Source organism: Bartonella bovis 91-4 (assembly GCF_000384965.1).
GTDB lineage: Bacteria > Pseudomonadota > Alphaproteobacteria > Rhizobiales > Rhizobiaceae > Bartonella > Bartonella bovis.
Window position 1 is genome coordinate 1,495,010 of the sequence record NZ_CM001844.1, and the last position, 57,671, is coordinate 1,552,680.

Here is a 57,671-nt window from a genome sequence, read left to right on the forward strand (position 1 = left end):
CGCTGTTGTCGCCAGTGGTCCAGATAAAACCGCCATTCGTTTTGATGCAGTACCCCTACCTGAAAACATGTCTGCTAGTGATTATCTGAAAAGTGGATGGGTCGCAGGACTCGATCAAACTTCTGTCAAACCAATCACCATCCAAGGTTTAGCCGCAGCTTATGCCCATGCATCCAATGAACATTGGCAATTTGATATTGTTGTCATTCTCATTAAAGGCCAGGTCTTGCGTTTTCTTACTGCCGCCCCTCATCACCCTGAAGACTTTAATCATATTACCAAAAGCACAATCAAAAGCTTTCATTTACTTTCATCGCGAGCATTAAGTAAGCTAAAACCTCTAAAGCTTCGTGTCATACGCGTAAAAAAAGGAGAAAGTGTTGCAGACCTTGCTGAAAAAATGCAAGATACAGTCCATAAAGAAAAACTATTTCGTATTATGAATGCACTCTCTCCAACCCAAATTTTACATGCGGAAGAACGTGTCAAAATCATTGCTGAGTAGATGTAAACATCTCAATTTTTAAGCAACATTCTTTAAGGCTCGTTTGAGAATTTGAAATGCTTATACTTACACCTTAAATGCTTACACTTCATAAGCATCAGCTGGGTTAACATTAAGCAAAGCAGAACGTAGCTTTTGTAAAGCGCGCGCTTCAATCTGGCGCACCCGTTCTTTTGAAATTCCTAATTTTTCGCCTAAAAATTCTAAAGTAGCACTTTCTTCATTTAAACGGCGGAAACGAATAATTTCAAGCTCTCGTTCATTCAAAATTTTTAAAGCGTCATAAAGCCACTGTGTACGTCTTTGACCATCAATCACTTTTTCAATTAAAGAATCAGGAAGAGGCTGTTCATCTACTAAAGTATCCATTTTAGTAACTGAATTGCCATCATTTTCAGAAACAGACATACTCAATGAATTATCAGTACCAGAAAAGCGGAAATCCATTGTTTCAACATCATTTACTGAAACACCAAGCTTTTCAGAAATGACACGAAAAATATCCTGTTTGGTCATGGTGCTATCATCTTGCACCAATTGAGCCCGCAAACGCCGAAGATTAAAGAAAAGAGCTTTTTGAGAAGAACTCGTTCCCCCTCGAACAATCGACCAATTGCGCAAAATATAATCTTGAATAGAAGCACGAATCCACCACGTTGCATAGGTCGAAAAACGTACATCTCGGTCAGGCTCAAAACGCGCAGCCGCCTCTAAGAGCCCCACATACCCTTCTTGAACCAAGTCACTTAATGGCATTTTAAAGCGCTTAAAACGACTAGCAATTGAAATAACCAAACGCATATGAGCTGCTGCAATTTGATGCATAGCATTATCATCACGCTTGTCCTTCCAACGTAAAGCTAAATCATGCTCCTTCTTCTTCTCAAGATAAGGTGCCTGCATTGCAGAACGCATCATATTACGTCCCAAACTTTTATCAACATCGCTATAATTTTTGCTACTTTTGTAAACTGCATTTGAAAGATTACGCATTACAACCCCTGCGATTGAAATTATCAAAGTTGGCTTGATAACGGCCCACTTACTCTCTCGTATAAAAGAACGTAAAAATTGTTTGTTTTGTCTATACTACTTTAAAGTGTATTTTGCAACTTATAATTGTTAGTTGCTCTCCGGGCACAATATATGTAATGAAAACTTTAAAGATGATGCGCAATGGTAAACAGAGAAAACCTCACCCTTAAGCAGTAAAGCAAAGCACCCTCTCCCAACGTCTTTACCCTCACAAAAACAAGGCTATAAGGAATACAAAAATACAGATTATTTTTGTTGAAGGATCAATGAATTGTTTTGTATGTTAGAAGATCCATCTTTATGCTAAGATTCTTTCAGTACAACCTATACTTGCGCTTGCATACATGCAAAGGGTCTAGCTAAATGAAGAAAAAAAGAAATTTTCAAGTAAAAGTGATACAAAGAAACATTAAAAACCACAAGAATGATTGAAGAAAGTGCAACAAATGTGCTAGAGAAATGGCACAAATATTGAAGTGTCGAAAGCAACATCTCTTACCCATAAAAAGCTGAGAAAGAAAACAATGATGGATAGCGAAACTGTTCACAACAATGATATTCGTACCGAAAGTCCTGGAAATGGCAGATTTGAGGGATTGCGTTTTTATGCCCATACAAAAAATGGTACAGATACAAAAGCTGAAACACACAATATAGTAAATAATGAAGACTTAACTGCTGCCTTTGCTCAACGTGTTACACGTTTTTGTGCTTCAGCTAACGGAGATTTTGCCCTTAACTGTGATGGAATTGTACGTTGGATCGGCCAGGCAGTGGCACAACTGACTTCAACTGACAATATTTTAAAACCCAAGCTCATTCTTTTAGCAGATGATCACTTAATTGGAGAAGCCCGAGATAGAGTGGTTGCACGATTGGAGCGTTTTGTAACTTTCCATTTTGAAACAGCTTTAAAACCTCTTTTCGATTTACGCAATGCTGATACCTTGAGTGGACCAACAAACACTCTTGCTCTACGACTTGTGGACAATTTGGGTATTTTACCGCGTCGAAAAGTGGCTGAAATTGTCAAAAACCTTGATCAAGAATCGCGTGCAGTGTTACGGCAGCTAGGGGTTCGTTTTGGTGCTTTTCATATCTACGTCACAGGAATGCTCAAACCCACTGCAGCTCAAGCAATTACACTGCTTTGGAGCCTTCATAAAGAAGAGCGTGACCAAACTGGTTTAAGTGAAATTTTAGCGGCTTTAACTGCTGGACGAACCTCACTGATTATTGATCCAACATATAATCCTCAAATTTACCATCTTGTTGGGTATCAAATTTTAGGGCAGCGTGCTGTACGTATTGATATTTTAGAACGTCTTGCCAACCTTATCCGCCCTGCACTTCATTGGAAACCAGGCATAGAACCCAAACCTGAAGGTGCCTATGATGGCAAAAGTTTTTTTGCCACGCCAACGATGATGTCTATTCTTGGTGCCAATAATGCAGACATGGAAGAAATTCTCAAAGGTCTTGGTTATCAATCACAACCTAAGAGTAGTGCTGAACTTCAAAAAGAGCTCACACACAAAGAATCTTCTGAAAATAATTTGACAGCAAAAGAGAATTATCCTGCAGCAGAATTTGTGGGCAATCAATGGCAAAACATCCTAGCATCAAGCACAACACAGAAAGAAAAAGAGGCTTCATCTTCTTGTATTGAAGAACCACCTTGTATAAAAGATCATCCACCAGCTGCTGAACCTGTTGGCACTTTTGCACACCAACAATATCTAGAAACAGAAGATAAAATTGTTTTATTATGGCGTTATAATTATCAGTACAATCGCCTTTATAACAATCACGCTAAACCTAAGCAAAAACGACAAAACAAACATAGAAAAACTTTCAAAAAAGAGGCATCACAAGCCAGCCCCGCTCATAAATACACCAAAACACCCACTCAATATACAAAGAATAAACCATCTCAGAAACGAAAACACCCCGATCCTGATTCACCTTTTGCAAAATTAGCAGCGCTTCGTGACCAACTTTAAAATGATAAGGATGTCCATATCATTTCCTTCAAAGGTCATCAAAATGGGAAATGGAGTTTTACCTTGGCCTACGTTGTAACCGATAATTGTATCCAGTGTAAGTACACTGATTGTGTTGAAGTTTGCCCTGTTGATTGTTTTTATGAAGGTGAAAATATGCTTGTCATTCACCCTGATGAATGCATCGACTGTGGTGTATGCGAACCAGAATGCCCTGCTGAAGCCATTAAGCCTGATACAGAACCTGGGTTAGAAAAATGGTTAGAACTCAATCGTGAGTATGCAACTAAATGGCCCAATTTAACCACCCAGAAAAATCCTCTTCCTCAAGCAAAAGAAATGGATGGTATTCCTAATAAATTAGAAAAGTATTTTTCAGAAAATCCAGGAAGTGGTGAATAATAACTTCATAATGTGTTATTCTTTTTTTAAAAAAACTCAGATTATTTTATGTAATAACAAAATTTTTAAGTGGAATGATTGATTTTTTTCATTTTAAATGTTAACAATGTCCTAATAAAGCCATTTTGCTAAGTATTTTGTTTCGCTTTTTTATAAAGCGAAGTGTTTTTTTATTTGTAACTGGAAACACTTAACTTTTATGCTATATCAATGAGCATAATATGCATAAGTTGCAGAAGACTCAGTTTTCAGGCATTTTAACTTGTTCTCCGACATCATTGTTGGTTACAAAGGGAGTAAATTAATATGGCGTCCCAACAAAAAAAAACCTCCAGTGTTAAAGGGTTTTCAACTTCTGAATATATCGTCTACCCTACACATGGGGTGGGGCAAATTATAGCAATTGAAGAGCAGGAAGTTGCAGGGCATAAATTGCAACTTTTTGTCATCCATTTTGCTAAAGATAAAATGGATGTAAAAGTGCCAGTTGCAAAAGCCCTTTCTATTGGGATGCGTAAATTATCTGAGTCTGATTCTGTTGAGCGTGCATTAAAAACCCTACATGGGAAAGCACGTGTTAAACGGGCCATGTGGTCACGCCGTGCTCAAGAATATGACACGAAAATTAATTCAGGAAATCTCGTTTTCATCGCTGAGGTAGTGCGCGATCTTTTTCGTTCAGAACTGCAATCTGAGCAATCTTATTCCGAGCGTCAACTCTATGCTGCTGCACTTGATCGAATGGCTCGTGAAATTGCTATCATCAACAATCTTTCTGAAACAGAAGCCATCAATTTGATAGAGGCGCACCTTACCAAAGAACCCAAACGCAAATTTAAAACTGGAATCGATGAAAAAAAAGGTGATAGTAGTGCTGTCTATGCTGCGTGATAAACTATAAGTAAGCACTGTATGATACAAAGTGTTATGAGAATATACTAAACCCGTGCACCATTTATTTCGTGAAGCACGGGTATATTTTTTGCTTAAACTCAAAGCCGGCTAGAAAATAAAAGGACTTGTAACAAAAAATACTTCTTAAACTCGGAGAGCACAAACAGTTTTCATCGTAAATACCCTTCCATACACGAAGAGCTCTACACACAAACCACATGGGCGGCTACAAAAGCCTTTGCTTTAAAAAAAGTTAATTATCGGTCACTGTACGCCTAACCAGAAAGCCTTGTATTTCAACAATAAGATCTGCTTACAAGAAATATTAAAAAGGCTTCCCGTTTATTCACCCCACTCCATTGAGCCACCGGAGAGATAGGCTGCACTCAATCTTTAGGGGGTAAAACTGAACGTCCGCGGTACATACCTGTTTTTAAATCAATATGATGAGGGCGACGCAATTCACCAGAATTTTTATCTTCAATATAAGTTGGTGCTTTCAAGGCATCAGCCGAACGGCGCATACCCCGCTTCGATGGAGAAGTTTTTCGTTTAGGTACAGCCATAAAGAGATACTCCAAATAGACTCGAAAAAGGAACAAATAACACTTAAACAATAACATTTATTGTCATTTTTAATATCATTTTTGACAACAGTAATGTCATTTTTGACAACAATGTTACAGCATCCTATACACTGATTAAAATCTTTTGACCAGACTTTCGTTTAATTTTTTATCCGATTTTACGAGTATACTTAAACATTTTTAATGAAAATAATATCGGTTAAGCATCAAAAAGAGAAATTCATTTTGTAACAAGCCGGGTTAAAACCAAAAAACGATCTGTAGACTTGTATACTAATACAAATAACCCCAATAAAGTTCTTTTGAACTGATCGTAAAAATTGTGACCTCCCTCAAACAGAATAGATCAACCAAAATAATAAAAAACTAAACTACATTAATAAGTATAATCTTCTTCCCGCTTATAAGCCACCTATCTTTATCAAATTATACATCATCAAACTACAAATTACGCAAAATCACGTAAAAAAAGCCAAACAAGAAATAAAGATCATACTAAACTTTAAGTCTCCTTAAAGATTGGGTTTAAAACCATCTGGCATTATTTTTATCTGATAGAATTTAAAGGTCATTAAAAAATCGTTTCATTCTTCGTCTTCCTATCTTAAAAAGAGCTCACTCATTTTGCAAAATAAAGGAAGAAACGATGCATGAATTCACGACCCTTCTTGCAAAACATACCGACAACATTGAAAAAAGACTTGATACGCTTTTAAGCAATAAAATCCAAAACAATGAAATTGCTCGTCCTGAAATCTTAATTAAAGCCATGCGTTATGGCACACTTAATGGCGGCAAACGTTTGCGCCCTTTTTTAGTTATCCAAAGTGCTGCACTTTTTGATATTCCCTTTGAACAATCTCTCGATATTGGTGTCGCATTGGAATGCGTTCATTGTTATTCGCTTATTCACGATGATCTTCCCGCCATGGATAACGACACACTCCGGCGTGGTAAACCCACCGTTCATAAAGAATTTAATGAAGCTACAGCCATTTTAGCAGGTAATGCCCTTTTAACCCTTGCTTTTGAAATTATTGCTCACAAAGCCTGTGATCTGAGCCTAAAAATAAGAATTGACCTTATCACAGCTCTTGCGCAAGCAGCAGGGCTTGGTGGTATGCTTGGCGGCCAAATGCTTGACCTTGAAGCCGAAAATAAACCACAAGATTATCATGCAATTGTTATGCTGCAACGCATGAAAACAGCCGCTCTTATAAGCTTTGCTTGCCAAGCAGGTGCTATAATCGGCAATGCTTCCCAAACAGAAATTCAACAACTTGCCACCTTTGGTACACATCTTGGGCTGGCTTTTCAATTAACAGACGACCTTCTTGATGTCACCATGAATACCAAAACTCTTGGCAAAACTGCTGGAAAAGATAAAGAAGCAAATAAAGCCACTTTAGTCAGTCTTCATGGGATTCAAAAAACACAAAAAAAACGAGATATGCTCATTACTCAAGCAGAAGAGCTTCTTCATCCCTTTGGTAATAAGGCTAAACCACTCAAACAAGCAGCACACTTTATTGCCACACGTAACCATTAAATGCTCGTCTTAATTGTCACTTACTCTAAAGTACATTCCACTACTTAAAAATAAAAGAGAAGCGTAACAAACCACTCGCTCATTTAGCTTTGTCCAAAACGCGTGTGAATATAATCACCCAATATGCCTTCGAACTCTTCAGCAATACGGGACCCACGCAAAACTTTTACCTTTTTGCCTTCAATAAAAACTGGAGCCGCTGGTTGTTCACCTGTTCCAGGCAGAGAAATGCCAATATCAGCATGTTTTGATTCCCCCGGTCCATTGACAATACATCCCATAACAGCCACCTTTAAACCTTCAACACCAGGATATTTTTGACGCCAAACAGGCATATTCCTACATAAATCAGCTTCGATTTTTTGCGCCAATGTTTGAAAAACCGTTGAAGTTGTACGCCCGCATCCAGGGCATGCAGCAACAACAGGCATAAATTGTCGAAATCCCATAACCTGCAAAAGCTCTTGGCACACCTTTACCTCTTGGGTCCTCTCACCTCCTGGCTCAGGTGTAAGTGAAATACGAATTGTATCACCAATCCCTTGCTGTAATAAAATTCCCAAAGCCACTGAAGAAGCAACAATCCCCTTTGTTCCCATTCCCGCTTCTGTCAAACCCAAATGAAGAGCATGATCACAACGTTCTGCTAAAAGACCATACACAGCAATTAAATCTTGTACATCACTCACCTTAGCTGAGAGAATAATTTGATCACGCCCCAATCCCAACTCCTCAGCAAAAAAAGCTGAATGCAGTGCTGACTGAACAACAGATTCCCGCATCACTTCCACAGTCGATAGAGGTTTTTCTTGCTTTGCATTTTCATCCATCAGCCGGGTTAATAACACCTCATCAAGTGACCCCCAATTTACTCCAATGCGTATTGGTTTATGATAACGGCAAGCCATCTCTATAATTTCACTAAACTGCCGATCTTTTTTTGAACCAAAACCAACGTTTCCAGGATTAATTCGATATTTTGAAAGAGCCTCAGCACATGCAGGATGCGCTGCCAAAAGTTTGTGTCCAATATAATGAAAATCCCCCACCAACGGCACAAAAATGCCTAACCGTTCCAATCGTTCACGTATTTTAGGCACAGCCGCTGCCGCTTCATCCCGATCAACAGTTACCCGCACCAATTGCGAACCTGAACGCCAAAGAGCACTAATTTGCATAACTGTCGCATCAATATCGGCAGTATCTGTATTCGTCATAGACTGAACAACAATCGGGTTATCACCACCAACAACCACATCACCAACTTTTACTCCAACAGATCGGCGGCGCTCCAAAGGCTTAGATAAATAATATGGCGTGCTCATTAACTCCCCAAATTTTAAAATCCACTTTATCTTTTATCATCACAATACCACAGACTATAGAATATTTTGAACAAATAAATGAATTAAAATTTGGCTTAAAACAAACCAACATTCGCGCATCAACATAAACCAATCGGCAGCAGTTCTTTCATGCAACTTTTCAATTTTCAACTCGTTATAGCAAATAAGTCTTTCCAACAAAATTCTAATTTATAAGACGCTAACAATATGAAGGAGCAAACCTATGTGTACATTTCAGCCCCCCTGCTGCAGAAATACTAAAATTAAAAATCATATTGCACAACTAAAAGATGAACTGGTGACAATCAGCCGTTGGCGTCATGATAACAATACTTCAAATACCATTTTTGACCTCTTTGACACATGGAAACAAAAAAGCCGTCAGACTCTTTCGCGCATGAACAACCATACTGAAGATCTGAAAAAAAAAGTAAAAGAAAACCCTAAAACAACGATTGCACTGGTTGCAGGTGTTGTTCTAGCAAGTTGCCTGTTGACGCGTAAAATCAAATAACCAGATCCTTCAACGCCCGCCCCAAAAGCGGGCACCCCTCTCCAAATCCTAAAAAAAACTTACACACCATATACCACGGCACAAATGCTATAAACCCGATGACATCCTCTAATACCACTAACCACTTGCTATAAACAATCAGTATAAAAATAAAACCCAAAACAAACATCCTTTAGCCTTTAAAATATGTCACGAAGTATCTACATACGTAACCACTGACATACCCGGAATAAGCCGCTCAGCCCCTATTTGCCCCGGATCTAAATCAATACGAACTGAAATACGTTGCGCAATTTTAGTAAAATTTCCAACCGCAGCATTCGTCTTCAACAATGAAAACTCTGAACCTGTAGCAGGAGCAAAACGTACGACACGACCTGTTAATTTTTGATTATTTAGCGCATCAACAAAAAAAACAACAGGCTGTCCAATGCGCATATGAGCAAGCTGAGTTTCTTTATAATTGGCAACAATCCAAATATCATCAGAAATAACAGCCACCAATTGCGTCCCAGGTAAAACATATTGCCCCACCCGCGCTCCAACAAGCCCAACCTGCCCAGCGCAAGGAGAAACAATTTTGGTATGTGCTAAATTAAGCTGTGCCAATTCAACCCCAACCTTTGCCCCAGCAACATCTGACTGTAAACTTTGCCGTTCAAGATCCAATTGTTTTTGCAATCGGCGCTTTACTTCAAGTGCCGCCAATAATTGTGAAAGAGAAGAGGATGAGCGCGCCTCCTCAGTTTTTAAATTTTTCACTTCAAAAGTAACATTTGATAATTTTTGCAAACGTGCCAATTCTGACTCTGCCGTATCAATTTCTTCTTGCAAAAGTTGAGTTTGCAATAAAACACTTGCAAGCTTTGCATTTTTTGAATCAAAAATCGCCTGCGCTTGAGAAAGTTGTTGCCGAAAAAGAGTATCATCCAGTTCAAATAAAACAGTTCCCTTTTCAACTCTTTGATAATCTTGAATATAAATATGTGTAACCACACCAGAGATCTGCGGGCTTACTAAAGTAACATCCCCCTTAACTGAAGCATTATCTGTTATTTGAATAGTGCTCACAAATGGTGGAAGCTTCCAAGCCCACAAAATTAATAAAATTCCAGCAACTCCTGATATAAACGCAACAATTGTCGATTTCGACCGCAATGCCCTTATCATCTTTTTTCACTTTTCTTCATTAAAATTGCCTTATTTTTCCCATTCGGCTCCATGCAATAAAAGGACATAATTGATAAATAATTTTGACAAGAAAAATAATTAATACGACTATCGCAATATAAAAATAAAGCCGAAAAACATCGTTATAAGCCAAAATATTTGCTGTCAATTTTAACTGCCCAATCAGATCAGATATAAACCGCCCACCCCCAGAGCTACCAGGACTTAAAGCATTATAAGAAGACGATAATAAGGCATTTATCTCATTTAAAATAAGAGGATCTGTCACAACAACGTCTTGCTTTAAACACTCAAAATGCTTATAGGCGAAAATAAATTGCAAACTCCCAAAAAAAGCTGCACTCATTAACCCTCCCGTCACTTGAGTTAAAAGAAAAATAGCAATAAAACTTAAAACATAACTGGGGCCTCGTGCATTTGCTCTCACAAACCCATTAAATAAAGCAGGAGGTAAAAAAAGTGCATAGCCAAAACCTATCAAACCTTGACTCAACATCAGATCCTCTGGGCGCGTTAAGTGATTTACATAACTATCTAAATAAGACCCAAGCGCCAAACAGCTTAAAGACATAAAATAAAAATAGTCTTCACGGCCAGCTCGTAAAAAACAAACACAAATCCCACCCCCTAAAATGGTCCCAATGGTAACAGCAAAATACATCGGTGCCATATCACCATTCAATAAACCAAAAAGACCAAAAAAATCTGCCGCTAAAGTCGATTGCTCTGATAAAAGAATCCTAAAGATTAGCAAGACTAAAACAACTTGCACCATTTCCTTACTAAAAAGCCAGCGTAAATCAATCAACGGATACTCTCTATTTAACTCAAAAATAGTCGCAATCACTAACGACAAAATTGCAATAGCAAGCCCCCAACCAATCCACGGCGCTTCATGCCACCAATAAAGCTTGCCAACAGACATAATCATTGCATTTAAACCCAGCCCAAATGCAATCAAACTATAACTTACCCAATCGAGCTTTCTAATCACTTTGTTACATGCAACAGGTGCAAGCGGAAGAGAAAAAATACACCCCAAACTGACTAAAACAAGCCCCATTTCCATGGCCGAAAGGCTAGAAAACCCTCCATTATTTTCCAACAAATAAGGTGAAATTAAACGCGATAAAGGAACCGCTAAAGCCGCATTCATATAATTTAAACTAAGACCCACCGTGAATTTCTTCTCCGGTGCAAAAGCCTCCAACATATATAAAAACGCTAATGAAGCCATTGGTGCTGCAGCGATACCAGCAAAAAAGCGAATAATCAAAGCTGAATGTAAATCTGTGACAAATAATTGCAAAACACAGACCAAAACAAACCCAAGGATCGATAATTCAGCAAAAGATCGCAACCCAAATTGATAGCGAATCTTAATCAACATAATCGCAACACTAACATTGGGTGCCATATAAGCAGCAACCAACCATGTCGTTTCAGTGAGTGTTGCACGAAAATTACCAGAAAGTTGAAGAATATTGGATTGAACCATATTTGCCCCTAAGCCATAAGCCCATTGCAAAATAAAAGAGGCAAAAATATAAACAAAACACTTCCGCAAAGGCCCTGCAAAAATAGGACCAGACTGGGAAAGCCCCCCTTCACTTTCTTTAGCAGACATAATCGCGCTTTTTTTGCCGTTCATGTCTGCACTCCCTACATTTACACTACACCGCTGTTAACACACCACCAACAGTCGTCAGCTGATGTAAAAATTCCTCCACTGGATCATTGTTCCCATCATTTGAACCTTCTTCCAACGCTGTTCGAACTTTCAAAATGCGCTGTTCAAGATCATCAAAAGAAAGATGATCAACAGAAACAACAGCCTCAGCCAAAAGAGAACATCTTGAAGGTGTAATATTGGCAACCCCTCCACAAAGAGCAAACAACTTTTCACCTGAAGATGATAAAACGCGAATACTTCCTGGCATAAGACAAACCATTAAAGGCGCATGATTGGCCATAACTGTCAAATAGCCTGAAGCTGAAGGAAGAACAACTGATATCACTTCATCTGAAAAAACAAGTTTCTCAGGCGATATAAGCTCAAACAAAAAACGCTTTGCTCTATTGTTTTCCACAGCAACCTCTTGTCATTTCTACGACAAATATCCCTTACACAATTCCTCTGACATCCATTACAGTAATTTCTTTATTCACCACAAAATTCCTCTTATAAAGAAGCTTCTACCATTAAACGCTTACCCTTTTCAATTGCTTCATCAATTGAACCAACCATATAAAAAGCTGCTTCTGGTAAATCATCATAATCACCAGCACAAAGACCTTTAAACCCCTTAATGGTGTCTTGTAAAGGTACAAGCTTTCCAGGAGAACCAGTAAAAACTTCAGCCACATGGAAAGGTTGTGAAAGGAAACGTTCAATTTTACGTGCTCGCCCTACCAGAGCCTTATCTTCTTCAGAAAGTTCATCCATTCCAAGAATAGCAATAATATCTTGCAAAGATTTATAACGCTGCAAAATCGTCTGGACTTGAGATGCAACAGCATAATGCTCCTCACCAACTACCAATGGATCCAACATACGTGAAGAAGAATCAAGTGGATCCACCGCTGGATAAATACCTTTCTCAGCAATCGCACGAGAAAGAACTGTTGTTGCATCCAAGTGCGCAAAAGATGTCGCAGGCGCTGGATCAGTCAAATCATCAGCAGGAACATAAATGGCCTGAACAGACGTAATAGAACCTGTTTTAGTACTGGTAATACGTTCTTGCAAAGTCCCCATCTCTGTTGCCAAAGTTGGCTGATATCCCACAGCAGAAGGAATGCGCCCTAAAAGAGCTGAAACTTCCGAACCTGCCTGTGTAAAACGAAACATATTATCCACAAAGAACAAAACATCTTGACCTTCATCGCGAAAACTTTCCGCAATCGTCAAACCTGAAAGCGCAACACGTGCACGTGCTCCTGGTGGTTCATTCATCTGCCCATAAACAAGCGCACATTTTGATCCCGCAGCAGAACCCTTATTGTCTTTAGGATTCACATTTACACGACTTTCGATCATTTCATAATAAAGATCATTGCCCTCACGTGTACGCTCCCCCACACCTGCAAACACGGAATAACCACCATGCGCCTTGGCAATATTGTTGATTAATTCCATAATCAACACAGTTTTACCAACACCAGCACCACCAAATAAACCAATTTTACCACCCTTGGCATAAGGCGCTAAAAGATCAACAACTTTAATACCTGTAACAAGAATCTCTGATTCTGTTGATTGCTCAATATATTCAGGTGCTTCTTGGTGAATTGAACGCGTTTTAGTTGCAACAATTGGACCAGCATTATCAACCGGCTCCCCAATCACATTCATAATACGACCAAGTGTGCCTTCTCCAACAGGAACGCAAATCTGTGCTCCTGTATCAAAAACCTTTTGTCCACGCACAAGACCATCGGTTGTATCCATCGCAATGGTACGAACCGTGTTTTCACCTAAATGTTGCGCCACTTCCAAAACCAGCCGGTTGCCCATATTTTCAGTTTCTAAAGCATTAAGAATATTCGGCAATTCTCCTTCAAACTGTACATCAACAACAGCTCCAATCACCTGCCTAATTTCACCAACCGACCCCTTGCCAGAAACAGGCCTAGAAACACGAGCAGACTTAGAAGAAGTGCGTGTAAGATTACCAGAATCCTTGACACTTCCTTGAGACTTCGAGGCGGTTTTTTTTACGCCTGAATGAGCGGCTGATTTTTTTTCTTCAGCTTTTGATGCTCCTTTTTTTGACGTCACTGCTTTTACCATCAATCCCTACCTTCTCAATTTAAAGCGCTTCAGCGCCCGCAATAATTTCAACTAACTCTGTGGTAATCTGCGCCTGACGTTGACGATTATAAGTCACTGTCAATTTATTAATCATTTCACCGGCATTGCGCGATGCACTATCCATAGCACTCATCTTTGCACCCATTTCACCAGCAACATTTTCAAGCAAAGCACGAAAAATTTGCGCAGAAAGATTACGTAAAATAAGTGTCTCCAAAAGAGAAGCTGCATCAGGCTCATAACTATAAATGGCCGACTGCAAAGCTTCCCCCCCATCCCCTTTCCCACCAACACCAACTTTTCCAACAGAACATTTTTGAACAACAAATGGAATTAAACCCAAAGCTGTTGGACGCTGGTTAATCACAGAAACAAATTCAGAGTAAAAAAGCGTACATACATCAAAGGCACCCTCATTGAATAAATCAACAATGCGCTCACCAATTCTTTTTGCATCTGCAAAACCTATAGACTTTACACACCGCAAATCAATATGATCAATCATAAGATCCTTAAAATCACGGCGCAAAATATCAGCACCTTTTTTGCCCACAGTTAAAATTTTAACTTCTTTACCCTTAGAGATAAGAGCGCGAATATGTTCACGTGCACAACGAGCAATATGCGTATTAAAAGCACCGCACAGACCGCGCTCAGCCGTGCAAACCACCAAAAGATGCACATCATCACGACCCGTACCACGCATTAAACGCGGTGCATCACCCCCATCAACATCAGCAGTAACATTAACCAAAATATCAGCCATACACTGAGCATAAGGACGTGCAGCCTCAGCTGCCTCTTGTGCACGATGCAATTTTGTAGCCGCAACCATTTGCATGGCTTTGGTAATCTTTTGTGTTGCCTTAACTGAGGCAATACGGTCTCTTAAAGTCTTTAGTGAGGCCATCCAAATATTCCATCAATCCATTTTAAGAAAAATTCTTCTTGTAAACATCAAGAACATCAACCAATTTACCCTTTAGAGTATCTGTAAGTTGTTTTTGATCACCAATCGCATCTAAAAGATCTGGATAATCTCTACGTAAAAGCGCCAACAAACCCTGCTCAAACCGATCAACATCACAAACAGCCAATGAATCAAGATAACCATTCACACCAGCAAAAATCACAACAACTTGTTCTTGTATTTTAAGCGGCGAAAATTGCTTTTGTTTCAAAAGCTCAACCAAACGAGCACCACGGTTTAAAAGACGTTGCGTTGAAGCGTCTAAATCTGAACCAAACTGCGCAAAAGCTGCCATTTCACGATATTGCGCTAATTCACCTTTAATCGAGCCAGCAACTTGTTTCATTGCCTTAATTTGCGCGGCAGAACCAACACGTGACACAGAAAGACCAACATTAATAGCAGGGCGTATTCCCTGATAAAATAAATTGGTTTCTAGAAAAATCTGACCATCTGTAATTGAAATAACATTTGTCGGAATATAAGCAGAAACGTCATTGGCTTGCGTCTCAATCACTGGCAAAGCAGTCAAAGACCCACTCCCATGATCAGCATTAAGCTTTGCAGCCCGCTCTAAAAGACGAGAGTGAAGATAAAAAACATCTCCCGGGTATGCTTCACGACCAGGCGGACGACGAAGCAAAAGAGACATCTCGCGGTAAGCTACGGCCTGTTTTGAAAGGTCATCATAACCAATCAAAGCATGCTTGCCATTATCGCGAAAATATTCCCCCATAGCACAACCAGAAAGAGGCGCAATAAACTGCATCGGTGCCGGATCAGAAGCCGTAGCCGCCACAATAATTGAATAGTCAAGAGCTCCGCGCTCTTCCAAAACTTTAACAAATTGCGCAACCGTTGAACGCTTTTGACCAATAGCCACATAAATACAATAAACTTTATCTTGATCGTGCTCAGCACCCTTTTCATGAAAAGACTTTTGGTTCAAAAACGCATCAAGCAAAATTGCTGTTTTCCCTGTTTGACGGTCGCCAATCACCAATTCACGCTGACCACGTCCAATAGGAACTAAAGCATCAATCGCTTTCAACCCCGTCACCATCGGCTCATGCACAGACTGGCGCGGAATAATGCCAGGGGCTTTCACATCTACCCGGCGACGATGTGGCGTCTGAATAGGGCCCTTTCCATCAAGGGGGTTACCCAATGCGTCCACAACACGTCCGAGCAAAGCCGGCCCTACAGGAACATCAATAATAGCCCCAAGTCGTTTAACACAATCACCCTCACGAATATCGCGATCTGACCCAAAAATCACAACCCCGACATTATCCATTTCCAAATTAAGTGCCATACCGCGCACACCATTTGAAAAGGAAACCATTTCACCCGCCTGGACATTATCCAAACCATAAACGCGAGCGATACCATTACCTACAGACAAAACCCACCCAATTTCTGAAACTTCAGCTTTTTGGTCAAAGTTCTTGATTTGCTCTTTTAGGATTTTTGAAATTTCAGACGGTCTAATATCCATCAGCTGACCTCTTTTTTCAATGCAAGCTTAAGCGAAGACAATTTTCCTTCAAGAGAGGCATCAATCTGACATGATCCCAAGCGGACAATAAGCCCACCCAAAATCGTTGAATCGACAGATAAGCGCAGCGAAATTTTCCTCCCAACAACACCTTCCAAAGCCACGCGTAACTCCTCTTGTTGATGAACATCCAACGGATGTGCAGAAATAATATGTACCGATAATTCCCTACGAAACGAAGCAACACGGTACTGAAAAGCACGTAAAATATCAGACAAAGCAAAAAGCCGACGATTTTCCACAATAATACGCAAAAAATTGCGCATAATTTGGCCCGCCTCTTTATCAGAAAACCTAAAGCTTTCACACATAGAATCAAGTGTTTGAACTTGCTCTTTTGTTGAAAAAAATGGGCTTTGTATTAAGCGCTTTAAATCTGTATTGCGATCCAAAACATCTAAAAAAGATGTAAATGCCTTTTCAAAATCTTTAACATAGCCTGCTTCTTGAACCAAATCAAAAAGCGCTTCCGCATAACGTCGGCTCACTAATGGCAACGGCATACGAGAAAATGAATCCGACACGAAACCTCGCCTCTTTCCTTTTAGCGATTCTTTAATTTTGATCAGACGAAAATCTTGACCAGACAAAATGGATCAAATATCTCAAATTTTAAGAATCTTCTTCTTGAAATTCAGAATGAACAAATTTTCTCCCTCCTAGCATAGACACAATCGACTCGCAACACCACAAAGCAATGCTTTTTGAAAATTTTAAATGAAATATTTACAATACCTCTGAAAATTGCTCTTCTAAATCGCTATCAGGTCCACATTTTTCTCTCAATCCCTGTTTAATATCCTCAGACATATTCTTCAATTGTTTCATATCCCCCTCATGAAAAGTATCAAACACTAAAGCAGCAATATCAGCCCCAAACTTAGACAACAATATATCTATCTTTAAACTTTCATCTATCAAGAAAGCTTCCACCACATCTGCAGAAAGATTAAGTATATGAGCCTTTTCCATCAACTTACGATGGGTATGTAAATGCTCTAAAATTTGTACTGTCATCACTCCTTCCCTCTTTGTTCCATTAAGGCTCAACTCCTTACTAAAAGCCATAATATTTTGCACAAGCACCGTGTCATAAAAAGCTGCATATTGATAAATCAATTGGCGTGAATGCGCCACTGGAAAACCGCAAAGAGATTGCATCGTTTGTTGTGGAGAAGTAATCATTGGCTGAAAAATTTTCTCGCTTTCTTTCATCAAGCGATAAGCAAAAACAAAAACTGTTGCATCAATGCTTTGCATTTCTTTTGTTTCATTATTTTTAATCACATCTGTAATCGACGATTGGACAACCGACGATTGTACTCCTACCCCTAAAAGCCAAGCAACAATAAAAACCACAAACCTTATCATCGTGTTCAAAACTACCCTCTCAAACAATATTTTTTAAAACAAATGCATTTACTTTTTATTGCTTTGTTTTTCTAAAGAAAACTTTGCGGATCAATATCAATTTGAACTTGAACTGAACCAGGTCTCTTGGGTGCATTTGCAATCATTGCACGAATAAACCCTTGCATATCAAACGAGCGCTGCCCATGTAGCAAAAGCCGAAAACGATACCGCCCACGCACAAGTGCTAGTTGTGCTTCTGCTGGCCCCATCAGTGATACACCCTGCACCGTTGGCGCAACTTTGCGCAACGCACGTGCATAATTTTCTGCAGCTTTGCGCTCTTTTGAAGATATAATTAAAGATGCAAACCGTCCATAAGGCGGTAAATGATAATGCTGACGTGTAGCAATCTCGCGCGTATAAAAATTCTCGCGCTGTTGCGAAAGCAATGCCTTTATGACTGGATGATCCGGTTGATAAGTTTGCAACAATCCTAAACTTTCCAAACCCATCCGCCCAGCCCTTCCTGTAACCTGAGACAAAAGCTGAAAAGTGCGTTCACTTGCTCGCAAATCACCATTAGCAAGACCAAGATCAGCATCAATCACCCCAACCAGAGAAAGGCCGGGGAAGTGATGCCCCTTGGCCACCAGCTGTGTCCCAATAATAATATCCACATCCTTGTTTGCAATTGCTGCTAATTCTCGTCGTAACTGACCTATGCCACCTTTTAAATCCGTTGACAAAATCAGTAAACGTGCTTGTGGAAAAAGTTCGCGTGTTTCCTCTGCAATTCTTTCCACCCCTGGACCACAAGCAACAAGATGATCAAACGTCCCACATTCAGGACATGCCTCTGGAATAGGCTCATGATAACCACAATGATGACATTTAAGTTGACCATACAAACGGTGTTCAACCAACCAACTTGAGCAATTAATACAATGAAAACGATGCCCGCAAATCCGACACAGTGTTAAAGGTGCATAACCTCGCCTGTTGAGAAAAAGAAGAGCCTGTTCTCCCTTGTCGATAGTTTGTCTTAGAGTCTGTTCGAGAACAGAAGAAATAAAACGTCCCTTTTCTACCCCTCCTTTGCGCATATCTACCACTTGTAAACGTGGTAATGCAGCAGCCTGGAAACGCGATGACAAAGCAACCCGCTGATAACGCCCCCTTAAAACATTGACCTGGCTTTCAATTGAAGGTGTAGCTGAAGATAAAATAATAAGACACTTTTCAAAAGACCCCCGTGCTACAGCCATATCACGTGCATGATAAAAAACACGTTCTTCCTGTTTATAAGATCCATCATGTTCTTCATCAACAACAATCAAACCAAGGTCTTGAAACGGCAAAAAAAGTGCTGAACGCGCACCCGCAACAACTCGCACCTGCCCCTCTGCAACTTGCCGCCATACACGTTCGCGACGACGCGGTGTTAAATCTGAATGCCATTCAACCGCTGGTGTACCAAAACGCGCATGAAAACGATCTAAAAACTGCTGTGTCAAAGCAATTTCTGGCAATAAAATCAAAACTTGCTTACCACATGTTAGTGCTTGAGCGACAGCTTCAAAATACACTTCCGTCTTACCCGCCCCAGTAACCCCATCAAGTAAAAAAACTTGAAATTGAGAAGATAAAACACCTTTGCGCAAAAGAGCTGCTGCCGATTTTTGTTCCTCCTCCAAAACAGGTACACAAAAATCAGGATCAGGCATCGCCACAAGTGGAAGAGCCGGCATCATCACTTCTTCAAAAACCCCAAGCCCTTTTAACCCCTCAACAACTGAAACAGAAGTCCCCGCTGCACGGGCAAGGCCAGAGTGTGTCCACACCAATCCCTCACGCGCCACTTCTAAAACCCGTGAGCGCGCTGGTGTTAAACGGCCAACATCTCCCCCACAATAACGCAAACCTAAAGTTTGCGCTTCCGGCTCTAATGCTGTTGGCACACGCAAAACTAACCGTGCAACAAAGCCAAAAGGCGTCATTGTATAGTGACTAACAAAACGCAAAAATGCAATCATTTCAGCCTTTAGTGGTGGACAATCAAAAACATGCGTAATCAAGCGCAATTTTTCACGCGCTATAGGAACAGACTCTTGGCCATCTTTATCTTCTGTCTGCTCATCAACTGCCACCACAAAACCACAAATCTCACGCCCCATCACAGGAACACGAACAAAAGACCCCATCTTTACCTCCATAGAAGGTGGAACCTCATAACTATAAGCATGAGGTACAGGAAGTGGCACCAAAACTGAAACAATCTTTACCTCTGTCACGTTTGATTTCCCCTTCTATACGAGCATTTTCTCGCCATTACATTGAGTTTAACAATTCTTGTCTTACCTTAATCTATTCTTCTTTGTCTCTCCCCCATACCAACAATAATCAATCAATATCCCCATTCTATCCTCACCCAAACAATCAGCTCTATCACTCAAACACCCCTTTTAAAATCATCACCCTACCTCTTTACCAATCTCTAAAACCCGCGCAACTTTGCCCTCTCATAAACCCTACAAACCATTACACACTTCATTTCACACCCTTTGTGTGACACAAGCTTCACGGACTCACCATACAGAAAATCAACCAATCCTCCCATCTGTTTGACTATACTCAAACAAATAGCCCATAACATAGACAAAGTGAAATTATCACAGGCTTTCCAATGAAGCGTTTTAAAAAATAATGAAAAAGGTCGAGAATGAATTTTTTTGTGGATAGTACCAACACTGAAAAGATCTAAAATAATGCACTTTATTTAAAATAAATAGCATCACCACCAATCTTCTGTTTTATTTTAAAATCCTACAGCACTATTTTTAAATGGCATTCAAACAACGTTAAAATAATTTCTACTCTTACTTATAAAAACTGCCTTCTTATAAAATCACTGCTACTAAATTTGAAAGTATCATGAAAAAACTGCTATTTTAGTAAAAATTGCAGACACTGGTCTGTCAAACTTCCTTTAACACCCCTACCAAACCTCCGTTAATGCTTGATAAGTTAAAAACACGTACAATACTTACACCACAAAGATTTAAAAACAAATCTCACCTTATGTTTTATCACACACAAACTTTGATTTGCCACAAAAATGAACAACCTTTGCTTTTCCTCTCTACTTCTCTCTTTCTTAGGAAGGCTCAACGATTGTACAATTAATTGCTATAGAGCGCCTTGATGAAATTTATATTATTTATAGATAGATATAAGTTTACAATACAAACAAAATCACCCGCATGCACTATCTCTAACATTATTCACCATATCAAAAGCAGTATTAAGCGGTGCAGACGTAAACCACCTAAGCAGTATAAACATAAAGCTTATTGCCAGGAATAATCTTATGCTCAAACACCTTGTAATTGATAAGGGATTACAAATATTTTCAGTCAATCGATATTTTAAATCCTATTGGGCAAAAACCAACCAAACTTAATATTGTGTGAATAAGCTATTGCACGAAAAGAGCTTAAAGTTTTACCAAGTCTTTTGAAAGTAACATAAAAATCTGCTCAGCCAATTCTTCAGCAACGCGTTTTTGTGCATTTTCTTCAGCTTGCACTGTTGCATATTCTTGACTAAGCCGGTCAAAAGACGCACTCATAGCTCCTTTGCCTTTAGCAACAACAGCATTGTTCATATCTTTTAACATATAAGAAGCCCTGCTTATCACTGTCCCAACAGAAGAACGCCCCACTCCATCTGGATCTTCATAAATATCTACCTGCACAGATGTGTGTGTAGCAACAGATGTGTGCAACGATAATTGATAAACTGGAACAGAAGGCTTTCTCCCATTCCCATACATAAGAAATAACAAACGATTGCGGATCATCTGGCCAAAACGATCTGAAGGTTCTTCAACAACAATTGTGGCAAATTTTGCAAAAAGATCTGAAGAAACCACATCTGAATGCTTCCCACGCAAGGGTGAGCCAACCGATTGCGACCTAACTTGCAACCCTATTTGCGACCCCACCTGTCCCCCCTCTTGAACCTTTTGGCGATAAAGAGGCTCAACAGTGCACCCATAAAGAAGCATTAACAAACAAGTAAAACCAGCATAAAACACCCACTTAAATAACGACATTGACGATCCTTTGTGGAACAATAATAATTTTCTTTACCGGCTTTTCTGTCAATTGCGCTTTAACACATTCAAGAGCCAAGACTGCTTCTTCAATTGCCTCTTTATTGGCTGTTACACAAAGGGTAATATCACCGCGTTTTTTGCCATTAATCTGCACCGGCAAAGTAACAAACTCTTCAACTGTCAAGGTAGGATCATACACAGGCCAGGAAAGCTCACAAATCAGTGTTTTTCCTCCAAAAGCAGCATGACATTCTTCTGCCAAATGCGGCATTATAGGTGCAATCATTGCAAAGAAAAAATCCATTGCTTGACGCAAAGCTGACTTTATCTCATCGTCAATATCTTCCACCTTATTTAAAAATGGCGTCATTGTATTTAATAATTCATAAAGGCGTGCAACTGCCCGATTAAAAGCAAGCTTTTCTAAATCATCCTCCACAGCACAAAGCGTGCGATGAGCTGCTTTTGAAAGTGCCAAAGCTTCACCCTGACAGCCTGTGCGTGGCTCAACTTCCTTTAAAACTGAGGCACTTAAAGCAACACAGCGCCAGATGCGTTGCACGAAACGATAAGCTCCTTCAATCCCTGCTTGTGTCCAAATAACATCACGCTCAGGAGGAGAATCAGACAACATAAACCAGCGCACTGTATCTGCCCCATAAGAAGCAATAATATCATCAGGATCAATAATATTCTTTTTTGATTTCGACATTTTTTCAATTGAACCAATCGTCACATGAGTATGATCAGCCAATTTATAAGCTTGGCGTTTCCCGTCTTTTTCAACAATCGAAACCTCCGCTGGTGTAACCCATCCTTGTTCATCCCGGTAGGTTTCATGAACAACCATACCTTGTGTAAATAACCCTTCAAAGGGCTCATCTACACTAACATGACCAACAAGCTTCATCGCACGCATAAAAAAACGTGCATATAAAAGATGTAAAATCGCATGTTCAATACCACCGATATATTGTTTAACAGGTAACCACTGCGCCGTTGCCTTTTGATCTGTTGGTTCTTTTGCTCTAGGTGCGATAAAACGCGCATAATACCAAGAAGAATCAACAAAAGTATCCATTGTATCGGTTTCGCGTTTTGCCAATTTGCCACAAGAAGGACAAGCCACTTCTTGCCACTTTTCATGGCGTGCAAGAGGATTACCAGGCTTATCAAAAGTCACATCATCAGGCAAAACAACTGGCAAATCAGTGCGTGCCACAGGAACCACCCCACAAGTAGCACAATGAACCATAGGTATCGGGCAACCCCAATAACGTTGACGTGAAATTCCCCAATCACGCAATCGAAATTGTACAGTTCTTTGCCCTTGAGGCTGACCATTTAAGGTCTGTTCTTCAAGGCGTTTAGCAACTTCTTCAAAAGCTTCCTTTACCGTAAGACCATTTAAAAAGTCTGAATTAATCATCACGCCTTCACCACTGTAAGCCGTCTTAGAGATCATAAAATCCTTGGCATCAGCATCTTTTGGCAAAACCACCGCACGTACAGGAAGATCGTATTTACGTGCAAAATCTAAATCCCTTTGATCATGAGCAGGACACCCAAAAATAGCACCTGTTCCATAATCCATGAATACAAAATTAGCAACATAGATAGGAATACGCACCATTGCATTAAATGGATGAATAGCCAAAAGTTTTGTGCGAAATCCTTTTTTTTCAGCTGTTTCAAGTGCTTCAGTTGTCGTGCTACCACACCGACAATTCTCAATAAAAGTAGCAAGTCCTTTGTCTTGTTGTGCCAATGTTTGTGCAATCGGGTGATCTACAGAAAGAGCTAAAAAAGACGCTCCAAATAAAGTATCAGGACGGGTTGAATAACAAATAACCTCATCAAACGCTTGGCATCCATCATCATCAACATTTGTCTTATCTAAAGCCCAGCCAATTAAAAGGCCTCGTGACTTACCAATCCAGTTTTTTTGCATAATGCAGACTTTTTCCGGCCATTTATCAAGCCTCTTAAGCCCTGCTAATAAATCTTCACTAAAATCACTGATTTTGAAAAACCACTGCGTCAATTCTCGCTGTTCAACCAATGCGCCAGAACGCCAACCTCTTCCATCAACAACCTGCTCATTGGCTAAAACTGTGTGGTCAACAGGGTCCCAATTCACTTTGGCTACTTTACGTGCAATCAGCCCCTTTTCATAAAAGTCAAGGAAGATCATTTGTTGACGATGATAATATTCCACATCACATGTTGCAAATTCACGCGACCAATCTAAAGAAAGCCCCAATTGCTTTAATTGCCCACGCATAACCGCAATATTTTGATAAGTCCAAACCTTTGGATGCACTTTATTTTGCATAGCAGCATTTTCAGCTGGCATACCAAAAGCATCCCACCCCATGGGATGCAGTACATTAAACCCTTTTGCACGTTTATAACGTGCAACAACATCTCCCATAGTATAATTGCGCACATGTCCCATATGAATGCGCCCTGAAGGATAGGGAAACATCTCTAAAACATAATATTTTTCACGCCCATCATCATTAGAGGTTTGAAAAATTTGTCTCTCATCCCAAATTGCTTGCCATTGTTGTTCGCGTGCACGTGGATTGTAGCGCTCAATTGTCATTCCCATTATACTCTTTACAAAATTAAACCAAAAAGCTTTCTGAATGCTTCACCATGGATTAAAGCTATCGTCAACCTTTTCAATAGAAATTTTAAAAGCTTTTATAAACAATGACTCAAAACTTTAAACAAAAAACAGGAACAACAAAACATGAACACATTCAATGCTTCCCTTATTGATACGTGGAACAACCTTCAACAAGACATTGCCGCGACATGTAAAGACTATCACCGCTCACTAGAAAGTGTTCAGTTAATTGCTGTTTCAAAAACTGTTGCTGCACAACAAATTGTTCCACTACTGCAAGCAGGCCAACGACTCTTTGCTGAAAACCGTGTGCAAGAAGCAGCGCAAAAATGGCCACGTCTGCGAGAGCAATTTGAAGCCATAAAACTCCATCTTATCGGCCCCTTACAATCCAATAAAATAGCAGAAGCGGTTAAAATTTTTGATGTTATTCAAACTGTAGACCGTGAAAAAATAGCCCAAAAATTATCCGAAGAAATGCATAAACAAAAAAAGTATCTTCCCTGTTATGTTCAAGTCAATATCGGATTAGAACAACAAAAAAGTGGCATTGCACCGCAAGAAGTAGTCGATTTTGTAACCCAATGTAAAAATCAATATGGGCTTGATATTATAGGCCTCATGGCAATTCCACCGGTCGAAGAAAACCCTGGCCCCTATTTTGCTCTTTTAGCTAAACTGGCAAAAAAAGCAGGTGTTTTAAACTTATCTATGGGTATGTCAAATGACTTTAAAACTGCTCTTCAATTTGGTGCAAATGTCCTTCGTATTGGCACAGCTTTGTTTGGACAACGTCCACTATAAGTACCTTTTGCTTAAATTATATACTCCTCTTCTCTAAAGAACAGCTCATATATCCTCCGTCAAATCATCAATTAATTAAAAAAACAAAAAACATTTAAAAAGTATTGAGTGTAAAAACTGAAAAAACTTGAAACTATTATAAAAAAAGTCAATGATAATGACTTAAATAAAAAAGCAAAAGTGGTAACTTAGAGTGATTCGTTTTGAAAATGTTGGTTTGCGCTATGGGATGGGGCCTGAAATCCTCCATGACATCAGCTTTCACATTCCACATGGATCATTTCAATTTTTAACTGGAGCATCTGGGGCGGGTAAAACATCCTTGATGCGTCTGATGTTTTTGTCCATCAGACCAACCCGCGGTCATATTGATTTATTTGGCAACGATACAGCCTTACTTAAACGACAAGAGCTTCCTGCTTTACGACAACGTATTGGTGTCGTCTTTCAAGATTTTCGCTTGCTTGACCATATGACAACTTATGAAAATGTTGCACTGCCTTTACGCATTAAAGGGCAAGAAGAAGCAACATATCGTAGTGAAGTAGAAGATCTTTTACAGTGGGTTGGTCTTGGAAACCATATTCACGCTTTACCACCCATTCTTTCAGGTGGAGAAAAGCAAAGAGTAGCAATTGCACGCGCGCTCATTGATCAACCTGAAATTCTTCTTGCTGATGAACCAACAGGAAATGTTGATCCGCCTTTAGCAAAACGCCTCTTGCGCTTATTTATTGAATTAAACCGTTTTGGAACAGCTGTCGTTATTGCCACCCATGATGTCACATTGATGGAACAAGTCACAGCACGACGTATGATTCTTCATAATGGACGGATGACAATTTATGACTAAGTCTTTCTCCATCTTTCGCATTCAAAAATCAATTTTTACACGCAGTAAAACAACTAAAACAGCTATTATTCCCAGTAACAACATTTCTGGGCAAGCTTTGGTTGTTGTGATTGCTATTATGACATTTCTTGCAAGTTTAACATTAAGCAGTGTTGATCTAGTGCACCAAGCTGCTCATAATTGGAGTGCTCAAATTAACCATGAAGCAACAATTCACATACAACCTGTTGAAAATGTCGATATTGAACAAGCTCTGCGCAATGCAGTTCAATTAGTCACAACATTTCATGGTGTAAAAGAAGCCAAAATTGTTGATCAAGCAGCCACTGAAAAATTGCTTGAACCATGGCTTGGAACAGGCTTAACCTTGAGCAAATTGCCCATTCCCCGGCTCATTATTGTCACTTTAAACAAGGATGAAAAAACTGACTTTCACGCCATCAGCCAAGCCATTAAAACACATATCCCAGGCGGCCAATTTGATGATCATCGCTTCTGGGTTAATCGTTTTGTGACAATGGCAAAAACAACTGTTCTTATCGGCTTCTCAATTTTAGCACTAGTTTTAAGCTCGCTTATGCTTACGATTATCTTTGCAACACGCAACGCACTTGCAGAAAATTCTCATATTATCAACGTCTTACATTTCCTTGGCACTGAAACCCATTTCATTGCCAAACAATTTGATTGGCATTTTTTTAAAACAGCACTGCGCGGTGCATCATATGGTGGTGTGACAAGCACACTTCTCTTTAGCGCCTTTTTCTTCTGGATAAACAATAACCTGGGCACAGCACAAAGCAGCCAAATTACTGCCTTGTTTGGACATTTCTCAATAAATCTCGTCACCTATGAGAAAATTCTTAGCCTTATTCTTTTTGTGTCCCTTCTCACCACATTAACGAGCCGGATCACTATTTTAGCGCAACTTAAAAAAATTGATCAGTACAAAAATAATTTATTTTAATTTCATGACCAACGTTTCACCTCATCCTCGATCATCAGCACACAATCATACGCAAAAATGTTGCATTGCAAAGTTCACCACAAGTGTTCTACAGTTCTATAAACGCTTTTCACGCTATGTGCCATTAACAGTACTGACTCTTTTTATTACAATTTTGCTCATCGGCGCTACATTCGTTACTTTTTCGGAAAAAATTGAGCACCTAACCCCTCCAAATCCTCTACCACAAGCAGATGCAATCATCGTCCTTACAGGTGGAGAAAACCGAATAAAAACAGGATTTGATCTTCTACAAAAAAGGCTTGGTTCTCGACTATTGATCAGCGGAGTCAGCACAACAATTAATCTTAATAAATTGATTGACGCCACACATATCAATCCGCATCATTTGGCCTCTTGTGTTGATTTTGGATATGAAGCAACCAATACCAAAGGCAATGCTCAAGAAAGCGCTGCCTGGATCAAACAACATAACTATAAAACCGTTTATATTGTCACGCATGATTATCATATGGTGCGCTCTTTGCTCGAACTTAAACATCTAATGCCCCATATACATTTCATTGCATATCCCATTAAAGAGAATACTGCAGGCAGTTGGATCAAACAAATCAATCAAATGCGCATCCTTGTTTCTGAATATATCAAAAATATTGGAGTATACGTCAGAACTGCATTTTGACCCTCACACATTTTATTTACCATAAATTTTCTTAAAACTCTTTAAAAAACTTAAGCCCCTTGCTTTTACCTTAGATTACACAAAACTCTCCTTTGATACCCCATGCACTTGTTACACCATAAACATGGTTTCATATCTTGATTTTTGACAAACACTAAAACTTTCCCCCTCTCATTAACCAGTTCAAAGGCTCTCATAAGGTCAACCCGCATAGTCTACGCTCTTCATGCGCAGTCATATCTTTTCTGTTACAAATCTCGCAAAATGAAAAAACCATTCAAAATTGTGAAGTCACTTAAAGACACATGAAAATGATAAACTCTCAAACCATATAAAAGGTATAACTTAAATAAATTGTCCCTTGATTATACGCAAAAAGCCACACAATGAAACTCAACAAGCAACATCATCAATGCATAGTTTACCCAAAACACACCCATCAATGCTGTTGCACACTTATTATAATAACCACAATTCTTCTTTAGACTGATTTTTCAATCACGTGCCAAAGCAATCACAGGATCAAGCTGTGAAGCTTTTCGTGCTGGAAAAAAACCAAAACACACCCCAATAAAGGCTGAAAAAACAAAAGCTATAATGATTGAATTTATCGTATAAACCAATTGAATAGGTAGAGAAAACAATGAAAACAAGCTACCAACAGAAAGCCCCAAAAGAATCCCGAAACTCCCACCAATTGCACACATTAAAATTGCTTCGATAAGAAATTGCTGTAAAATATCACTTTGACGTGCACCAACTGCCATACGCACCCCAATTTCACTGATCCGCTCAGAAACAGTCACAAGCATAATATTCATCACCCCAATACCCCCTACAATCAATGAAATTGCTGCAATTGAAGTCACTAAAAGCGTTAAAATCTGTGTGCTCTGCATAAGACGTTGACGAAACGATTCCGAATTTCTAATGAAAAAATCTTCCTGACCATGGCGCATAATTAAAAAACGCCGTACCTCAGCTTCTGCTAACTTTGAATCGACATTATCAGCAATTTTCACAGTAATTGCACGAACAATTGTAGTTCCAAGAAAACGGGTTTGCACGGCTGTATAAGGCAAATAAACCTGGAGTGTATTTGATACGCCTGCCTCATTATTTGAAGTCACAACACCAATAATGCGCGCAGGCACCTTACCCACACGCACCACTTTCCCAACAGGACTTTCATGACTATGAGGAAAAAGAGAAGCAATAGCTTCCTTTTCAATCACTAAATCAAGTGTTCGATCGTGCACACTTTGTTTATTAAACAATTGTCCTTCAACAACTGTAAACCCGTGTGTCTGAAAAAATTGTTCTCCTACACCAACAACCACAGCATTGGCCTCAATACCTCTATAATAAACTGTCGAACTCACTGAAATTTGAGGTGTTACACCATCAACATAAGGCAGTCCCGATAAAGCTTGTGCATCATCTTCAACCAAACTTGTTATCTTATCTGCGAGTGGATCAGAAAAACTCTTACCAGGTAAAATTGTTAATATATTTGTGCCCAAACTCTTAAAATTTTCAAGAATTTTCTTTTGGGTCCCATTGCCCAAAGATACCATCGCAATAACTGACGCAATTCCGATAATCACCCCAAGCATTGTTAAAAAAGTCCGCATCCGGTGCGCATTCATTGCAAACAAAGCCATAGTAAAGGCTTCATAGAAACGATCCATAAAAGAACGAAAAGCCCCAAGTTGTTGATGATTTTTTAGATCTTTTACTGTATAATGAGACTGAATATTACTTCTTACCTTTTTAACTTTCGACACATTATCAGAAATAATTTCCCCATCACTGATCTCAATAATGCGTTGTGCTCTCTTGGCTACATCCATATCATGGGTTACCATAACAATGGTGCGTCCTTCTTGATGAAGCTCGTCTAAAATACGCAAAACTTCTTGGCCACTGTGTTTATCTAGTGCACCTGTTGGTTCATCTGCAAGAATAACATCAGCATCATTCATTAAGGCACGAGCAATCGATACACGTTGTTGTTGACCACCCGAAAGTTGATTGGGGCGGTGATTCATGCGATCACCCATCCCTAAACGCGTTAAAAGGCTTTGTGCACGCTTTCTTCGTATTGCCGACGCACACCGTGCGTAAATGGCTGGCATTTCAACATTCCCAAGAGCTGTCAATTCATACAACAAATGATAACGCTGAAAAATAAATCCAAAATGATTGCGCCGTAAAGCTGACAAATCATCTGCTGAAAGTAAAGCTATCTCTTTTCCTGAAACCCAATAACGTCCCCCACTTGGTCGATCAAGGCAACCTAAAATATTCATCAAAGTGGATTTTCCTGAACCAGAAGCCCCTACAATGGCCACCATTTCACCACGCTTAATGGTTAAATTAATATTTTTTAAAATAGGAACCAGTGTTTCACCTGCACGAAATTCGCGCGTGATATTTTCCAAGACAAGGACAGCATCTGTCTGCTTTGTTTCCATGTTTTAGATCTCGTCTTCACTTTGCCAATCAGTATCTTCTAATATTAGCCCATCATTTGAGCTGGTAATCACCACATCACCCTCACTTAATCCTGAAACAACCTCAGCCATTACTTTATTATTGAGTCCAATAGTTACCTGTTTTGCAACCACCTTATTTTTGCCAACCAAAACACGAACCCACGCTTTATGCTCTTTCGTCTCATCATGTAAAGCATCGCTTGGCACCAATAACACATTGTGAGAACGAGCTAAGATAATATGAACTTGAGCTGTCATATAAGTGCGTAAAAAATTGTCTTTATTGTCAACATGCACAAGCCCATTATAATAAATAGCTGATGATGCCAAAGCACTACCCCCTCCAGACATCTCAGGATTAATACTAATATCACTACGAATAGATTCAGGTGCAGGCTCTACTGTTTCTAATATGCCATCATAACGGCGTTGTGAATCACCAAAAATCGTGAAATAAAGCGCTTGTCCAGCGTGAACTTTCAAAATATCAGCTTCTGAAATTTGCGCTTTGACTGTCATTTTTGATAAATCCCCTAAAATAACAATTGTCGGTACTGACTGAACTGCATTAACATTTTGTCCTTCTTCAACAACCGTTTCTAAAACCGTACCTGCTGAAGGCGCTGTTATTCGTGTGTAGCTTAAATTAACCTCTGCACTTTCAACATCAATTTGTGCTTGTACAATTTGCTCTCGAAGCTGAGCAATCTGAGCTTCACGTATTTTTACTTGTATGAGTGCATCATCAAAGTTAGCACGTGAAACAGCATGTGCTTTGATCATCTCTTTTTGGCGTGCTAAATTTTTCTGCGCTAAAGTAAGGTGGGCTTCTTGTTCCATTAAACTCGCATAATAATGAGATAAAACAGCTTTTTTCCTTTTTAGATCATTTTCCTGATCTGTAGGATCAATCTCTGCCAATAAATCTCCTTCTTTCACAACACTACCAGGCGAAACATGCATCGCAATAACACGCCCTGTCGCGCGTGCACCAACAGCAACAAGCCGATAAGGGCGCACAATACCAGAAGCTAAAACACTTTCTTCAATATCACCACGTTTCACCACCGCTGTAATATAAGCCTGTGTGGAGTTTCCAAAAAAAAGAGTGCGAACCAACCCTAAAAAAACGATAAGAAAAACCACAATGCATAATAAAACAAACTTTTTGCGTTTTATGTTGTATTTCATGATTGAACTTTTTCTCCCTCATTTATTTTCACGCGTAAACCCACCACGTCATCCACTATTTCCGGGCGTGAAACATCAACCACACCATCCCAACCACCACCTAATGCTTTCATCAGCGCAATGTACTGTACAGCCACACTAACACAGCTATCTTTAAGCGCCATTTGCGAAGAATAATACGAACGACGCGCATCTAAAAATTCAAAGAAACTAACATTTCCACTCTCAAAAAGAAGCTGGGAAAGCTCCAATGAACGCAAAGCTGCCGCATTTGCAACTACCAGCTTTTCTAAACGCTGATGTTCTTTATAAAGTCTCACCAGCGCATTTTCTACATCTTCCAAAGCACCTAACACTTCTGCCCGATAAGTAATAAACGCTTGATCACGCTGTGCACGCGCCACTTCAACCGATGCTATTCTCTGCCCCCCATCAAAAAAAGGAAATTGAAGACCAGGCCCAAAAGACCAACCAATTGTTGAATTTTTTCCCAAATGGCCAATCTGTGTTGCCGCTGTTGAAATACGACCCGTTAAAGTAACTGATGGATAAAGATCTGCCTCGCGCTGACCAATGCGCGCTGTAGCTTGAGCATATTGGCGCTCTGCACGCCGTAAATCTGGACGCGTTAATAAAATATCAGCTGGGATTCCTGCAGGTATCGGCCATTGCGGTTGTGGAATTGCCCCCTCTTTTTTAGCACTCTTTTGTAAAATAGCCTCCAAAGCCGTAGGAACACGACCTGTCAAAACAGAAAGTCGATGAATGTTCATCGCTAAACTGGCTTCCATTTGGAATATATCCGCCTCTGTGTTAGCCATTTGTGCTTGCGCATTTGAAAAATCAAGTTCTGAAACCTCACCAGCAGCCAATTTGGTACGCATAAGTTCAAAAGTCTTACGCTGCGACACAACAATCTGGCGTGCAATTAACAGTTTTTCTTGCCAACCACGCATTTCAACATAATTTGTTGCTACATCTCCCAACAACGTCACCATCACAGAGCGCATATCTTCTACAGCACTATCAAGACCATAACGGGCTGCTTCAACCGCTCGCTTATGCCCTCCAAAAAGATCAAGTTCCCAGCTAGCATCAAAGCCACCACGATATTGACTTAAAGACACATCAGGTTGTTCAGAAACACGATTGCCTGAAATTGAACTAGAAACACTTGGCGTAAGATATCCTGCTGCTTGCCCTACACTGGCACGTGCTTCACGAATGCGCGCCTTTGCAACAGCAACGTTATTATTGCCAGATATCGCATCATCGACCAGCTCATTTAAAATAGGATCATTGAAACGCCGCCACCATCCCGCAAGTGTAACTGGATGCTCAGATATTTGAGCAGATTGCCTCCCCCAAATTGCTGGAACACTGAAAGATGTCTTATGATAATCAGGGCCAACAGCACATCCAGACAATATCAAAAATACAGAAAAGAAACTATAGTAAAAGTTTTTTGAAGCAATCCACCTTAAAGTATTAATCCGCATTCATCCTCCTGCGTGGTTTTCAAATCAACCCGCTATGTTTCTTCTTCAAGCATTTATTTCAAACTTTACGTGAAAAATCAAATACTGTCTGCACTGGAACGTGATCGGAAGGCTGAGGTTCTCCTCGTGCAGCACGAAAAATTGAAAGATCATCCATAAAAGGTGCTAAATCTGGTGAAGACCAAATATGATCAAGCCGCCGCCCACGGTCAGCAAGAGCCCAATCGCGTGCACGGTAACTCCACCATGTATAAAGTTTAGTAGGAACTGGAAATTTAATGCGCATTAAATCAACCCATCCCCCTTCACGGCATAATGCTTGTAAACGCTCGGTTTCGATTGGTGTATGACTGACAACGTTCAACAATTTCTCATGAGACCACACATCATCTTCTAAAGGAGCAATATTTAAATCACCCAACAAAAGAGAAGATAAACCATCACCCCGATCAGCTCGGATAGAAGACATTTCTTCTAAAAAATCAAGCTTATGACGAAATTTTTCATTCACGTTAACATCGGGCTCATCACCCCCAGCAGGAACATAAAAATTATGAATCCGAATTGTCTTACCAAAAACTTCAACAATCACTGAAAGGTAGCGACTTTCTTCCTTTTGACAAAAAAAACGCTTTTCAACATCAAACAAAGGCAAACGTGAAACAATCGCTACGCCATTGTAAGATTTTTGACCATTAAAAACAATATGCTCATAACCTGCCGCTTGAAAAGACTCACTCGGGAACAAATGATCCGGACATTTAGTCTCTTGTAAACACAAAATATCTGGAGAAAAGAGGTCCAAATATCGAAGAACTTGCGAAAGGCGTAAACGAATAGAATTAATATTCCAAGTAGCGATACGAAAAAACATCAATTTCCATTTCGATTGCGTGACATTGCGATATTTTTATAAGGAATTGTAAACATCCCATCAGCAAACTGAATACCTGTGCGCACATTCATAATTTGGACTGTTGTTTCCAAATTTTGCTGATCAACAATTGTCCACTGGCGCAAACTATAGTTTTTAGAATCAAAAATCATTCTTATGTGCCCCTTGCCAATACTTTTATCATGCAAAACAATCGTTATTACCCCTGGATCTTCACGAAGCGCTAATAAATTTCCTGATGATATATTAATTTTATCATCCAATAGAAATTTCATCGGTGTTTGAGAAAGTTGATAAAGATTCCACGTATTGAGCGCACTATTGTTCACACCCACCGATTTGCCATCCGCTATAATCCGCAAAGGCACTCCCTTATACCCAAACCGAATCTTACCAGGACGCTCTAAATAAAATGTTCCTTCAGTCATTTTGCCCTTTGGGCTAAATTGAATAAAATCCCCTGTCATTGTTTTTATCGCAGAAAAATGATTAGCAATAGCCTGAGCTCGTGCTATCTGACGAGATGACTGTGCAAAAGAAGAGACAGTAAACAACACACAAACAATAAAACCAAAAACAATAAATGCTCTTCTTAATGATAAATAATATGTTATCACAGACAATGCTCCTAATCGCTTAAATAACACATGCTCAACTCTAAAATATAAGCAGTAAACTTCAAAATATAAACATTACACAATACCTTAATTGCGTAAATATTCACTCAAATCTAAAAGCATTATTTAAAATAATCTATTTAAGATTTTTATTTTAACACGACTCTTCTTCAGCAGGTACTAAAATTTCTCGTTTTCCCGCATGATTAGCAGAGCTAATGATTCCTTCCTCTTCCATTCGCTCAATTAGCGAAGCAGCGCGGTTATATCCAATCCCTAAACGACGCTGAATATAAGAAGTTGAAACCCTACGATCACGCAAAACAACTGCAACAGCTTGGCTATAAGGATCATTTTCCACAGGAGAGACAAGCGAAACATCAGTACCATGATCTGCCGTTTCTTGTGTAACAGCCTCCAAATAATCAGGCTGTGCTTGAGCTTTCAAATGAGCAACAACCTGTTCAACTTCATTATCAGCCACAAAAGGACCATGAACACGTTGAATACGCCCCCCACCCATCATAAAAAGCATATCCCCTTGCCCCAGCAATTGTTCGGCTCCTTGTTCACCAAGAATGGTCCGACTATCAATCTTTGAACTAACAGAAAAAGAAATGCGTGTAGGAAAATTAGCTTTAATCGTACCCGTAATAACATCCACCGAAGGACGCTGCGTAGCCATAATCACATGAATACCAGCAGCACGCGCCATTTGTGCCAAACGTTGAACTGCCCCTTCAATATCTTTTCCTGCAACAAGCATCAAATCTGCCATTTCATCAATAATAACAACAATATAGGGCATAGGGTTTAAATCGAGAGTTTCTGTCTCATAAAGAGGCTCGCCAGTCGTGCGATCAAATCCCACTTGGACCGTTCGCGTCAATGTCTCGCCCTGACTTTGTGCCTCTTTTAAACGCGCGTTAAAACCATCAATATTACGAACGCCAACTTTTGACATTTTACTATAGCGTTCTTCCATTTCTCGAACAGCCCACTTAAGAGCAATCACTGCTTTTTTAGAATCTGTTACCACCGGCGTCAGTAAATGTGGAATACCGTCATAAATCGAAAGTTCAAGCATTTTAGGATCTATCATAATTAAGCGGCATTGCTCAGGTGTCATACGATAAAGAAGCGACAAAATCATTGTATTAATGGCAACAGATTTACCCGACCCTGTGGTACCTGCTACCAAAAGATGCGGCATTTTTGCTAAATCTGCAATCACCGTTTCCCCACCTATGGTTTTACCCAAAGCAAGTGCTAATTTTGCTTTGCTTTTAAAAAACTCCTGAGCTTGCAAAATTTCCCGCAAATAAACCGTTTCACGCTTTGCATTGGGCAACTCTATTCCAATCACATTACGCCCCGGAACAACAGCAACACGTGCTGAAATTGCACGCATTGAACGGGCAATATCATCAGCTAAACCAATAACCCGCGAAGATTTGATGCCAGCTGCTGGCTCAAATTCATATAAAGTTACAACCGGCCCAGGGCGCGCATTAATCATTTTACCCTTAACACCAAAATCTAATAAGATTGTCTCAAGTTCACGAGAATTTTCTTTTAAAGCAGTAGGAGACAATCTTGCATCTTTCTCAGTTGGTGGAAAAATAGAAAGATAATCCAAAAGCGGAAGTGTAAAGCCATTTTTCGAAACAACTTTTGATGGTTTAAAAATACGGCTCTTGGGTGAAGAAACAGAGTCTTTATGGTGATAAAGATCCTGCTTTCCTTCTTCTTTAAAAAAAACTGGCTCAACCCGACCAAACGCATTTTCTTCCCCCTCAAAGAGCCAATTTTGCTTTTCAGAGGGATCACCTTTTTTCTTAAAATTGTTGCTCAATGAAAAGAGGCGTCTTAAACGCGCTTGTAAAAAATAAAGAAAATGCAAAACTGCTCCAAAAATTGTAGCCAAAAAAACAAGCGGCACTTCATAGATAGAGTAATGGGCCTCTTCTACCTCATCAACAACTAAATCCGTTATTCGAGCCTTTCTGTTTTTTTGTTTCTTTTTGTCATCATTCTTGCTGCGCCACGCCACATTACCAGCAAAAGCAGCCATCACAAAACCTAAAGGGGCAAGACAAACGCCCATAAGAGCAATTTGTAAGGAAGAAAAAGAAGCAAAAAAGGAAGGAAAAAATAAATAAGCAGTATTTAAAATCTTATCACCCACAACACCTCCAAAACCAATCGGTAATGGCCAATGCGTAAAAGAGGCAAAATGTGTTAACAGAGCAAAAACAGCTGAAAAATAAATCGCTGATACCACCCACAAAAAAAGACGAAATATAAAATTATGAATGTCCTTTTGTACCAGTAATAAAAGTGACCAAAAAAACGGAGGTAATAAAATGCACAAACTCGCCAAACCAAAAAACTGCATAGCAAAATCTGAAAAAATTGCACCAGACCAACCCATAAGATTTGTAACTTGGTGAGCATTTGCATAAGTCAATGATGGATCTACAACATTCCATGTTACCAAGGCTAAAACACAAAAAATAATAAGCCCCAAAAGCCCAAGCCCAATGAAGGCACCAATCTGACGCAAAAATAAACTGACAAGACGTCGACTTTGATAATCAAACCTTTCTGATAAATGATCAGAAGACAAACCTTGGCGCATCAATCAATTCCAAATATAAAATTTTCCATAAAAAAACTGGCTTCACAGTTTACAATTAAAAATATTACAGCTTATAGTTTTAAGATATTAATGCCATTTTAACCATTTTTATTATAACAATTTTTTATTTTATACTGTAAAAATAATTTTAAAAGAGGGTATTCATTTCATTTAAGAGCTAATAAACTACATAAAAGTAGAAAGAAACGTAGTGTCTTTTAATATGAATCACAACATAAAACAATGTGATCTCCTCATCGCAGGGGGAGCAATTGTTGGTCTAACACTTGCAGTAGCACTCAAACAAGCCGCACCTGAGTTGAAAATAAACATTGTTGATGCTCCCCCACAAGAAAACACACCTAATAAAGAACGACAAGCATTAGCTATTTCGGCTGCTTCTATTCGTATGTTGAAGCAATTGCAATGCTGGAAATATATCAAGTCTTATGCCCAACCTATCCATTCAATGGTCATTACCGACACGCGCATTAATGACCCTGTCAAACCAACCCTTTTAACCTTTGAAGGAGATATCACCCCCAACGAGCCCTTTGCTGCTATGATTGAAAATAAAGAGCTTACTGCGGCTTTAAAAAAACGTGTAAAAGAACTGAATATCTCTTTTATCAAAACTGCACGTGTTGTTGATTTTCACCAAGAAGACCAGTTCACAATTGTTACTTTGAGTAATGAAGAAATTTGGCAAACACAGTTGCTAATTGCTGCCGATGGAACACGCTCTAAATTACGCGAAAAAGCAAATCTTAAAAACTTTGTGCACCCCTATAAACAAACAGCAATCATATGCACTATCAAACACGAAAAACCCCATCATGGCCAAGCAATTCAACATTTCTTTCCTGCTGGGCCTTTTGCTCTTTTGCCCCTTAAAGGCAATCAATCAACCATTGTATGGAATGAAGACCACCAAACCGCTCAATATTACCTAAAAGCTGACCCCCTTATTTTTGAAACAGAACTCGAAAAACGTATCGGTCACCGATTTGGAAAACTAACTTGGGATGGCGAACGCCAAGGATTTCCATTAACTCTTTCGCTAGCATACTCTTGCATTAAACCCCGTTTTGCTCTTGTGGGAGATGCTGCCCACACAATTCACCCCATTGCAGGTCAAGGTCTCAATCTAGGGCTGCGTGATAGCGCTGCTTTAGCTGAAATTATTATTGAAACAGCACGATTAGGTCTCGATATTGGATCAATCATTGCTCTTAAGCGCTACCAAAACTGGCGACGTTTTGAAACCGTGCGCATGGCCTTGAGTAATGACTGGATCAACAAGCTCTTTTCTAATGATGCCCTATTTTTGAGAATAGTACGTGATATTGGTCTTGGACTTGTTAATCAAAGGCCAAAAATAAAAAAATATTTCATTCAAGAAGCTTCCGGCCTTACCCCAAATGCCCCACGCCTTTTACGCGGACTCCCGCTCTAACGGTTAGTCCTCGATATCGGATCTATCATCATTCTTGAGCATTACCAAAATTGGCGACGTTTTAAAACCATGCATATGGCCTTAAGTAATAAATGGATCAACAAGCTCTTTGCTAATGATGTCCTATTTTTGAGAATAGTGCGTGATATTGGTCTTGGACTTGTTAATCAAAGGCCAAAAATAAAAAAATATTTCATTCAAGAAGCTTCCGGCCTTATCCCAAATAACCCCACGCTTCTTACGCGAACTCCCGCTCTAAATGAACACAAAATACACCCTTTCCCATCTGTTTAACCCGTAAAAGTTTATTTACGCACAACCAAACATCCCTACGCCTAGGCTTATACGCATTTTCACAAACACAATACCTTTTAAAGAGACCAACACATTTCAAGAATACAAACATAATCTCAAGATGCACAATATAAAAACAAGTGCACAGTAAAAAAATTCAATGACCACATCTTAAAAATTAAAAAACATACAAAAAAGACAGAAATACATATACCCCCGCTTCTTCCTATTGTTTTTGTCTCTATCAATAAACAAATTTTTTAAAAACGGCGTTCAACCATAAGCTTTTTAATCTCAGCAATCGCCTTAGCAGGATTTAAACCCTTTGGACAAGTTTGCGTACAATTCATAATCGTATGGCATCGATAAAGCCGGAAAGGATCTTCCAGATTATCAAGACGCTCCCCGCTCATCTCATCACGCGAATCAGCGATCCAACGATAAGCCTGAAGCAAAACAGCAGGCCCTAAATAACGGTCACCATTCCACCAATAACTTGGACATGACGTTTGACAACACGCACAAAGAATACACTCATAAAGACCATCAATTTTTTGACGATCAGAATAGCTTTGTAACCATTCTTTCGCAGGCTCAGGTGAAACAGTTTGCAACCAAGGTTCAATGGCACGATGCTGCGCATAAAAACGCTTCAAATCAGGGACCAAATCTTTAACAACCGGCATAGAAGGAAGAGGATACACCTTAATGGGGTGTTGCACATCATCCATCCCCTTTGTACAAGCCAGTGTATTGGCCCCATCAATATTCATCGCACACGAACCACAAATGCCCTCGCGACACGACCGACGAAGCGCCAAAGTTGGATCAATATGATTCTTAATAAATAAAAGACCATCAAGAATCATCGGACCACATGCTGAGCGATCCACATAATAAGTATCAAGACGAGGATTATCCTCATCATCAGGTGACCAACGATAAATGTGAAATTCTGTCAGCTGTGTCGCACCTTCAGGTTTAGGCCAAATCTTTCCGGCCTTCACACGAGAATTTTTGGGAAGCCTAATTTGAACCATGACTCATTTTCCCCTTAGTAAACACGTTTTTTAGGCACAATGCGTTTTAAATCTATACCGCCATCTGCTTCAGATGTTAATGGATCCACGTGAACAGGCCGATAAGATAATGTTACTTTCCCATCTTTTGATAAATGTGAAAGTGTATGGCGACGCCAATTCTTGTCATCACGCTCTGGATAATCTTCACGCGCATGCGCCCCACGGCTTTCTAAACGCGCAGCCGCAGAATAAACTGTCGTAATTGCATTTGCCATCAGATTCTCAAGCTCTAATGTTTCAACCAAATCAGAATTCCAAATCAACGAACGATCTGTCACTTTAAGATCAGAAAGTTCATTCCAGAGCTTACTTACTCGCTGACACCCCTGCTCTAAAGAATCTGCCGTACGGAATACTGCAGCATCTTCCTGCATAGTTCGTTGCATTTTTTCACGCAGCACCGCTGTTGGTGTATGCCCTTTAGCAAAGCGCAAACGATCAAAACGTGCCATAATTTCATCAACAGCCGTTTCATTAATCGCCGGAATCTCTGCATTGCGATCAATCACCTTGCCTGCACGAATTGCAGCCGCACGCCCAAATACCACAAGATCAATTAATGAATTGGAACCCAAACGATTGGCACCATGAACAGATGCACACCCCGCTTCACCCACAGCCATTAAACCTGGTTGAACACAATCAGGCGAACCGGTTGTTGGATTTAAAACTTCCCCATAGTAATTGGTGGGAATACCGCCCATATTATAATGAACCGTTGGTAAAACCGGGATAGGATCTTTTGTCACATCAACACCTGCAAAAATTCGCGCTGATTCAGAAATCCCCGGTAAACGCTCATGCAATATAGCAGGATCAATATGATTGAGAACCAAATGAATATGATCCTTCTTTGCACCAACCCCACGTCCTTCACGAATTTCAAGCGTGATACAACGCGAAACCAAATCACGTGAAGCTAAATCTTTAAAAGAAGGTGCATAACGCTCCATAAAGCGTTCACCTTCCGAATTGATCAAATAACCACCTTCTCCACGCGCTCCTTCTGTAATTAAACAGCCAGAACCATAAATACCTGTAGGATGAAATTGAACAAATTCCATATCCTGAAGCGGCAACCCAGCGCGTGCAATCATTCCACCGCCATCACCTGTACATGTATGGGCTGATGTAGCGGAAAAATAAGCACGTCCATAACCACCTGTTGCTAAAACAACCATTTTAGCAGAAAAACGGTGAATTGTACCATCATCTAGATTCCACGCCACAACACCTGTACACACACCATCGGTCATGATCAAATCAAGCGCAAAATATTCAATAAAAAATTGCGCATTATGTTTTAAGCTTTGCCCATAAAGCGCATGCAAAATAGCATGCCCAGTACGATCAGCCGCAGCACAAGTGCGTTGAACTGGCGGCCCTTCTCCAAACTGCGTTGTATGTCCACCAAAAGGCCGTTGGTAAATTTTACCCTCTTGTGTACGCGAAAAAGGGACCCCATAATGCTCTAATTCATAAACAGCAGCAGGAGCATTGCGCACCAAATATTCCATCGCATCAGTGTCACCAAGCCAATCAGAGCCTTTCACTGTATCATATAAATGCCACTGCCAATTATCAGGCCCCATATTTGCAAGAGACGCTGCAATACCGCCTTGCGCTGCAACTGTATGTGAACGAGTGGGAAAAACCTTTGTAATACATGCTGTTCTCAACCCCTGTTCAGCCATGCCAAGGGTTGCACGCAAACCCGAACCACCAGCGCCGATAACAACAACGTCAAATTTATGATCCACATAGTGATAAGGAGCATAACCCACTTTAGAGCCCAAAGACGATACTGCCATGTTGGTTAAACTCCCAATACGATTTCTAAAAGAGCAAAAATAATGAAACCACCCAGAACACAACAAAACAAGGTGTTTAATACTAAAAATAATATCCGCAAATTTCCATATGGAATATAATCTTCAATAACAACCTGCATTCCAAGTTTCATATAATAAAGGCTTGAAAAAGTCATCAACCCTATTAAAATCGCCACAACAGGATGCGAAAGTCGTGCGTAAATAACACCATACTCCTCCCCCACAAGTGAAACGATAAGAATAATAAAAAATATCCAAAGTAGCACACTGGTGAAACTTGTTAGATTTTCTAGCCAAAAATGCTCTGTTCCCTCATGCGCACTTCCCAAACCGCGCACTTTCCCAAATTCTGTTCGAAAATCTTTTTTCATACCTCTCTCCATCCCCTATCAAGACAACCCGTACCCAATAACCCAAATTGCACACGTTACAATAAGGGTAATAAAAACAGTTGCCCAAGCAGTCGCAGTGGCTTTTTCTTTGGCTAAAAGACAAGGCTTTATGTTCCAAACAAGATGGCGAATACAACCAACCATGTGATGAACCCCCGCAAGCGTAAAAAGAAATAAAATACACAGCCCCGGGAAAGATCCATAAATCCTATTAATCGTTTTAAATGTGTCACCCCCGCAAGCAATTGATCCCAACCAAATGGCGAAGCATATCATTCCAAAATAAAGGACTACACCAGTGATACGATGCGCAATTGACATCGCCATAGTAATCGACCAACGATAAATACTCAAATGGGGAGAATAAGGGCGATCTTTTATCCTAGATGTCTCTATCATAAAAACTCTGACCTGACTTTCATTGCAACTTCATCACAACAAGAAAACTCGTATAAAATGATCAAGCGCATTCCAATTTTGATACCTAAAGGCGCACATTACAGGTCGGTTATCTCAAATAACGGATTAAAGGTCGCGCATAAAAAAAACCGATTAGTCTATAGCGCTAAACTATAAAGCTTGCTTTGTTTAGTACAATTTTATCTTCACGTCAAAGGCTTAAACATTGTTTTTTCAACGCAAACATGTATTTTTTTCAAACGTATTCAAATCCTGCCATTAAATAGTAGTGAAATACTTCACAAATAGCTACACTTTAAATCATTAGCTATAATTCAAATTATTATGAATAAAAACGAATTATCGCCCTGCTTGCCAGAGAACTTTCAAATTATTCTCAACACACAATAAAACTTCTCTTATCAAGAACACACCACCCTTTTTAAGAGATCAATAGATTGAATACCCAAATCCACACATACCAAATTTAACTTCAATAACCCAGTTACAGCTTTTGCTTACACTTGTTCCTTCATAAAAACCGCATTTCCTCCATAAAAATCTGAGATATTCATCTATAGCAAAAATCATTGGAACAATTTTATTCACATAACCAATGAGTATCATCCTTACAACTTCCTCCAATGCGCCCATTTTCTAAAGAACATATTGATTTCTTGACAGTTTTTTGCAGCAAACAATCCATTACAAAAAATATTATTAAAGTGAACCACCACAAACATTTTTTAAGATCAGAATAAATCAACTCAAATATAAAACAACAAATCAGCTAGCGTTTTTCCAAAAGCTTGTAGAAATTTGTCATTTTATAAACAAAATATCACAAAAAAATTTCCCATTTTTCAATGAGAAACAAAATGATTCTCTAAAATCCTATCACCAAGTATCTCCATAAGATTGCTTTTAACTCTTTAAAAATTCCTTATAAAAAAAGTTTTTTAAAGCGCAATTATCCCCCACAAAACAAAAAAGCGGCATAAAAGCCGCCTTTTTCTTAAACTTTAAAGAAATATTTTATTCAGCAATCTTATCTTCAACTTTTTCTGCAATGACTGCTTTTTCTCCTCCCCCAGAAACCTTACCACTCTTACGGTAATCTTTCTTTTCAGCAATACGTGCAGCCTTTCCTCTTAAAGCGCGAAGGTAATAAAGCTTTGCACGGCGAACTTTACCTCGGCGAACAACCTCAACACCCTCAACCAAAGGAGAATACATTGGAAACACACGCTCAACACCTTCACCATAAGAAATTTTGCGCACTGTAAAATTCTCATTCAAACCACCGCCAGAACGTGCAATGCAAATTCCTTCATAAGCCTGAACACGTGTGCGTGTACCTTCTGTGACACGTACCGAAACGCGCAACGTATCTCCCACCTGAAATTCTGGGAACTGGCGTTTTTCTTCAATTTTTGCGCATTGTTCAGCTTCAAGCTGCGCTATAATATTCATTTCTTTCATCCTTCATGTTCTTTTCGAACAGTCAGAGCGTTCAACTCTTGTTAAAAACGCCCCTTCATACAGAAAAGATATTCTTTAGGCTATCCTTTAAACAGATGAGCTCTGCTTTAAACAAGAGCGAATACACTATTTTCTTTTAGAATTTCTTTCTTTTAAATCTATAGAGAACTCTTTTCAAAAAACTCTCTTAAAAATGCGTTGTGCAATACACCATCTTTAAAGATGAATCAAGCTTTTCGAAGATTTTTGGTATAAAGAGCATAAAGGTCAGGTCGACGTTGACGTGTTAATAATTCAGCCTGCTCTTGACGCCAATCTGCAATAGCTTTGTGGTGACCTGATGTCAATACCATTGGAATAGTGAGCCCTTCAAAAATTGAAGGACGTGTATAATGGGGATACTCAAGCAAATTATTCTCAAAACTTTCACATTCTCCAGAAGCTTGATTACCCATAACACCGGGTAAAAGCCGCACAATTGCATCCATAAGAACCAATGCAGCCACTTCTCCACCTGAAAGAATATAATCACCAATTGAAATTTCTTCTAATTTTCGTGCTTTTATTACGCGTTCATCAACCCCTTCAAAACGACCACATACTAATATCACACCTAAACCACAAGCCAAAGAACGAGCGTAATTTTGGTTAAAAGGGCGTCCACGTGGACTCAACAAAAATCTTGGCAAATCACGGGGGCAACTATCAATTGCAGCAGCTAACACATCTGCCCGCATCACCATACCAGCACCACCACCAGCCGGTGTATCATCAACACTGTGGTGTTTATCGAAAGCAAAATCCCTAATCTGTACTGTATTGAGCGACCATATCCCTCGCGCTAAAGCCTGCCCTGCTAAAGAATAACCCAATAACCCTGGAAACATCTCAGGATAAAGTGTTAAAATATGTGCTTGAAATCCCATGTTTACTTCCTCATCCCACTCTCTTTGTTCACCCCCTTTGTTTTATTCTTCTTCTTTCACGCAACTAAACCAGCTGCCATTGGGTTGACAATAATAAAACCAGAAGCAACACAAATTTCCGGTACAGCCGCCTTGTTAAATGGAATGAGCACTTTTTTGCCACTATCTAAATGGATTTCAAGTAAATCACCAGCACCAAAATTAAAAAAACCGCTTACTTCACCAAGAAGCTTGCTTGCATCATCATAAACGCAAAGCCCAATCAAATCGATTTGATAAAATTCATCCTCAGCTAAATCATCAAGCAATTGATCCCGCTTAATATAAAGGTTGATTCCCTTTAAAGCTTCAGCAGTACTTCTTTCTTCCACCCCTTTAAAACGCACAATTGCATCGCTTTTTTGTACCCGAAATGTTATAATTTCATAACAGCGCCCTCCTTCATCATAAAGGACACCATAAGTTTTTAAACGCTCGGGCTCACCTCCTAGCACCTTAACCCAAACCTCTCCCCTAATTCCATGGGCTGCACCAATAACGGCAAAACAAATTACCTTTTTAAGTTTTTTTCTCTCTTGTTTCATGTATAATGCTATCTCTTTTAAAAAGAAAGAATCATTATATACTTAATTATTGTCCATTAGAGCTTGTTGCCATACAAAAATCCTATAAAAGCGTATTTTGTGGCATATAGTGAATGAAAAAGGAGAAGTCTGATGGCGAATATTATGCTTTTTTACAAAAATGTTACTCCAATCAACAAGACCTTTCACAGAAGTCTTAAATTTAATCCCTCACAAGATATGTCTTTTGCAAAAGACACTCATTGGGTTCCCCTAGCAAGTGATGAATATTTTCAAGCCGCTCTAGACTATCCTATCTTGTTTATGAGTGCAGAAGATGAGCAAAAAAAACGCCACTACACATCCATTGCTCTAGTCGGCCTTTCTAATGATGTCAATAATTACATCACTGCTGATAAAAGTTGGCAACGTGACACTTATATTCCCGCTTTTATTCGTCGTTATCCTTTTGTTCTTGCGCAAATACAAGATCAAAAAGAGCTTTCTGTTTGTTTTGATCAACAATCAGGTATGTTTAATGACGTTACAGGCATAGAACTTTTCAATTCCGATGGATCTATTTCTCCCTTCATGGAAGAGCGTATCAATTTCCTCGAGCACTTTAAAATCGGTATGGAAAGAACCGCTGAATTCATTGATACCCTTGTTAAGATGGAGCTTCTTTGTCAAAAGTCAATTAATGTTAAAAATGACAAAGGTCTTTCAGCTCAATTAGAAGACTTCTGGATTGTTGATGAAGAAAAACTCCATAAATTACCCGCTCATCAGCTTGCTAAATTGCATAAAAACGGCTTTTTAGGGCGAATTTTTGCGCATCTTCTATCAATGAATAACCTTCTAAAGGTGCTCTCTTTAAAAGGTGCAAGTCAAGCAGCCAATTCTGTGGAACAGAAAGAAAAAACAAACGGACAGGCTAGTGAAAAGGCCCGCCTTGAAAAACCTAAAAAGGAAAAAAACACCCTTAACTAGGAATGTCTCCTAATAATAATAACAAAAAAGGCCAAAATGCTCCTCTGATCCCAGCGGAGCAGGGTCTTTTAGTTGCAAGAAAAAAATGGCTGGAGGCTCTTGTAAAAACACGTCGTATGGCTACACGAACAAAAGAGGCTTATGAACGTGATACCCGGCAGTTTTTGATTTTTTTATGTCATCACCTCGGACATGAAGTAACTTGCAAAGACCTTACTGATTTGTGTGTAGCTGATTTACGCGCCTATTTGGCTTATCGTCGTACATTAAAAATAAGTGCGCGTTCCTTAAGCCGAAATATAGCAAGTTTGCGTTCTTTTTTTAATTACTTATCACGTGAAGGAATCGTTGATACCCTGGCTGCTAAACTTATTCGCACACCAAAACATCCAAAGCTTTTGCCTAAGCCTTTGAGCGTACAAGCAGCACTGCATATAGTCAAACCAGAAAATCAACAAGCAGATGAGCCATGGATTATTGCCCGTAATGTTGCCGTTTTAGCACTCCTTTATGGCTGTGGAATGCGTATATCTGAAGCTTTAGCACTTACACCAGAACAATTTTCTGATCCAGAGATAACAAGCCTATCTGTAATCGGAAAAGGGGGTAAGGCGCGTCTAGTTCCATTGATTAAAACCGTTCATGAAATGGTAGAGACTTATCTTAAATGCTGCCCTTACCCTTTAGCGAGCACTCAACCAATGTTTCGTGGCACTCGAGGCGGTCCTTTACAGGCGGCTATTATTCAACGCCTTGTTCAAAACTTGCGTGCTCGTCTTGGTTTACCAGAAACAACTACACCGCATGCACTGCGTCATTCTTTTGCAACCCATCTTTTATCACGTGGAGGGGATTTGCGTACCATTCAGGAATTACTTGGCCATGCCTGTTTATCAACAACACAGGTTTACACCCATATTGATACAGACCGCTTATTAGAAGTTTATCAAAAAACACATCCTCGTGCTTCAAAAGTTATTGAATCGAAAAAAATATCTTAAACAGCTTCAACCTCAAGAGCCAAAGCGTGAATATGTGTTTCTAATTCTTGTTGTAAAACTTTATAAATCGCCCGGTGTCTCTCTACCCGCGACGTGCCTGAAAAAAAAGAAGAGAGAATTTTTACCCGAAAATGTGTTTCCCCGTGGCTATCAAAAACACCACCTTTATGACGGTGCCCTGCATGAAGACTGCTTTCATTAATCACTTCAAGTTTCTGCGGACAAAAAGCATCACGAAGCTTTGTTTCGATGACTGTTTGAATCGTAGTAGACATTTTTTCTTTACTCTCCACTAAAATGGATAGTGTAATTAGCCATCTTAGACACTACATTAAGTATGAAAATAAATTTTCAAAGTCAATCCTTGTCAAACATACCGATTTTGCATAAACCAAAAACATGGCTACAACATCTAAATTATTTGATTCAATTCGTATCAGCTCCAATAAAAGAAAACAAGGTGAGTCACAAGCTCAACAGTGTCAATGGGAGGGGTGTGAAAAAACGGGGGTGCACAAAGCGCCAGCAGGCCGTAACCGTGAAGGGCAATATTTTTATTTTTGCCTTGATCATGTACGTGCTTACAATAAAGATTTTAATTATTTCTCAGGCCTTAGTGATAAAGATATCGCTAATTTTCAAAAAGACGCCCTTACAGGGCACCGCCCTACGTGGTCTGCTGGGCTAAGCAATAGTACATCCAAAAAAACATCCCCTCATTATGCAACGATTCGCTCTGGAACAGCAGCTTATCAAAACCGTATGCGTGATCCTTTTTCATTTTTCACCAAACGTTACTCAGCCAATACGACCTCGCGAAAATTAAAACCTTTAGAAGCCAAAGCTTTTGATACTTTAGGGTTACAAGCAAATGCTTCAGCTGAGGATATTAAAACAAAATATAAAGAGCTGGTCAAAAAACATCATCCTGATGCCAATGGTGGTAACCGTTCTTCAGAAGAACGTTTCCGCGATGTTTTACATGCCTATAATTTACTTAAAAAATCTGGCTTGTGCTAAAGGGGGATCATCTGTTTTTTAAGTGATCCTATTTTAGTGTAAACTGTTCTTTTTGTCTAAAAACATCATGAAATATTAAAGCGGACAGATCTCCTTAATCCCCTCAGTTCCCCTTTTTACAGAGCATTGCATAAGTAACTGATGTCTTGTATTGTTTTTCAACTCAAATAATAAAGAATGGATATCCTTCCAGGAAAACAATGACAAAAACAAATTATGCCATCGACATTCCCGATATCACAGTCTGCGCTCACGATATATTCCATATTGACACAGATATGAAAATACCCGCTTTTAGTGCAAAAAGCCTATATGTTCCTGACTTAGATCCCGATTATCTTTTTGACAAGCAAACAACTTTAGCCATTTTAGCAGGTTTTGTTTTTAATCGTCGTGTTATGATTTCTGGCTATCATGGTACTGGTAAATCAACACATATTGAACAAGTTGCCGCACGCCTTAACTGGCCTTGTATTCGAATTAACCTTGACAGTCACATCAGTCGCATTGATCTTGTCGGAAAAGATGCTATCGTTTTGAAAGATGGTCTACAAATTACTGAATTTAAAGATGGCATTCTGCCCTGGGCTTATCAAAATAACATCGCTCTTGTCTTTGATGAATATGATGCAGGCAGGCCTGATGTTATGTTTGTCATTCAACGGGTACTTGAAGCCTCTGGACGATTGAGCTTACTTGATCAAAGCCGCATTATCACCCCTCATCCAGCATTTCGTCTTTTTGCGACTGCAAATACTATTGGTCTTGGCGATACAACAGGGCTTTATCACGGCACACAACAAATTAACCAAGCTCAAATGGACCGATGGTCTATTGTGGCGATATTAAATTATTTACCCCATGACAATGAAGTCAATATCGTTTGCTCGAAAGTTAAATATTTCCAAACACCTCAAAGAAAAAAAACAGTTTCACAAATGGTGCATGTAGCCAACATGGTACGCCAAGCCTTTATCAATGGTGATCTTTCAACAGTTATGAGCCCACGCACTGTAATCACTTGGGCAGAAAATACCGAAATTTTTCAAAATGTTGACTTTGCTTTTTACTTAACCTTTCTCAATAAATGTGATGAACTCGAACACGCAATTGTTGCAGAATTTTACCAACGTGCTTTTGGAAAAGAGCTTACCAAATCACTCAATTTATAATGTCTAATCTTTAAGGGAATGCATCCAATCATGGTGGCAGAAATTGGTGACCACAGCAAACATCTAATAGACCACCCCCTCAACGGTAAGTTTGACATCACAGCCTTTCCAAAAGCTGTCTCCATCTGTATTCGTACACTTTCTAGCACACGTAACTTTGAAGTTACTTTTAACAAAAGCAAATCATCTATGGACGACAATTATGCTTATGTTCGCCCACCAACATTACCACAATACATAACACAAAAAAATGTTGCCATTACCCGCGCACTGGGAGATTGCATAGCACTGTACAAAGCATGGCATGATCCCCACATTCATGTTCAGTTTGCCCCAATACAACCAGAAGCACGTGTTGTTTTTGACGCTCTTGAGCAAACACGCATTGAAGCAATCGGCACTTTAGCAATGGAAGGAATTGCTCAAAATCTTGATACAATGCTCGCCGATAAATACCAAAAAAAACATTACCAAATGGTGCGCCATCAAAATGAAGCTCCTCTACAAGATGCACTTGCACTTTTACTGCGTGAAAAGATAACAAAACGCCCCCCTCCGCAAGAAGCTGGGCTTATATTAGAATTATGGCGTCAATCAATTGAACAAAAAGCTGCAATAGAACTACATGAGCTTACATATCATATTTATGACCAAAAAGCTTTTGCACGTATTGCTTATCAAATGCTTATTGCATTAAAAATTGCCGACCAATTAAATGAAAATTTTAACCAGACGTGCAATAAAAAACCAAACAATGATCTTAAAATAAAAAATCAAGATAAAGAAGAAAACGAAAGCGCACAGTACTCTCAAAATAAAGAGCAAAAAATAACTGACCAAAACAATGATAGCTATAAAGAGGAAACAAAAGCCTCTCAGTTAAGCAATGATGATATAACCCAAGAAAAGTTAGAGAATCCTTGGAAACAAAAACGAAAGAAATTTAAATATTCTTCCAATATTTGTCAGCCAATGGAAAAACTTGCCGATTATAAAGTTTTCACGCGTCAATTTGATGAAATTTTAGAAGCGACTCATTTTTGTTCGGAAAGCGAATTAGATCATTTACGTCATTGTCTTGATAAACAATTAAATCACCTCCAAAACATTGTTACACGCTTAGCAAACCGTCTGCAACGGCGTCTTATGGCACAACAAAACCGCTCTTGGCATTTTGATCTTGAAGAAGGACATCTCGATACAGCACGACTTGCACGCCTCATTATCGATCCAATGCAATCACTTTCTTTTAAAAAAGAACACGATACACACTTTCGTGATACCGTTGTTTCATTGCTCATTGATAATTCAGGATCAATGCGAGGGCGACCAATTACTGTCGCAGCAAGTTGTGCTGATATTTTAGCGCAAACACTTGAACGCTGCAAAGTCAAAGTTGAAATTTTAGGCTTTACCACTAAAGCTTGGAAAGGCGGTCAAGCCCGTAAAGAATGGAATAACCAAAATAAACCCGATAACCCAGGGCGTTTAAATGATTTGCTCCATATCATCTACAAAAGCGCTGATACACCATGGCGTCGTGCCCGACGTAATTTAGGCCTAATGATGCAAGAAGGATTGCTTAAAGAAAACATTGATGGTGAAGCACTTATTTGGGCGCATCAGCGCCTTCTATCACGACACGAATCTCGCCGTATCCTTATGGTCATTTCTGATGGTGCACCAATTGATGATTCGACACTTTCTGTTAACCCTAGTTCTTATCTTAAAAAGCATTTGCATGCTGTTATCCAAGAAATTCAAACACATTCACCTATAGAATTAATTGCCATTGGCATTGGTCATGATGTCACACGCTATTATCAACGCGCTGTGACAATCATCAACGTCGAAGAACTAGCTGATGCCGTGACCGAACAATTAGCAACACTCTTTGATCCCAAAAAACCTAACTGCTCACACTATGTTTTTAAAAGATAAAATTATGATAAATGATTTGCATGCACCAAACATTTAAATAAGCACGCATTGCAAATGCCCTTATTTTCGAAAATATACTAAAATCTTACCATTTTTATAGATCGATACGATAAATTTTGAAAAACTAAAGAGAAACTTGCTTTTTAGTAGTGTGCTGAAAGTGAAGCCCTAAAACTTCTCAAAATTGTACCATAAGGCGCAAGCATAACCAAACTCATCACTATTTTGACCGAAAAATCACCACAAGCAAGCGAGAACCAAACTGGAACACCAAACCCAAAAAATATTGTGTTATCCACGATAGAACCATCAACATAATCTGTCATGTAATCAACAAAGCTAAAATGACTAGAAAAAGCAATAGCAAAAAACAATACCGTATCCAAAGCTGAGCCAGCTAATGCTGCTGCCAAAGGTGCCTTCCACCACGTTTTACGTCGCAAAGGTGTAAAAACCAAAATATCAAGCAATTGTGCAAATAAAAATGCCATACTAGAAGCAATTGCAAGCCGTGGCGTAACTAATACCCAAGAAACAAAAAAAGCCGTTATAAAACCAGCATACACCACGCGCCGTGCCGCAACTGGACCATAAAAACGATTCGTTAAATCATTAATCAAAAAAGCAATTGGGTAGGTAAAAGCCCCATAGGTCAAGATCTCATTCAAATTAAACCAGTAGATAGGATATTGAACCAAAATATTGGAAGCAGTTACCGCTAAACACATTGCAAAACTTGCAAAAATAATATGTTTTTTTCTTTGCTGTGCTACTAAAGATTTACAGGTTGAAGACATTCTTTGTAACCTGAGTAATAAATTCGAATCAATCAATAGTATGGCTAAATAACCAAAACCTTAAAACACACCCTTAAAAAACAAAAGCAAATATTTTATTCGGCTTTAAACAAAATCAATCAAGCTGCTTGTTCAGCTTTTTTCTTCATGATCTGGCGTTTTAATAAACGCGCACGTTGTGATAATTCTTTATCATCAGCTTTCACCAAAAAGCAATCAAGACCACCACGATGCTCAACTGAACGTAAAGCATGCGCTGAAATACGTAAACGGTAACTTTGCTGAAGCACTTCCGAAATTAATGTCACATTGCAAAGATTTGGTAAAAAACGACGACGCGTTTTATTATTGGCATGGCTAACATTATTCCCATACTGAACTGCTTTTCCTGTTAATTCGCAGGCACGAGACATAGACTTTACCCCTAAACTTTAAGAATTTTTAAATTCCAAATCCAGCAACACAAAACGGACGCCAAGCACACAAAATTCAACCTTGAACAAGCATCATTGGAAATGTGGGGGTTATAAGGCCTTGGTATTAAAAGGTCAAGCATTTTTGATATTTATTGATGCTTATTGATACTTATTTTGCCAATACTAACCATATTTTTGACAGTTCCATCACTAATATTACTGCCTTTTTTGACAAATACATTACTTACTTTTGCAAAAAAATGCATAAAATATTTTCTTTAAACGCTGAACATGTTAAAAAGAATTAATGATTAAGATGAATCAATCTCCAACAAAATCTCAGAGCAAAAATATAAGCTTTTTTTCTATTTTGTTCGGCATTTTATGTATAGGCTTTTTTTTGCTCTTCAGTGCACTAGGCGTCTGGCAAGTACAACGACTAAATTGGAAAACAAATCTCATTGCCAGCGTTAATCAGCGCATTCACCTACCCCCCATCAAAGCACCACCCCAAAATCAATGGAAGAGGATCACTTTTGATAAAGATGAATATCGACCCGTTACACTTACCGGAAATCTCTTAACAGATAAAAATATTTTTGTAACAGCTCTCACTCAAAACACCACAGGTTATTGGGTTTTAACCCCTTTACAAACAGCTGATAACACTCTGACTTTTATAAATCGTGGTTTCATTCCTATGGATGCACGCCACCACTTTGAGCAAGAAAAAGCCTCACCTTATCCCCATTCTTCTACTAACATAGAACAGATTACAATCACCGGTTTTTTACGTATGAGCGAAGGAGATGTAATATTTCCACGCAAAAATAACCCTGATCAAAATCTCTGGTATACACGCCAACTGCCCGCCATGGCCCAAAAGTTAGGGCTCTCTAATGTGGCCCCTTATTTTATTGATGTTACGCAAAAAATAGCCACACAAGGAGATCTTCCTATTGTCGGACTAACAGTTGTACACTTTAACAATAATCACCTGAGCTATGCTCTAACGTGGTTTATTTTAGCAGCTGGTGTTTTGGGTGCATTCTTTTTTTTATTTTCAAAATATAATAATAACTAAAAAGCCCCACCCTAAAATCTACATTTCACAAAATAAAACTAAAACAACCTTTTCTTAAGAAGGGCGTGCACCGTTTTAAGATATTATCAAATATTGCACTGGAAACTTTACAGACTTTTCTTGTTCTTTTCAAAGAAACTCACTCACACAGTTGCAAAGCTGACAATGAAAACAACCCCCTTTTCACTCTCTTCCCCTTATTTCTACAATAGGAGCAAACCAAACCTTTCATCAAACCACCCCCCATTCACACCCAAGTGATTCAGTGTAAGTGCTTATCAAAAATAAATATCAAAGAGATTTGCGCGAAAAACGCCACGCAATTGAACGAATATCACCCCGATTAATACCAAGATCATTGAGTTCATACGTTGAAAGATTATTTAATGCCTTAACTGTCCGACGATAACGGCGCCAAGAACCAAAAGACCGCAGAATGTTCATGTTTTTTACCTAAATCTTATGTTAAATTTCTGAAGTTTATAGAATAGAGCAAATTTTACAAATAAGTTGTGCTATAATCACATAACTGACGTGCATTTATAGCATAAGAAATATGTCACCAAATTTCTTTCATTCTGCTGGTAAATAAAAAACCATACCATTTTAATGGCGAAAATGGCGCACACCTGTAAAAACCATTGCCAAATCATGCGCATCAGCCGCTGCAATAACTTCCTTATCGCGCATTGACCCACCGGGTTGAATAACTGCGGTTACACCAGCTTCAGCAGCTGACAATAAACCATCGGCAAAAGGAAAAAACGCATCCGATGCAACAACAGATCCCTTGGTTAAAGGCTTTGTTAAACCCATTCCTTTGGCGTTTTCTTCAGCTTTATGAACTGCAATTTTAGCTGAATCAAGACGGCTCATTTGACCAGCACCAATACCCACTGTTGCACTGTTTTTTGCATAAACAATAGCGTTTGACTTCACATGTTTAACAACACGAAACGCAAATTGAAGGTCACGCATTTCATTTTGGCTGGGCGCTCGTTTTGTTACAACCTCAAGCTTCAAATCCTCAACCACCGCATTATCACGTGACTGCACTAAAACCCCTCCTGCAAGCGTTTTAAAAATTAGCCCTTCAGAACGCGGGTTAGGCATACCGCCCGTTATCAATAAGCGAAGATTTTTCTTCTGTGCAATGATCTCACGTGCTTCCATTGTCGCACCAGGAGCAATAATCACTTCCGTAAAAAGCTTAACAATCTCTCTAGCACACTCTTCATCTAAAGGGCGATTTAAAGCAACAATCCCACCAAATGCTGATATATTATCACATCTCAAGGCATTTAAATATGCTTCTTTTAAACTCTGCCCTTCAGCAACACCACAAGGATTGGCATGTTTAATAATAGCAACAGCAGCAGTTCTGCAAGAATCAAATTCTGCCACAAGTTCAAATGCTGCATCAGCATCATTCATATTATTATAAGAAAGTTCTTTGCCTTGTAAAAGCGTCGCAGTTGCAACCCCAAAACGTTTATCATGAGTACGATAAAATGCCGCCCGTTGATGTGGATTTTCCCCATAACGCATCACACTATCAAGATGACCAGAAAAACTCTTCCAAGGTGGCATTTCAACTTTTAAATCTTGCGCAAACCAACCCGCTATCACTGCATCATAAGAAGCTGTATGCTCATAAGCGCGCGCTGCTAATTGACGACGCAATAAAAAGCTTAAACACCCATTGCACTTTTTTAATTCATCCAAAACCAAATCATAATCACAAACTGATGTCACAACACCCGTATAAGCATGGTTCTTAGCTGCCGCGCGAATCATTGCTGGGCCACCAATATCAATATTTTCAAGAATCGTTTGCGAATCTGCTCCAGATTGAATCGTTTCTTCAAAAGGATATAAATTAACCACAACAAGATCAATTCCACAAATACCATATTCTTCCATAGAGGCTGCATGGTCTGGATCTTCTCTAACACCTAATAAAGCACCATGAATTAAAGGATGGAGTGTTTTAACACGCCCATCCATGATTTCCGGAAAACCTGTTATTTTAGCAACATCTTTCACCGGTAAACCAGCATCTTTTAATGCTTTGGATGTTCCCCCTGTTGAAATCAACTCAATCCCATAAGCATGAAGCGCTTGTGCAAACTCCACCAAACCAGTTTTATCAGAAACAGAAAGAAGAGCACGACGGACCTGATGAAGATCAGGAGCAGAATAATTTTTTGAAATAGCAGCCATAAAGAGAGTCTAAAAATAAAAGGATTAAAATTCAAGCAAATTTATTATGTATTATTATAGAATATATATCTTTTCCAAAACACTAAAAGAACATAACGCTTAAATCTTTTAATCTATAAATAATAAAACCATCTTGCTTTCATTATCAGTAAGCATATTACTACTCTGACTCAAGGCGGACAAAACGCCAATGAATTTTTTCTGTCAATGCAGGACGCAAATATAAAACAATTTGCTGCGTACTTTGTGGACCTTCTAATTCAGCAAAATCAATCGAATCCTCTAAATAAATATCCGTATCAGGCGACATAAAATGCCACATCCGCCTACCTTCCACAACCAAATGCACAGACTCTCCATTATGGATAACCTCAACTTTGGGATGAAGATGGAACCGAACTGCCACACAACTGGGCTCATTGAAATCAGTCTTACGTCTATTTGACTGAGCAGTGTGTGGCATAAAAAAACGATCAAATCCCTCAATAGTCGCTCCGTTTGTCGTTAAAGTAAGACCCCGCTCATGAACAAGATTAAAAGGTCGCACATAACCATCATGGCACGCAACAAAACCAATCTTCTCTGCTCCTTCTATACGTTGCACTTTAACATTTGTCGGTCCTTCAAGTAATAGGGAAGTATTTGGGCTCTTTCTTTTGCGAAAAATGCCCACCGAACAATCATTGACTGTTGCTGTTGAATGTGCCGCTGTGATACGCCCGAAATGACGATACTCCTCATCACCATAAGGAGCAATACCCGCATTGATAATAAAGCGTTTTCCCTGAGAAGACATCTCAAATGACAAACACCCCGAACAAGCATACTGTGAAGCACAATGTGGTGGAAATTTTCCCGTATCTGCAAGCACAATTGTTTGATTAGCCTGCAAACGCTGAAAACCAGAATAACGTGCATAGCTAAAAGGATTTCCCCCTGTTTCATCAAAATCTAAAATAGCCGATAGGTGCTCCGAGATAATAGGACCAACCCCATTAAAATGTGCAAGTGTTCGATCTTCATGGATAAAAAATCGCAAAGCTGGTAACATACGCTCAACTGAATCAATTAAAATACGTGGCACCGTTTCATTGCTACGCTTGTAAAGATCACGCAAAGATAATAAATCTAGCAACAAACTGAGCAAAATAGCAGGATTGCGTGAAATATGCCCCCCATCGATAAGAATTTGATGCGAAAGCTCATAGATAAGATAAGTTTGCACTTTCTTCTTTATCGAAGCACAAACAGGCAAAGCTAAAGAAGCAAATACTAAAGCGATCACCGCTTGTAAACGTTGATCATTTTCTTCCATACTGCGAATTGATATACGTAAATAACGAAACTGGAAGCCAAGAGAATGTAAAAAACGCTTTTCAAACTGTTTACTCGCACCATCCAATAATATTTGCGAATGACAAATCCATACAATCAAACGTCGCGCAACAACTTCCCCACTCCAAGGAAGCCCTTTTATTTTC

Annotated in this window: 50 protein-coding genes and 1 pseudogene (2 of these 51 running past the window's edge); 18 read left to right on the forward strand and 33 right to left on the reverse strand. The window is 39.3% G+C overall.

Annotated elements, in window-relative coordinates:
- Positions 1 to 505, forward strand: partial view of a M48 family metalloprotease gene (locus tag BBBE_RS06540; RefSeq protein ID WP_476693089.1) — the 3' end only. 929 nt of this gene lie to the left of the window's left edge; 505 of the gene's 1,434 nt are visible here — the last part of the coding sequence; the start codon falls outside the window, past its left edge; it ends in the stop codon at positions 503 to 505.
- 81 nt (positions 506 to 586) lie between these two features.
- On the opposite strand, the gene BBBE_RS06545 is transcribed toward BBBE_RS06540, so the two are convergent.
- The gene (locus tag BBBE_RS06545; RefSeq protein WP_010701727.1) at positions 587 to 1,498 is read right to left on the reverse strand and encodes an RNA polymerase factor sigma-32; all 912 of its coding nucleotides are present in this window, start codon (positions 1,496 to 1,498) and stop codon (positions 587 to 589) included.
- A 569-nt stretch (positions 1,499 to 2,067) separates the two neighbouring features.
- Here BBBE_RS06545 and BBBE_RS06550 point away from each other — a divergent pair.
- The 3 genes from BBBE_RS06550 (at position 2,068) to BBBE_RS06560 (ending at position 4,836) form a co-directional block, all read left to right on the forward strand.
- Positions 2,068 to 3,543, forward strand: coding sequence for a hypothetical protein (locus BBBE_RS06550; RefSeq protein WP_035464563.1), 1,476 nt, complete (start codon positions 2,068 to 2,070; stop codon positions 3,541 to 3,543).
- A 63-nt stretch (positions 3,544 to 3,606) separates the two neighbouring features.
- Positions 3,607 to 3,945, forward strand: a complete 339-nt coding sequence (gene fdxA, locus BBBE_RS06555) for a ferredoxin FdxA (protein WP_010701729.1) — start codon at positions 3,607 to 3,609, stop codon at positions 3,943 to 3,945.
- 306 nt (positions 3,946 to 4,251) lie between these two features.
- Positions 4,252 to 4,836: a CarD family transcriptional regulator gene (locus BBBE_RS06560; protein ID WP_010701730.1), complete on the forward strand. Its 585-nt coding sequence runs from the start codon at positions 4,252 to 4,254 to the stop codon at positions 4,834 to 4,836.
- A 389-nt stretch (positions 4,837 to 5,225) separates the two neighbouring features.
- Here BBBE_RS06560 and rpmF read toward each other — a convergent pair whose 3' ends face one another.
- Positions 5,226 to 5,405: a 50S ribosomal protein L32 gene (gene rpmF / locus BBBE_RS06565; protein ID WP_004857790.1), complete on the reverse strand. Its 180-nt coding sequence runs from the start codon at positions 5,403 to 5,405 to the stop codon at positions 5,226 to 5,228.
- A 667-nt stretch (positions 5,406 to 6,072) separates the two neighbouring features.
- On the opposite strand from rpmF, the gene BBBE_RS06570 reads away from it, so the two are divergent.
- On the forward strand, positions 6,073 to 6,975 hold the full coding sequence (locus BBBE_RS06570; protein WP_010701731.1) for a polyprenyl synthetase family protein: 903 nt from the start codon (positions 6,073 to 6,075) through the stop codon (positions 6,973 to 6,975).
- Positions 6,976 to 7,058: 83 nt separating this feature from the next.
- Here BBBE_RS06570 and ispG read toward each other — a convergent pair whose 3' ends face one another.
- On the reverse strand, positions 7,059 to 8,300 hold the full coding sequence (gene ispG / locus BBBE_RS06575) for a flavodoxin-dependent (E)-4-hydroxy-3-methylbut-2-enyl-diphosphate synthase (RefSeq protein WP_010701732.1): 1,242 nt from the start codon (positions 8,298 to 8,300) through the stop codon (positions 7,059 to 7,061).
- A gap of 244 nt (positions 8,301 to 8,544) precedes the next feature.
- On the opposite strand from ispG, the gene BBBE_RS06580 reads away from it, so the two are divergent.
- Positions 8,545 to 8,835, forward strand: coding sequence for a hypothetical protein (locus BBBE_RS06580; protein ID WP_010701733.1), 291 nt, complete (start codon positions 8,545 to 8,547; stop codon positions 8,833 to 8,835).
- Between the two features lie 189 nt (positions 8,836 to 9,024).
- Here the strand turns inward: BBBE_RS06580 and BBBE_RS06585 are convergent, their stop codons facing one another.
- The 11 genes from BBBE_RS06585 to leuS all read right to left on the reverse strand — a co-directional run bounded on the left by BBBE_RS06585 (position 9,025) and on the right by leuS (position 24,446).
- Complete coding sequence (locus tag BBBE_RS06585) at positions 9,025 to 10,005, reverse strand: HlyD family secretion protein (RefSeq protein WP_010701734.1); 981 nt, start codon at positions 10,003 to 10,005, stop codon at positions 9,025 to 9,027.
- A gap of 19 nt (positions 10,006 to 10,024) precedes the next feature.
- Positions 10,025 to 11,677, reverse strand: coding sequence for an MFS transporter (locus BBBE_RS06590; protein WP_010701735.1), 1,653 nt, complete (start codon positions 11,675 to 11,677; stop codon positions 10,025 to 10,027).
- A 22-nt stretch (positions 11,678 to 11,699) separates the two neighbouring features.
- Positions 11,700 to 12,116: an ATP synthase F1 subunit epsilon gene (gene atpC / locus BBBE_RS06595; RefSeq protein ID WP_010701736.1), complete on the reverse strand. Its 417-nt coding sequence runs from the start codon at positions 12,114 to 12,116 to the stop codon at positions 11,700 to 11,702.
- 92 nt (positions 12,117 to 12,208) lie between these two features.
- Complete coding sequence (atpD, locus tag BBBE_RS06600) at positions 12,209 to 13,819, reverse strand: F0F1 ATP synthase subunit beta (protein WP_010701737.1); 1,611 nt, start codon at positions 13,817 to 13,819, stop codon at positions 12,209 to 12,211.
- Between the two features lie 19 nt (positions 13,820 to 13,838).
- Entirely contained in the window at positions 13,839 to 14,750 is a 912-nt protein-coding gene (locus BBBE_RS06605; protein WP_010701738.1) for a F0F1 ATP synthase subunit gamma, read from the reverse strand.
- Positions 14,751 to 14,772: 22 nt separating this feature from the next.
- Complete coding sequence (gene atpA / locus BBBE_RS06610) at positions 14,773 to 16,308, reverse strand: F0F1 ATP synthase subunit alpha (RefSeq protein ID WP_010701739.1); 1,536 nt, start codon at positions 16,306 to 16,308, stop codon at positions 14,773 to 14,775.
- Positions 16,308 to 16,892 (reverse strand): ATP synthase F1 subunit delta, encoded by a 585-nt coding sequence (atpH, locus tag BBBE_RS06615; RefSeq protein ID WP_010701740.1) that lies wholly within the window; start codon positions 16,890 to 16,892, stop codon positions 16,308 to 16,310. The genes atpA and atpH overlap by 1 nt, the downstream gene beginning before the upstream one ends.
- 202 nt (positions 16,893 to 17,094) lie before the next feature.
- On the reverse strand, positions 17,095 to 17,739 hold the full coding sequence (locus tag BBBE_RS06620) for a hypothetical protein (protein WP_010701741.1): 645 nt from the start codon (positions 17,737 to 17,739) through the stop codon (positions 17,095 to 17,097).
- Positions 17,740 to 17,810: 71 nt separating this feature from the next.
- Positions 17,811 to 20,012, reverse strand: coding sequence for a primosomal protein N' (locus BBBE_RS06625; protein WP_010701742.1), 2,202 nt, complete (start codon positions 20,010 to 20,012; stop codon positions 17,811 to 17,813).
- Positions 20,013 to 21,214: 1,202 nt separating this feature from the next.
- Positions 21,215 to 21,835, reverse strand: coding sequence for an LPS assembly lipoprotein LptE (gene lptE, locus BBBE_RS06630; RefSeq protein WP_010701743.1), 621 nt, complete (start codon positions 21,833 to 21,835; stop codon positions 21,215 to 21,217).
- Complete coding sequence (leuS, locus tag BBBE_RS06635) at positions 21,822 to 24,446, reverse strand: leucine--tRNA ligase (protein ID WP_010701744.1); 2,625 nt, start codon at positions 24,444 to 24,446, stop codon at positions 21,822 to 21,824. The genes lptE and leuS overlap by 14 nt, the downstream gene beginning before the upstream one ends.
- 150 nt (positions 24,447 to 24,596) lie before the next feature.
- On the opposite strand from leuS, the gene BBBE_RS06640 reads away from it, so the two are divergent.
- The 4 genes from BBBE_RS06640 to BBBE_RS06655 all read left to right on the forward strand — a co-directional run bounded on the left by BBBE_RS06640 (position 24,597) and on the right by BBBE_RS06655 (position 27,779).
- Positions 24,597 to 25,277 carry a YggS family pyridoxal phosphate-dependent enzyme gene (locus BBBE_RS06640; protein WP_010701745.1) on the forward strand — a complete coding sequence of 227 codons (681 nt, stop codon included), beginning with the start codon at positions 24,597 to 24,599 and terminating at the stop codon, positions 25,275 to 25,277.
- 193 nt (positions 25,278 to 25,470) lie between these two features.
- The gene (ftsE, locus tag BBBE_RS06645; protein ID WP_010701746.1) at positions 25,471 to 26,130 is read left to right on the forward strand and encodes a cell division ATP-binding protein FtsE; all 660 of its coding nucleotides are present in this window, start codon (positions 25,471 to 25,473) and stop codon (positions 26,128 to 26,130) included.
- Positions 26,123 to 27,097, forward strand: coding sequence for a cell division protein FtsX (locus tag BBBE_RS06650; protein ID WP_010701747.1), 975 nt, complete (start codon positions 26,123 to 26,125; stop codon positions 27,095 to 27,097). The genes ftsE and BBBE_RS06650 overlap by 8 nt, the downstream gene beginning before the upstream one ends.
- 4 nt (positions 27,098 to 27,101) lie before the next feature.
- Positions 27,102 to 27,779, forward strand: coding sequence for a YdcF family protein (locus BBBE_RS06655; protein WP_010701748.1), 678 nt, complete (start codon positions 27,102 to 27,104; stop codon positions 27,777 to 27,779).
- A 494-nt stretch (positions 27,780 to 28,273) separates the two neighbouring features.
- On the opposite strand, the gene BBBE_RS06660 is transcribed toward BBBE_RS06655, so the two are convergent.
- From BBBE_RS06660 to BBBE_RS06685, 6 genes are all read right to left on the reverse strand, one after another.
- A complete protein-coding gene (locus tag BBBE_RS06660) occupies positions 28,274 to 30,256 on the reverse strand; it encodes a MacB family efflux pump subunit (protein WP_010701749.1) in 1,983 nt (660 codons plus the stop codon).
- A gap of 3 nt (positions 30,257 to 30,259) precedes the next feature.
- Positions 30,260 to 31,468: an efflux RND transporter periplasmic adaptor subunit gene (locus BBBE_RS06665; protein ID WP_010701750.1), complete on the reverse strand. Its 1,209-nt coding sequence runs from the start codon at positions 31,466 to 31,468 to the stop codon at positions 30,260 to 30,262.
- Entirely contained in the window at positions 31,465 to 32,967 is a 1,503-nt protein-coding gene (locus tag BBBE_RS06670) for an efflux transporter outer membrane subunit (RefSeq protein WP_010701751.1), read from the reverse strand. Before BBBE_RS06670 ends, BBBE_RS06665 begins: the two co-directional genes overlap by 4 nt.
- A 58-nt stretch (positions 32,968 to 33,025) precedes the next feature.
- The gene (locus tag BBBE_RS06675) at positions 33,026 to 33,841 is read right to left on the reverse strand and encodes an exodeoxyribonuclease III (RefSeq protein WP_010701752.1); all 816 of its coding nucleotides are present in this window, start codon (positions 33,839 to 33,841) and stop codon (positions 33,026 to 33,028) included.
- A complete protein-coding gene (locus BBBE_RS06680; protein ID WP_010701753.1) occupies positions 33,841 to 34,479 on the reverse strand; it encodes a LolA family protein in 639 nt (212 codons plus the stop codon). The genes BBBE_RS06675 and BBBE_RS06680 overlap by 1 nt, the downstream gene beginning before the upstream one ends.
- 154 nt (positions 34,480 to 34,633) lie before the next feature.
- A complete protein-coding gene (locus BBBE_RS06685; RefSeq protein ID WP_010701754.1) occupies positions 34,634 to 37,120 on the reverse strand; it encodes an FtsK/SpoIIIE family DNA translocase in 2,487 nt (828 codons plus the stop codon).
- Positions 37,121 to 37,343: 223 nt separating this feature from the next.
- Here BBBE_RS06685 and BBBE_RS06690 point away from each other — a divergent pair, with 223 nt between their 5' ends.
- Both BBBE_RS06690 and BBBE_RS07580 read left to right on the forward strand, forming a co-directional pair.
- Complete coding sequence (locus BBBE_RS06690) at positions 37,344 to 38,576, forward strand: ubiquinone biosynthesis hydroxylase (RefSeq protein WP_022708793.1); 1,233 nt, start codon at positions 37,344 to 37,346, stop codon at positions 38,574 to 38,576.
- Positions 38,577 to 38,870 (forward strand): annotated as a pseudogene (locus BBBE_RS07580) (hypothetical protein); the annotation flags it as partial. It abuts the gene before it with no gap.
- 260 nt (positions 38,871 to 39,130) lie between these two features.
- Here BBBE_RS07580 and BBBE_RS06700 read toward each other — a convergent pair.
- From BBBE_RS06700 to rimM, 7 genes are all read right to left on the reverse strand, one after another.
- Positions 39,131 to 39,910, reverse strand: a complete 780-nt coding sequence (locus BBBE_RS06700) for a succinate dehydrogenase iron-sulfur subunit (RefSeq protein ID WP_010701756.1) — start codon at positions 39,908 to 39,910, stop codon at positions 39,131 to 39,133.
- Positions 39,911 to 39,924: 14 nt separating this feature from the next.
- Positions 39,925 to 41,763, reverse strand: coding sequence for a succinate dehydrogenase flavoprotein subunit (gene sdhA / locus BBBE_RS06705; RefSeq protein WP_010701757.1), 1,839 nt, complete (start codon positions 41,761 to 41,763; stop codon positions 39,925 to 39,927).
- Between the two features lie 5 nt (positions 41,764 to 41,768).
- Entirely contained in the window at positions 41,769 to 42,155 is a 387-nt protein-coding gene (gene sdhD, locus BBBE_RS06710) for a succinate dehydrogenase, hydrophobic membrane anchor protein (RefSeq protein WP_010701758.1), read from the reverse strand.
- A gap of 18 nt (positions 42,156 to 42,173) precedes the next feature.
- Positions 42,174 to 42,575: a succinate dehydrogenase, cytochrome b556 subunit gene (sdhC, locus tag BBBE_RS06715; protein WP_010701759.1), complete on the reverse strand. Its 402-nt coding sequence runs from the start codon at positions 42,573 to 42,575 to the stop codon at positions 42,174 to 42,176.
- Positions 42,576 to 43,610: 1,035 nt separating this feature from the next.
- Positions 43,611 to 44,048, reverse strand: coding sequence for a 50S ribosomal protein L19 (rplS, locus tag BBBE_RS06725; RefSeq protein WP_010701760.1), 438 nt, complete (start codon positions 44,046 to 44,048; stop codon positions 43,611 to 43,613).
- 236 nt (positions 44,049 to 44,284) lie between these two features.
- Positions 44,285 to 44,983, reverse strand: a complete 699-nt coding sequence (gene trmD, locus BBBE_RS06730) for a tRNA (guanosine(37)-N1)-methyltransferase TrmD (RefSeq protein ID WP_010701761.1) — start codon at positions 44,981 to 44,983, stop codon at positions 44,285 to 44,287.
- A gap of 56 nt (positions 44,984 to 45,039) precedes the next feature.
- A complete protein-coding gene (rimM, locus tag BBBE_RS06735; protein WP_010701762.1) occupies positions 45,040 to 45,567 on the reverse strand; it encodes a ribosome maturation factor RimM in 528 nt (175 codons plus the stop codon).
- Positions 45,568 to 45,699: 132 nt separating this feature from the next.
- On the opposite strand from rimM, the gene BBBE_RS06740 reads away from it, so the two are divergent.
- The gene (locus BBBE_RS06740; RefSeq protein ID WP_010701763.1) at positions 45,700 to 46,536 is read left to right on the forward strand and encodes a SapC family protein; all 837 of its coding nucleotides are present in this window, start codon (positions 45,700 to 45,702) and stop codon (positions 46,534 to 46,536) included.
- Between the two features lie 2 nt (positions 46,537 to 46,538).
- On the forward strand, positions 46,539 to 47,537 hold the full coding sequence (locus BBBE_RS06745; RefSeq protein ID WP_010701764.1) for a tyrosine recombinase XerC: 999 nt from the start codon (positions 46,539 to 46,541) through the stop codon (positions 47,535 to 47,537).
- Here BBBE_RS06745 and BBBE_RS06750 read toward each other — a convergent pair.
- Positions 47,534 to 47,812 carry a BolA family protein gene (locus tag BBBE_RS06750; RefSeq protein ID WP_010701765.1) on the reverse strand — a complete coding sequence of 93 codons (279 nt, stop codon included), beginning with the start codon at positions 47,810 to 47,812 and terminating at the stop codon, positions 47,534 to 47,536. The two genes, BBBE_RS06745 and BBBE_RS06750, sit on opposite strands and share 4 nt — an antisense overlap.
- 124 nt (positions 47,813 to 47,936) lie before the next feature.
- On the opposite strand from BBBE_RS06750, the gene BBBE_RS06755 reads away from it, so the two are divergent.
- The 3 genes from BBBE_RS06755 (at position 47,937) to cobT (ending at position 51,670) form a co-directional block, all read left to right on the forward strand.
- On the forward strand, positions 47,937 to 48,557 hold the full coding sequence (locus BBBE_RS06755) for a J domain-containing protein (protein ID WP_010701766.1): 621 nt from the start codon (positions 47,937 to 47,939) through the stop codon (positions 48,555 to 48,557).
- A 200-nt stretch (positions 48,558 to 48,757) separates the two neighbouring features.
- The gene (cobS, locus tag BBBE_RS06760; protein WP_010701767.1) at positions 48,758 to 49,729 is read left to right on the forward strand and encodes a cobaltochelatase subunit CobS; all 972 of its coding nucleotides are present in this window, start codon (positions 48,758 to 48,760) and stop codon (positions 49,727 to 49,729) included.
- Between the two features lie 30 nt (positions 49,730 to 49,759).
- Positions 49,760 to 51,670 carry a cobaltochelatase subunit CobT gene (cobT, locus tag BBBE_RS06765; protein ID WP_010701768.1) on the forward strand — a complete coding sequence of 637 codons (1,911 nt, stop codon included), beginning with the start codon at positions 49,760 to 49,762 and terminating at the stop codon, positions 51,668 to 51,670.
- A gap of 143 nt (positions 51,671 to 51,813) precedes the next feature.
- Here cobT and BBBE_RS06770 read toward each other — a convergent pair whose 3' ends face one another.
- The gene (locus BBBE_RS06770; RefSeq protein ID WP_010701769.1) at positions 51,814 to 52,467 is read right to left on the reverse strand and encodes a VUT family protein; all 654 of its coding nucleotides are present in this window, start codon (positions 52,465 to 52,467) and stop codon (positions 51,814 to 51,816) included.
- A 119-nt stretch (positions 52,468 to 52,586) separates the two neighbouring features.
- Entirely contained in the window at positions 52,587 to 52,880 is a 294-nt protein-coding gene (rpmB, locus tag BBBE_RS06775; RefSeq protein ID WP_007476415.1) for a 50S ribosomal protein L28, read from the reverse strand.
- A 310-nt stretch (positions 52,881 to 53,190) separates the two neighbouring features.
- Here rpmB and BBBE_RS06780 point away from each other — a divergent pair, with 310 nt between their 5' ends.
- The gene (locus BBBE_RS06780; RefSeq protein WP_010701770.1) at positions 53,191 to 53,967 is read left to right on the forward strand and encodes an SURF1 family protein; all 777 of its coding nucleotides are present in this window, start codon (positions 53,191 to 53,193) and stop codon (positions 53,965 to 53,967) included.
- A 291-nt stretch (positions 53,968 to 54,258) separates the two neighbouring features.
- Here the strand turns inward: BBBE_RS06780 and BBBE_RS07295 are convergent, their stop codons facing one another.
- The 3 genes from BBBE_RS07295 to BBBE_RS06790 form a co-directional block, all read right to left on the reverse strand.
- Positions 54,259 to 54,411, reverse strand: a complete 153-nt coding sequence (locus BBBE_RS07295; RefSeq protein WP_010701771.1) for a DUF1127 domain-containing protein — start codon at positions 54,409 to 54,411, stop codon at positions 54,259 to 54,261.
- A gap of 162 nt (positions 54,412 to 54,573) precedes the next feature.
- Entirely contained in the window at positions 54,574 to 56,190 is a 1,617-nt protein-coding gene (purH, locus tag BBBE_RS06785) for a bifunctional phosphoribosylaminoimidazolecarboxamide formyltransferase/IMP cyclohydrolase (RefSeq protein WP_010701772.1), read from the reverse strand.
- A gap of 160 nt (positions 56,191 to 56,350) precedes the next feature.
- Positions 56,351 to 57,671, reverse strand: partial view of a heparinase II/III family protein gene (locus tag BBBE_RS06790; protein WP_022708798.1) — the 3' portion only. The gene runs 404 nt beyond the window's last position; only the last 1,321 of its 1,725 coding nucleotides appear in the window; its start codon lies off the right edge, out of view — the gene reads right to left on this strand; the stop codon is at positions 56,351 to 56,353.

Coding starts and splice junctions, on each gene's coding strand:
- BBBE_RS06605 (WP_010701738.1), bottom strand. CDS start 14,750: ATGGCCTCACTAAAGACTTTAAGAGACCGTATTGCCTCAGTTAAGGCA.
- BBBE_RS06740 (WP_010701763.1), top strand. CDS start 45,700: ATGGCGAATATTATGCTTTTTTACAAAAATGTTACTCCAATCAACAAG.
- BBBE_RS06745 (WP_010701764.1), top strand. CDS start 46,539: ATGTCTCCTAATAATAATAACAAAAAAGGCCAAAATGCTCCTCTGATC.
- BBBE_RS06750 (WP_010701765.1), bottom strand. CDS start 47,812: ATGTCTACTACGATTCAAACAGTCATCGAAACAAAGCTTCGTGATGCT.
- BBBE_RS06580 (WP_010701733.1), top strand. CDS start 8,545: ATGTGTACATTTCAGCCCCCCTGCTGCAGAAATACTAAAATTAAAAAT.
- BBBE_RS06655 (WP_010701748.1), top strand. CDS start 27,102: ATGACCAACGTTTCACCTCATCCTCGATCATCAGCACACAATCATACG.
- rpmF (WP_004857790.1), bottom strand. CDS start 5,405: ATGGCTGTACCTAAACGAAAAACTTCTCCATCGAAGCGGGGTATGCGC.
- BBBE_RS06560 (WP_010701730.1), top strand. CDS start 4,252: ATGGCGTCCCAACAAAAAAAAACCTCCAGTGTTAAAGGGTTTTCAACT.
- sdhD (WP_010701758.1), bottom strand. CDS start 42,155: ATGAAAAAAGATTTTCGAACAGAATTTGGGAAAGTGCGCGGTTTGGGA.
- ispG (WP_010701732.1), bottom strand. CDS start 8,300: ATGAGCACGCCATATTATTTATCTAAGCCTTTGGAGCGCCGCCGATCT.
- purH (WP_010701772.1), bottom strand. CDS start 56,190: ATGGCTGCTATTTCAAAAAATTATTCTGCTCCTGATCTTCATCAGGTC.
- BBBE_RS06545 (WP_010701727.1), bottom strand. CDS start 1,498: ATGCGTAATCTTTCAAATGCAGTTTACAAAAGTAGCAAAAATTATAGC.
- BBBE_RS06700 (WP_010701756.1), bottom strand. CDS start 39,910: ATGGTTCAAATTAGGCTTCCCAAAAATTCTCGTGTGAAGGCCGGAAAG.
- BBBE_RS06690 (WP_022708793.1), top strand. CDS start 37,344: ATGAATCACAACATAAAACAATGTGATCTCCTCATCGCAGGGGGAGCA.
- BBBE_RS06770 (WP_010701769.1), bottom strand. CDS start 52,467: ATGTCTTCAACCTGTAAATCTTTAGTAGCACAGCAAAGAAAAAAACAT.
- BBBE_RS06660 (WP_010701749.1), bottom strand. CDS start 30,256: ATGGAAACAAAGCAGACAGATGCTGTCCTTGTCTTGGAAAATATCACG.
- BBBE_RS06650 (WP_010701747.1), top strand. CDS start 26,123: ATGACTAAGTCTTTCTCCATCTTTCGCATTCAAAAATCAATTTTTACA.
- BBBE_RS06780 (WP_010701770.1), top strand. CDS start 53,191: ATGATTAAGATGAATCAATCTCCAACAAAATCTCAGAGCAAAAATATA.
- atpA (WP_010701739.1), bottom strand. CDS start 16,308: ATGGATATTAGACCGTCTGAAATTTCAAAAATCCTAAAAGAGCAAATC.
- atpD (WP_010701737.1), bottom strand. CDS start 13,819: ATGGTAAAAGCAGTGACGTCAAAAAAAGGAGCATCAAAAGCTGAAGAA.
- cobS (WP_010701767.1), top strand. CDS start 48,758: ATGACAAAAACAAATTATGCCATCGACATTCCCGATATCACAGTCTGC.
- leuS (WP_010701744.1), bottom strand. CDS start 24,446: ATGACAATTGAGCGCTACAATCCACGTGCACGCGAACAACAATGGCAA.
- BBBE_RS06665 (WP_010701750.1), bottom strand. CDS start 31,468: ATGAAATACAACATAAAACGCAAAAAGTTTGTTTTATTATGCATTGTG.
- BBBE_RS06640 (WP_010701745.1), top strand. CDS start 24,597: ATGAACACATTCAATGCTTCCCTTATTGATACGTGGAACAACCTTCAA.
- BBBE_RS06675 (WP_010701752.1), bottom strand. CDS start 33,841: ATGTTTTTTCGTATCGCTACTTGGAATATTAATTCTATTCGTTTACGC.
- BBBE_RS06755 (WP_010701766.1), top strand. CDS start 47,937: ATGGCTACAACATCTAAATTATTTGATTCAATTCGTATCAGCTCCAAT.
- cobT (WP_010701768.1), top strand. CDS start 49,760: ATGGTGGCAGAAATTGGTGACCACAGCAAACATCTAATAGACCACCCC.
- BBBE_RS06620 (WP_010701741.1), bottom strand. CDS start 17,739: ATGATAAGGTTTGTGGTTTTTATTGTTGCTTGGCTTTTAGGGGTAGGA.
- BBBE_RS06670 (WP_010701751.1), bottom strand. CDS start 32,967: ATGCGGATTAATACTTTAAGGTGGATTGCTTCAAAAAACTTTTACTAT.
- rimM (WP_010701762.1), bottom strand. CDS start 45,567: ATGAAACAAGAGAGAAAAAAACTTAAAAAGGTAATTTGTTTTGCCGTT.
- trmD (WP_010701761.1), bottom strand. CDS start 44,983: ATGGGATTTCAAGCACATATTTTAACACTTTATCCTGAGATGTTTCCA.
- BBBE_RS06685 (WP_010701754.1), bottom strand. CDS start 37,120: ATGCGCCAAGGTTTGTCTTCTGATCATTTATCAGAAAGGTTTGATTAT.
- rpmB (WP_007476415.1), bottom strand. CDS start 52,880: ATGTCTCGTGCCTGCGAATTAACAGGAAAAGCAGTTCAGTATGGGAAT.
- BBBE_RS06590 (WP_010701735.1), bottom strand. CDS start 11,677: ATGAACGGCAAAAAAAGCGCGATTATGTCTGCTAAAGAAAGTGAAGGG.
- sdhC (WP_010701759.1), bottom strand. CDS start 42,575: ATGATAGAGACATCTAGGATAAAAGATCGCCCTTATTCTCCCCATTTG.
- lptE (WP_010701743.1), bottom strand. CDS start 21,835: ATGTCGTTATTTAAGTGGGTGTTTTATGCTGGTTTTACTTGTTTGTTA.
- BBBE_RS06570 (WP_010701731.1), top strand. CDS start 6,073: ATGCATGAATTCACGACCCTTCTTGCAAAACATACCGACAACATTGAA.
- BBBE_RS07295 (WP_010701771.1), bottom strand. CDS start 54,411: ATGAACATTCTGCGGTCTTTTGGTTCTTGGCGCCGTTATCGTCGGACA.
- rplS (WP_010701760.1), bottom strand. CDS start 44,048: ATGAATATTATAGCGCAGCTTGAAGCTGAACAATGCGCAAAAATTGAA.
- BBBE_RS06550 (WP_035464563.1), top strand. CDS start 2,068: ATGGATAGCGAAACTGTTCACAACAATGATATTCGTACCGAAAGTCCT.
- BBBE_RS06585 (WP_010701734.1), bottom strand. CDS start 10,005: ATGATAAGGGCATTGCGGTCGAAATCGACAATTGTTGCGTTTATATCA.
- sdhA (WP_010701757.1), bottom strand. CDS start 41,763: ATGGCAGTATCGTCTTTGGGCTCTAAAGTGGGTTATGCTCCTTATCAC.